Below are 57,671 nucleotides of genomic sequence, written 5' to 3'. Positions count from 1 at the left end.
TTTCATCCAATATTTTCTTAAATGCGCATCTACAATGAAATAAACTTGTTCATTTTTCTCTTTTGCACGTTGTAAAATTCCCTTTAATGTTTCAAAAACAAATTGTTTAAATTGAATTCCCATATCATTTCTTTTTGAAGGCTGTGGTAAAAAGGTATTATGTTTATTTACATTTAATAACAAGCAATCAATCGGTTGCCACTCTGTATTCCCATATAATTTATATGAAATTTCTTTTCCTTTTATTTGTGAAATAATAGGTAAGAAATCAAATTTCGAGATTCGTTCAATTGATAAATTAACATATGTACAAGGTAAATTTATTTTATTCCAACTACGTTTCAAAAATCCTTTTTGTTCTAATAAACTAAGAATACAATTTATTATTGTTTTATGGGTTACACTTTGGCCTATAAATAAATTAATAAATGCTGAAATACGGTTTGTTCGTGCAAACCCTTCTCTAACGATTTGCTTTGGATCAATTTTTTCACGCCCATCACAATTTTTCATTGCGATTAACGCCAATGACACATCATTACGCTCACCTGCAGTAGCATACACCGCTTTCATTACATCCTCTATTAAATTTGTTTTGTATTTCTGGCAATATTGCATTTTATATGGATTTTGCAATACTTTTTCAATATTATATCTTACTATTTTTAACAATACTGGAGAATCTGCATTTAAAACATATAATGACTCACCGATTTGAGCTAACACAATTTCACTTTCAAATAACGCTTGTTCAACTTCCAACGAGATTTTTTCAGACCATATTTCTAACGTTATAGTCTCTAATCCTTTTGGTGCAATTAAAGGGAATAATTCATTTTCATTATTTGTTGCTACCTTTTTACATTCTGGTAGTAATGTGAAATTAGCGAATTTTTGCTGAAACCCTTTAAATAGATGCTCTTTTTCTTTTACTTTTATACCAGGTTTTATTTTAGTACCTTGAACTTTATATATTCTCTCATTATATGGAAGCAACACCCTAATATTTGTTCCTATCATATAATCTTTCGGATATTGAAGAATATGCTCTAATTCAACTTCTCCACCTATACGAAAATCATCTTTTAAATTTCTAAATATCTTAATCCATTTGATGCCGTTTGTAGCCTGCTGAACTTTTAGTTTTACAAATCGTAATTTCTTATTATTCGATGCAAATTCTGGAGTAGAAACCAATATCATGCCCCGTTTTCGTCTTAATAGCAAAGGAATATCTGGATGGTTATATTCTTGATAAAACCTCCGAATTCCTATTGAAACATTTAATAATGGAATATTTTCGCCCCCGCGCGTGATACATTCGAAACGATATACATAGGCAAAATAATCTTGAGTTTTTTCATCTTTAATAGGCTCTGACATTGCCTCACAAATATTTTGTGATCTAAGAGGAGAAAAATATATATCTTCTTCATTGATATTCTCTATTCGTCCAGGTTGTTCACAAAAAATATGAGAAATTAAAGCAGGCACCCACTTAGAATATATTTCATAATCATGTAGTACAGGTATGTTAGAAATTAAATCGTAATGCCATTCATAATTTGGCAATTCTATTAATTTATTTGGTTTCCAATCATGAATCACCTCATACCAACTTTGGAAAATATAATCGAGTTGTTCTTTTCTAACAGGTTCTTTGGATACAATCCATGGTGTATTTTCACTTAATACATACGGATTATGCTGAATAAATAATATATCAGAAAACATATCATATAATCTTTCATTCAATCGTTTCAACTTACTTGTTAATAAAAATGTCTTATAATGTATCTCTACAATATCAAGCCAATCAATAGGGAAATATATAAATGATACGTTTTCATTTAAAAGAGGTTCTACTATATCTTCAAATGTTAACAACTTTAATTTTTCCATAAGATGATTACTTCCTTTCTTCATTTGTCTTGATCACAAAAAGCTAGAAAAATTAACTCTTAATCTAATCGATTTATACCAAGTATTTAAAAGAAAAGTAAAAACATACCTCCGAATAATATATTCTTAAAACGACTGATTTAAAAATTAAAAGTAATTATCATATACGACACCTCTAATATCTTTATTTCAATACATTAGAATTATATAATATTATTATTGTAATGTATTTAACATTTACAATAATTTTACAATAAAACTAAAAAAGAACACCTTAATTCGGTGCCCTTCTTGCAAATATCAGCATTTATGTAATTGAACATACAGATAACACTAATCCCCCTAATGTAATTGCACCTAGTAATCCAAATACAAATCCAGTTATACAAACACAATCAGCAAGACAAATGGATGACTGCGATAATGGAACAAATGACCTACTTGTACCCGATCCATATTGTTTTATTTTCTCATAATTTATATCTAACATTAATTGTAGACATGCTATAACTTCCTCAATAGAATGAAGAGATTCTTTTTCTAATCGATCCAATAATTTACTATTAAAAGTAATTGGAAGAGGATACTGCTTATCAAATTTCATATTTTGATAGATTAATTGTAAACGAGATAATATATTATCTTTCTTTTTTTCACATGTTACTGTGTACTTCATGTTATTAAATTCATTTAATAACAGTGTCAATTCATCTCTGTTTCCGTATAAATCCCTTGCTATTTTTCTCTTTAGTTTGTACGAATGGATAATAGATTTAAGTTCAATCATTTTAATACACTTCCTAATAAAATTTTGCTTACCCTAATATTTTAAAAATAAACAGTACTTTTAAATCTTATTTAAAATACACTCAAGTATCTTCTTTTACTATCGATTAACATTACATTAACCTTACATAGTTGTAATAATTTCTTTTGCTATCCACTAACTAGAAGCAACAGATTTCTTATTTTATGGTAAAAAATACAAAAAAGCAATGATTAGGTTTTAAATCTAGTCATTGCTTTTTTGACCTTATCTTGATTTACAACTAAAAATCTAAATATCTTTCTTCCACTTGAATGCTACATGTGTTTTAATTAAATTCTTTAATAAAAATTACATAATGCTTCACTAATGGATTCCTTTTTTCTCTTATCAATATTCATATGTTACAATAGTACCAGTTGTATCAGTAGTACCATTAAAACCATTAAAACCACTAAAACAATTTGAACAACTACCACAGCCACCACAACCTCCGCAGCCGCCACAACCAAAACAGCCGAAGCAACCAATACAACGGAATCCACCACAACGAAATCCACCACAGCGACCTGCACAACCTCCACAACGACCACCACAACCTCCACAGCGACGAACAGCATCTTCAATATAGTAATATGGATATTGGTTTTGTTGATCCCAATACACGATATTTCCAGGCTGGTAATCATTAAGGCTTAATGCTTGTAGTTCTTGTTGAAACTTATTCATTTTCATGACCTCCATTTATAAACTTCAACCTTTTCAATGCTTTCCTATCTTTCTGTTCGTTAAATCTAAGTAGAAATAGCGCTATAAAGTGAAACTTTAATCAGTGGGGGGTTGTTCATCCCCCACTGATTATTAGTTGAACCAATCGGACTTTTATGGGCAGCCCGACCCCCGCCTAACTTCTTTGCTTTCGCTGAATTTTGAGGTGGGGGGCTTACTGCCCATTAAAGCGGGATAAACTAAGTTCAATACGTACACCTACAAAGTATGACCTATCACTAGATGATGTATCTTGTTCATATACCTATTTTTAGGTTATTTTTTCCATGGGCTCATTTTTATAAATTGAAAAAAGACGCACTTAGATTGATGCGTCTTTTTGCGATACTTCTTTTGTGAAATCATATACATAGGTATTATCCATACCTGTGTATAGCATTATCTCTACTCATTATCCAATTACATCTTTTATATCTGTATTCACTGGCCACTTTTCCAAAGTATAGGCCATTTCCCAAAATGAATATTCATATTGACTGCTAATAATAAAGTGCTGTTTCATTCGATTTCGGTCTGCCTCTGTTACTTTTTCAGCTATTGCATCTAATCGTGTAATTTGCTCTTCAACTAATGTACGGAACCAATCAGATCCATAAGCAGAGATCCATTCGTTATAAATTGGCTCTTCTGGCTGACACTCTTTTAAACGTTCACCAATTTCATAATACAACCAATAGCAAGGTAAAATTGCCGCAATTATATCACCCAAATGTCCTTCATACGCAGCACGATACATATGTGAAGTATATGCATATGCAGTTGGGGCTGGGATAAAATTCTCTTTTTCTTCTTGTGTTATCCCTAGTTTTTTCGCAAAATTCTCATGTAAAGATAATTCTGCTTCATATGTATTTTGAGCATGGTGTGCCATCCGAGCTGTCGTTTCTAATTCTAGAGCCTTTGCAGCACCTAAAGTTTGTACTCTAGCGAAATGACTCAAATAATATGAATCTTGAAGCACGTAATAGCGAAAACTAGCTAAATCTAACGTTCCCTCGCCAAGTTTTTTTACAAAAGGATGATGAAAACTAGCTTCCCAAATTGAATCTACTTCTTTACGTAATGATTGTGAAAAAGTCATTTAAATCCCTCCAATTATGTATAAAATTTAAGTATTTACCCACTATTATTAAATCTGTAAAACAAAAAAACTTTCTTTACAGGCGTAAAGAAAGTGAAATTGACAGTATTTATTCATAAAATAGCAAAGTCTTTCCCACTTCCCTACGCTGGCATTAACCAGATCAGGTACTAAGAGTCTCAAATTCTCATTTGATCTCAGCCTATATTAGGCCCCCCTAGTGGATAAATATTTAATTTTCGTATTGTAATCATCATAACATACTTCATGTTACTGTCAAAAGTATTCATGCTACTGCTACTTAAAATCCTTCTTCTTTTCTTACTCTCAATGAAGTTTCAATAATCATATCTAATAGTTTACTATAATGTATACCAGCTGCATCTGCACTTTTCGGTAATAAACTTGCTTGTGTCATCCCTGGTAATGTATTAACCTCCATTACATATGGAATACCGTCCTTCACCATCATATCAACTCTCGCATAAACGCTGCATTTCAAAGCTTTATAACAAGCAAGTGACGCTTTGTTTACTCGTTCTTTCAATTCAGCTGGAAGTTCGATAACTTCTTCAATTGTACTAGCATCATCATATTTCGCATTGTAATCAAAGAACTCCGCCGCATGTCGAATTGAAATGATAGGTAACTGTTTTCCATCAAAAATTGAGCATGTAATCTCGTCACCTTTTATATACTTCTCTATTACAACTTCAGAATCCCATTCGAACACAGTTTCCAACATCGAGATTAATTCGTCTTTATCATAGACAATTTTCACCCCAACACTTGAGCCACCAGAGTTTGGTTTTACCACTAACGGAAAACCTAAATTATCTAATTCATAAAGATTTAGATCCTCCATTTTTGTAAGTTCAATCCAATCTGGTGTTTCTATACCTTCATAACGTAAAATCTTTTTCGAAATATTTTTGTCCATACATATACCGCTAGATAACATATTGCTGCCACTATAAGGAATACCTAAACTTTCAAGTGTTCCTTGAACAGTCCCATCTTCTCCGTATTTTCCGTGTAATGCGAGCAGCGCGAAATCAATGTCCTTCGCTTTTTCGATTAAATCCATTTTTTCGTTTAACGTAATTGGGACTATTTCATACTTACTTTTATCTAAATGTGCAATCATTTCATTTCCAGTCATAATTGATACTTGTTTTTCAGAAGATACTCCACCCATAATAACGCCAATTCTCATTTCCTCAACTCCAAATTTCATTTTTTATTGTATCACCAATTATTTTGATTCCCCGAACTATATCTTCTTCTTTCAGACGTGAGAATCCTAATCGAAACGTGTTCGCTCCTCCTCCATCAGAATAAAAAACATCTCCTGGAGAGAATGTAACCCCTTGCTCATAACACTTTTGCAAAAGCGTACGGGCATGAATTTTTTCTTCTAACTCTATAAATAAATGAAGGCCACCATCACCGGTCATTCTTTGAAACGGAATGTACTCGTTACACGCCCCAACAGCTAACTCATATTTTTTCTTATAAACTGATCTTGCCTTTTTTAAATATTTTTCAAAATACCCTTCATGTAAATATTGAAATAGAACAGCTTGATCTAACGTTGATGTGTGTATTGTTCTTGCTCTTTTTACACTTTCTAAATGATGGATTAGTTCTTTATCTGCGATGATCCATCCTACACGTAAACCAGGGAAAAGCACCTTTGAAAAGCTACTAATATAAATTACATTATTACCAGCGCCAGCAAAAGTTAATAATGGTGCTAAATGTGAACCTGAATAACGTAGCTCTTCATTAAACCCATCTTCTATAATAGGAACCTTATATTTTGAGAATAATCTCATCAGTTCCGTTCTTTTCTCCGAACTCGTAACAATACCAGTTGGATTATGATAAGAAGGAATTAAATACGCGAAATCAAAATCCTTTTCACACAAACTTTTTTCTACTTCGTTCGTATCGATGCCATCTTCATTCATATTAATTCCATGCACTTCAAGTCCATGCAAACGGAAAAGCTTCAGTGCAGCATGATGAGTCGGGTTCTCACAAATAACCCGCCCTGATTTTTTGGATAACGAGGATAGTACAATATCCAATCCTTCAGTAAATCCATTTGTAATTAAAATATCTTTGTTCGAAATATCTACACCTTTCATTTCCATATAATGAAGTAGATAATTCATTAACGGTCTATAGCCTTTAGCGTAGCCGTAGTTTAATACGACATCACCTTCAATGGACATACGAGTAAGAAAAGCTCTTTTGAAATTTTCCACATCAAATAGCTTTTCGTCCGGAGCAATGCTATTAAAAACAATCATTCCTTTTTCCCAGCGGACACCATGTTTCATTAAATCTAATTCATCCGCTAATAAGGTAACTGTATTAAGTTTATTTTTCCAATCTATTTTAACAGACGAAGTGTTTGAAATATCAATCTTCGCAACAAAATTCCCTTTTCCTTTAACTGCATAAATGAGTCCTTCTTGCTCTAAATCGGCATAAGCAGCGAGTACAGTATTTCTGCTAACACTCAGTAATTCGCTTAGTTCCCTTGTTGAAGGGATTTTTTGATCCCCGAGTAAATGCCCTTTCATAATCATCTTTTTCAAATAATCTTTCAATTGAATATAAACAGGACGATTTTTGACAACTTTAAAATCTTTAAACAATTCCTTACCCCCTGCAATCATTTTTTCATATTTATTTCATTCTTTAAAGGTCCACTACATATGTATTTTTTATAAAGGGCGGTACGGTCTTATAAAGTAAAGGCTAATAATTAATGGATGATTTTACTCCTCGTTAATAAGGTGCAAATCTTTTCGGTATAAGTTAATTATATCTTTTAAAGCTGCTGCTGCGGCTCCGCGTGGATTTGATGCACCACCAATTGTAGTAACTTGCCCCATCGTATCTGTAAAGAACGTGATCCCTTTTTCTGTCCCATTTACATTTGCTAGTGGATGATTTCTATCTATTTCGTATGGTTCTACTTTAAGAGCCACTTTACCCTCCTGATCCTTATATGCTGAAGCTATTAATTTAATATATTTATTTTGTTCCTTGGCATGTCGAATTTCTTGTTTTGTAACATGTTCGATTCCTTTTATATGTATATCTGCAAGCGTATTTTCTGTTCCCATTAAACTGTTTGTCAAAAGTAACAATTTACAAGCACTATCAGAACCACTTACATCTAATATTGGGTTCGTTTCAGCAATCCCTTTACTTTGCGCTTCTTTTAGTGCTTCTTCAAACGTAATATCTTCCTCATTCATTTTCGAAAGAATATAATTTGTAGTCCCGTTTAATATTCCTTCTATTTTTTCAATATGACATCCAGCTAAACTAAATTGCCCAATATCTAGAGTCGGTAATGCGGCCGCAGTTGCACCACTATATCGAATTCGTACATTTGCGATTTTTGCTGCATCATTTATTTCTCTCCAGTTTGTAACGAGTGCGCCTTTTGAAATTGCTACAATATCCATATGTTTCTCAATCGCTTGTTTTATATATTGCTTTCCTGGATTTCCATCTTTAAGGTTTGTAACTGTTGATTCCACGAGTACTGTACCACTTATGTTATCTGTTGCTCGTTCCTTCGGATTATACTCAATATATTCTTCAATTGCAGAGCTACCGCCACCATACCTTAATAAGTGATGAATAGATAAACCATCCTCATTATGAATTGCAACATTTCTACCTAACACGCCACTTACAATTAATTGAATCCCATATGTTTCATATATATATAAATATTTTTCATTTATTAATTTTATAAACTCTCTTCCTACTGTTCCATATCCTGATAATACAACTTGAATTTTCATAATATCCCCCCATATTTTTCTACCATATCCCTCTTTCAATATAATATAAAGCGCCCTCGAATTCCATCGAGAGCGCTTTATTATTACCTATCTCGGTAAACTTGATAGCTTTTCTGCAATTGTTCTATAAAACTCTTGAATATTAGAAAAACCTAACGTGTCTGAAACACTAAGTCCTACCATATCGAGATGGTCCCAATTTGCTTTCGTTTCAATATGATTCCATTTTCCCATCTGTAAAGTCTCATTATTATTTACCGCAGTATTAGAAGAAGGCGCGATCATAGAATTTGTATTTACTACACCATCATTTTGCCACCAAGAAGTATCAATTAATGGACGGTTTACTTCATATCTTGCATAGGAACCTAAGAAAAATGCATTACCCATTAACACTTTATTCATTGTTATATGAGGTAAATGTAAACCTGTTATAGGTGCTGCTTGTGAGGCATGTCCACTATAGGATAAGTAATACACATCTGATTGCGTCTTTACCCAATTATTCAGCTCTTTTGCACCATCTGTACTTAAATCCCATTGACTTATATCTTTTGTATCTTTCCAAAGTGTACTATTTACAATACGATCAGTGTATTGTAAAAAAGACTCTCCAGTATTCTTTTTTATACCCCATTGATCCAATTTAAAATCATATAACGATAAATTATTATTCCCTCCAAAACTTGCAGCTGTAATGAGTAAATCTTTAACGAACGGTAGTAGAAGACTACCATCCGCAAGTGTAGTGCCATTGTGAGGAGTTGCTAATGTTGTCACACTATGAACATATGATTTCTTACCCTCAAATAGTGGTGATATATTCGTGTTCGGATGATTTTTCACATAATTTTTTTCTTCAAAACTACCTTCTTTTAATAGATGTACTAATGTTCTAATCGTTTGTCCACCCATGCTATGCCCAACTAAATGAACTTTATTTGTTTCACTCCAATTCGATGCAAAACCACTATAAGCTCTGCCAAAACGATTATGTCCATGTTTCTCAGCATGTGCGGCACCGTATTCAACTGTACCACCATTAATTTGCGCATATAATTCACATGCGCGATCCCAGTTACTAGAAACAGGTCCAACAGCAGCAGTATGTACTGTATAGCCACTTCTTTTTAAATCCTCTTGTATATCATGAACACCACCCCAATATTTAACTCCTAACATTTCCTCTCTACCCCACCCTGCAAAACCATTCACTAGTATGATAGGATAATTATTTTGTTGCTTCTCTTCAGCGTATGTTGTTTTTACTGTGAACGAAAAAACAATCATTAGTGCGAAAAAACATATTTTTAAAATTAACTTCCCCATTCTTTCTCCCCCCTTAATAAAACGTTTACATATTTCTATTAAAAAAGAGTTCTTAACTTAAACATAATGTAAAGTATTTTATATACATTGTATATACAGAAAACATACGCAAATGTTGATAAATATTAAATCAAGTAAGCATTTACTTTTTAGAATACAACTTGTAAATCTTATTATTTGAATTTATAATTAGATTTAGTTTCCTCATGTTAAATAGCTTTAAAAATCATAAGAAAACTAATTCCATTACTTAAGGAGGAGGAAAAGCCATGCAAATCGGATTAAATATTCATACATTATCTCAACCTACTAAAATAACTCCATCTAACCTTGAACATAATACTATCTCTTCTACTAAACTTGAAGATAAAAAATCAAATGATCCCATCAAATTTGATATCCGTTCATCTGAAAAAGAGATGAAACAACCTGAGCATAAATTTAATGAATTAGATTTATGGAAGATGTTAAAAGATAAAGGTATTCCTTTATGGATTATACTTGAAATGCTACAAAAGGCCCGTAAAGAAAAGGAAGCTCAAGATAGTTCGGTTCAATATTCAAATGGTATTGAAGAAACGAACGAGACACGATTAAATGAAGTAATGTAAGTTGTTTAAATGGTATTAAAAAGAGTTCAAGGTTGATAAAATTTCTATCAACCTCGAACTCTTTTTTAAGATTTTTCTCCAATCGTTATAAACTGGAATGACACCTCCCCTTTATAATCTTTAATTAACTTTTCTACTTTTACTGTTTCATTTATTAATGTATTATCTGTCGACATTTTAGGTTTTTCATCACCTAAAGACTTTTTCAAGTGGAGCAGGTGCATTTTCGTCTCTTTTGCATTTATTTCTTTATACACGCTATCTTTTGCTACAATTACATACCATTGCGTTTGATATTTACGAGTGTTACCTATCCAAGCATCACTTCCGTATTTAACAGCAATCGCCTTGCCTTCTAATTCAATACTTTTCATAGTCTTTTTTTCTTCTTGTGCAAATAATAGTGAGCCCTCTTTTGGGAAACTCGGTAACGTATCTATATGTCTAGAAGTGGATCCATTATCTCTTTTACGAAAAACCTTTGTTTTAATCAACGCTTGCGCTGTAGATTCATTTAAAATTAATACTTGCCCATTTCCAGATGTACCTGTTTTCACAGAAAACACTTCATTTTCTTTCGTAATTTCCTGATAACGATTCATAATTGATAAAATATTATTTTCATCTCCAATAATTAGTACACCGTTAGCTGGAAATCTGTTTTCATTTTTAGAGCATGCACTTAAAGTTATTAACATTAATATACTTAAAATGAAAATAGATAATATTTTCTTCATCACAGTTCCTTTCATAACTCAAATTGTTTTTACAAGCTTTTATGCAGTCTTACTTGCTGATATTCTCTACTGTTCCATGGTTTTATATAGCTTTTGTAAATAACGCCAACGAGTTATATAGAAATATAAAACTTGTATACAAATAAACGAAATTAAAATTACAATAGAACTATTTAAAATAGAGAAATCGACTAATTGTTGCAATGCCATATATGCAACCACTGTGTGAATTACTGCAATGATTATTGGTAAAAAGAACATTAATAATAACTGTCTCGTTACCACTTTTTTCAACTCTCGTTTACTTAATCCCATTTTCGAAATCATTTTATATTGTTGTTGATCGCGATCCAAATCAGTATATAACCGGAAGTAAATAAAACTAGCGGCGAATGTGAAAAAGACGATTCCAACTAAAACACTTGCCATCAGTAATAATCCATTTGTTTGTTTTGCCTCTAACAAATTTAAAGTCAAAGCTTGAAAATAGAAATTACCTTCTCTTGCATCTTCATCGAATATACTATTTAATTGATTTGAAATTTTTTTCGTCTTTATCCAGTCATCTACAACAAATCCGTAAGTACGATTTTGAATAACTACATCATCTTGATTGGTATTAAAAGGAATACCATCATATACACGATCTTGAACTGCGATAAAAATACCGCTAGTATCATGTGGCAAAACTAAATTTTCTACAGCTTTTTTCACACGAAATATTTTTGTCCAATCTCCTTCAATGACTTCAATATTCTTTATATAATCACCATTTTTAAATTCTTGTTTTTGTGATACCATTCCAGGGATTAGTAATATTTCATCTTCTTTTTCAATTGTTTCTTGTTGATACCCTAGTGCTCTCGCAAGGTCGTTATATTCACTTAACTTCATTACATATACATTATTTTCTGTATATTTATAAGAAGATGAAGCCGTCCGATATGGAATATTCGCATCAGCAAGATGTTTTTTTATAATAGAGAGATGTTTATCCACCATTTTGTCTTTTTCAGGACCTACATAAAGAAACGTATACGGATTTGTCATCCTTACCAATTCTTTATTCCCAATAGCAGCTGTAGTGCCAATTGCTGTAAAAGCAACCGCTGAAATAATAGACACTATAAAAAACATCGTTGCATTATCTTTCATACGGTAAATTAATTCTGAAAACGTTAATATATTTGTTCTCTTTAAAAAGAAAGATTCACTCCTTTTCGCAAGATACAATATATAAACGCTACATTGTGTATATAAAAAGTACGTTCCTATAATTACTAAGAGCACACCCATTCCGAGCATAATAAAACTGTGATTTTGAATAAAGCGAAATACTGAAATATATCCATACCCTATACTAATTAAAGAAAGTAACGATAATATTATTGAAGCTTTCGGTTCAGGCTTTGGCTTTTCTCCAGCTTGAATAAGTTCCACAAGTTCGGTTACTTTAACCGTTTTAAATGTAACTAACGAAACGATTAAAAATAAGACTAGAAACGTGAAAACTGTTAATAATACAGCCTGCACTGGTATATAAAAAGGTAAGCCATTACTAATCATTAATACACTGGCACTGATTAGTAAAACTAGTTTAGAAAATATGAGGCCGATGAGTATCCCAATACAAATTGAGCCAAGTCCAATTAACATATTTTCAATTAGCAATAGCTTCTTAAGCTGTCTCATCGACATACCGTGCATCATTAAAATGCCAAATTCTTTCTTACGTGTTTTTAAAAACGAGCTCACTGAATATAAAATAAAGAAAAATGAAAATACAAAAATCAAACCTTGGGATACTTGAAATCCAAATGTACCAAATGTACTTATTGTTTTACTTGTCGATTTTAACTCCCCCTGTAAATCAGGATGGAATAATAAAAGTGCATACGTAAAGAAAATCATAATCGAAAATGCACTACTTAAAAAATGGGCAGCATATGTACGCTTATTTCGAAAAATATTATTAAATGCGAACTGACGAAAAGTCATGCCTTTTCCCTCCTAACAAAGAAAGGACATCCATAATCTTTTGATAAAAAGTTTGTCGACTTTCACCACGATAAATTTCGTTATATAGTTGACCATCTTTAATGAAAATTACTCGGCTACAAAAACTAGCTGCATACGGATCATGTGTAACTAACATCATCGTTGCCTTTTCTTCCTTATTAAGCGTATCCAGCATCTCCATTACATCATTTGAAGATTTAGAGTCTAAATTTCCGGTCGGCTCATCGGCAAGTAATAATTGCGGCTTATGAACAATTGCACGAGCAATTGCTGTTCTTTGAGCTTGTCCCCCTGAAATTTCAAACGTTCTTTTATTCAATATATCTGTAATATTTAATTTCGCTGCAATTTCTTCTACTCTTTTGTTCATTTCTCGCACAGAAACACCATCTAAAGTCATTGGCAATACGATATTTTCCTTTACTGTAAGTGTGCTAAGTAGATTAAATGATTGGAATACAAATCCTAATTGTTTTCTACGGAATAAAGCTAAATCTTCAGAGGATAACTGGAAAGGATTTGTCCCATTTATTATTATTTCTCCTGATGTGGGAGAGTCGATAGTAGATACCATATTTAATAACGTTGTTTTCCCGCTCCCTGATGGCCCCATAATACCTATAAATTCACCTTCTTGAATTGATAAATCAATATCTACTAATGCTTTAAAAGGCACTTTCCCTTTATATACTTTACTAATACTTTTTGCATGTAAAATTTCCATTTATATTCTCCCTTCATTTGCACTTCTTACAATAGAGTGTAAATGAATTGTCTTATAACTCATATTGATTCATCTTTCATTTATCTTACACGCTTGTAAGATTTCTAAAAAAACTGATAATAAAACTGTTTCCAAACTAAAATAAATGCATAACTATCTTATAATAATTATATAGTGGCAGGAAATACAATAGTATATCAAAACTTTATTATATAAATGCAAAAAGCTTAGAGTTATAGCTCTAAGCTTTTTTGCACTGTATGATCATTCCCTTTAAAGAGCACTATTTTTTATCCATTCGGATTTACTCAATACATAATGATTAAAAATTTGACTTTCTATCGTCTGTTGACTCAAAAAAACAAACCTGCATTTTTCAATAACTTTATTTGACGGTACGTTATTAATTAATGCAATTGCGTTAAGGACATCCACATTTGTATTTTCAAACAAATAGCCGATCAAGCCTTGTGTCGCATTCGTTGCATATCCATTATTATGATATTCACTTGAAACAGCATACATAATTTCTCTATTCGGTGCAGGAAGCTCATCTTTCATACCTGTGCAGCACCATCCAACAAATTCATTTGTAGTTTTCTTAAATATTCCTAGTCTTAATATGTGATCATCTATGTTAGACGTAGTTCTCACTGCATGAAGAAATGCTTTGTTTTCTGGTATTTCTTCATTTGTAACCCAATTAACTCGTTGTTCTTTCGTTGATTTCCAGTCTGGTAAAAACTTTTCTATTTCTGGTTGATTTGCTATTTTATAAATACTCTCTGCATCTTTGACCGTAAACTCTTGTAGGTATATATCTCCACAATCTATTTTAAATAAATTAGTCAAACTCTCTTCTCCCCCTTCCCTTACGTTAAAGCGCCTTAATCTGCTTCGTAAGTTCCATAAACCGTTCGTCTAGTTCTTTATATTCTTTGTCTTTAGAAGTTAAAAAGCTTAATTTCCCTAATACTTCTTGTCTTTCTGTTTCTAACGTTAAACGTAGCTCTTCCATTTCATCTCTAGTTTTCGTAGGTTCTTCAAGCTGTTTTTGTATCGTATTGTTTAAAAACAAGAGCTTTGCGTTAGTTGTTTTCTCCAGAAAATATCGATCGTGAGAAACGATTACGAGTGTTCCGTTATACTCAGCTAATGTATTTTCAAGCTGTTCACGTGAAGGTAGATCAAGGTGATTCGTCGGTTCGTCTAAAATAAGTACATCTTTTTCATCTAAAATATAAGCCATGAGCTTACATTTCACTCTTTCTCCCATACTCATATACTCAATTGGCTCTTTCCATTGAGAAGCTTGGAATCCTAAATGTTTCATTAAATTTTGGACTTTTCCTCTCTTCTCAAATGTCTCTTTATAAAATAAATCTTCTGGTGTTTTATCAAGCGGTAAATCAAATACTTCTTGTGTTAAATATCCAATGTTTGCTGATGGTGAAATCCATACTTCTCCTTCGACAGTTTCTGTTCCCATAATCATCTTTAGTAACGTTGTTTTCCCGCTACCGTTTGGTCCAATAATCGCAACCTTTTCACCGTGCTGAATTGTAAAATTAACGTTTTCAAATAATATCCGATTATTAAATTCTTTCCGTAATTGTTTTACTTCTAAGAAACGTTTTCCTACTTTTTTACTCGCTTGAATAGAAAATTCAACTGAATACTCTTCTTTCACACGTTCTATCTTCGTTTTCTCCAGCTCTTTTTCGAGGCGTTTTCGTTTTGATTTAACTTGCGCGTCCATTCGCTTCGCCTTTACACGATAAAACTCTTTCACTCCTTCTTGTTTTGTAGACTGCGCATGTGCCTTTTGTGACCATGAACTTAATTCTTTTATATGTGTTTCTACTTGTTCTATCTTCTTTTGTTGTTTTTCATATTCACGCTGCTGCGTCAATCTTTTATGCTCACGTTCTTTCATATAACTTGTATAATCACCAATATGATCAATTAATTTCTTATCCTCAATTGACCATATTCTAGTTGCGACAACATCTAAAAAGTATCGATCATGTGATACGACGATAACTGTACCTTTCATATTTTTTATTTGCTTAATGAGAAATTCCGTACTCATCTCATCTAAATGATTTGTCGGTTCGTCTAAAATTAAAACATTAGGATTTTCAGCAAACCCTTTTGCTAATCGAACTTTCAGCTTTTCGCCACCACTTAAAGTAAGGAAATCGTTCGTTGGCACACCCCATTTCGCAAGAAGTTCGGCTTCTTTTGCAATCATATCCTTACTAACGAAAGATTCTTTTTCTTGTTCAACATATGCTGTTGTCACATTCATTTGCATCCATTCAACAGTGCCTTTTGATGGTTCAATTTTCCCATTTATTAATTGAAGTAACGTTGATTTACCAGCCCCGTTTTTACCAATTAACCCGATAACATCCCCTTGTCTTACTATCACATTCATTTTCTCTAACAAAGTATTTTCCTTTATTTCAACATAAACATCATTTAATTTTAATAGTTCTTTCATAATACCGATCCCTTTCATTAAGGGAGAATAAAAAAATCCTCCCAAATAAATTTGGCAGGATTAGTCGTTAAAATATTTACACCCAAATAAGCTATTGCGTAACATAAATAGCAATACCGCTGTATGGAAATTGGGCAGACTAATCCTATTTTTTAGAAATTGAAATTTATTGAATTTCAACATTTAAAAATAAGATTAGTTAATCATCGTCCACCCATCATTCCTTTCCGTCGTTAATAACCATATTGTACCATGATAGTACTGTATGAGTAAATACAATTATATGTGCTATTATTATGATTGCTTTCTTCTAGGTCTATTTATCATTTCTTAGCTTCAAATTGAATAAGAATACTTTATTTTTCTTTAGATTTCACTAATAATATCCTTCTAAGCATTCCCTCTTATATAATTTTTATATAACTGTATGATTAATTTTATATTATACATACTACATTTCAGTTTTTATAATAAAGTTATCATTTTTAAGGAGGGATTCTACAATGGAATTTAGCAAACTCGGAAACAGTGGATTAACAGTAAGTAAGATTGCATACGGTAACTGGATAAATCATGGTGGAAAAGTAAATGAAGATACTGCAAATGAATGTGTGAAAGCTGCATTAGATGTTGGAATTACAACATTCGATACTGCAGATGTTTATTCGGACACTATTGCTGAGGAGATACTTGGTCGCTCTTTGAAAGGACTACGCCGAGAAAGTATAGAGCTTTGTACAAAAGTTTGCCATCCAACCGGACCTGGAAAAAATGATCGTGGATTATCACGCAAACATATTATAGAAAATTGTAATGCATCGTTACAACGGCTACATACAGAATACATTGATGTCTATTATGCACATCGATTCGATACAACAACTCCTCTTGAAGAAACAATGTTAGCGTTCTCAGATCTTGTAAGACAAGGTAAAGTCCTTTATTTAGGTGTAAGTGAATGGACATCGGAGCAAATCACACGCGGTGCAGCACTTGCCCGAGAATTGAACATTCCTCTTATCGCTAGCCAGCCTCAATATTCGATGTTATGGCGAGTGATCGAAACAGATATAATACCTACATGTCAACGTGAAGGACTTGGTCAAGTTGTTTGGTCTCCCCTCGCACAAGGTATTCTCACTGGAAAATACCAACCAGGTAAACCAATTCCTGCTCAATCACGTGCTAATTCAAATGCGGGAAAACCGTTTTTTAACAAACTCGTACAACGTTGGATGAGTGATAATGTACTTACTGCTATACAAAAACTTAATCCTATTGCACAAGAAAATCATCTCACCCTACCTCAACTCGCAGTTGCTTGGGTACTACAAAATCCAGCTGTTTCCTCTGCTATTATTGGCGCTTCCAATCCGGAGCAAATAAGAGAAAATGTAATTGCTTCTAATGTTACATTGTCACCTGAAATTATGGGTCAAATTGATAGTGTGCTAAAAGGTTTCATTGAATATGATCCAAGTAAAACAGGTTAAATCATCAGTGACTTAACAATAAATATAGTACCTTTCCAAATTCACTACTGCCCATCCAATCAAGATGGGCCTTTATTTTTCAAATTCAAGTTGTGAAGTCTTATAAATCTCTCTAACAACTGCTAAGAAGTTCTCGAGTACGACGGACTTTTCATCTTGTCTCCATCCAGCGTATAAATTTATCTCCGGTGTATTTTCTTGAATCTCTTTATACATGACTCCCGATTTTTTATAACTTTCCACTGATGATGGAACGACAGAAATCCCCATACCTGCTGCAACTAAATTAACAATCGTCTGCATTTGAATCGCCTCTTGAACAATATTTAAACTTACTCCATGTTCCCAAAAGTAACTAATAATTAAATCATAAAAGTTCGTACCGAAATGACGAGGAAATAAAACAAATGGTTCATCTACTAGTTCTTTAATAGAAATATTAGGTAACGAAACTAATGGGTGACTTTCATATAAAACCAATTTTAAACGTTCTTTGGAACAAACTTCGGAAGATAATATTTCATTATTTTGCATAGAACGAATAAATCCAATGTGAATTTGTTTTTCATAGAGCGCTTTTATTTGCTGGTCTGTTGTCATCTCACGTAATATAAGCTGAATTTTAGGAAACCGTTCTCGAAACGTTTTTAATATGTTTATAACCGTTTCTATAGAATCAACAAAACCGATGATTAAATGCCCGATCTTCCCTTCATCCGCGAGCTGTGTTTCTTTAATGGTTCTATCGACTTGAAGTAACGTTTGTCGCGCACCTTCTAAAAAGATTTTCCCCGCATCGGTAAGCTCAACCATCCTTTTTGTCCTGTGAAGAAGTTGAACACCTAATTCTTCTTCCAACTTTCGAATTTCTTGACTTAAAGGCGGTTGTGCCATCATAAGACGTTCTGCCGCACGACTAAAGTTTAATTCTTCTGCCACTGTTATGAAATATTTCATTTTACGAATATCCATTACAATCCCCCTAACATTCACAACTAGTAAAAAAACCCTCCTTCTAATAAATTGTAAATAAAAACAGGAGGAAACTATATCAATCCCTTTTCGTTTCTTTTTTATCATAAATCATGCCATAAAAATACGAGAGATTTATAATAAGTTGAATTACATGACTTGGGTAATTTCATTACTTTCATATATTATTTGATTTACCATTTGGTTGAGTAACGAGTACTTGATATTTTTATTCACCTAATTATAAAAACAAAATGTTATTCGTTACCCAATAACCACTTATTGTTTTTCGATAAATTTTTATTGATTACTACCCTATAATAAGCTATTATATGTTTGTAGAAAATATTAATCTAAGGATTGATTTTATGGACAGGACATTAAAAATCACAAAATTAAATATGTTTTTAAGGATTTATCTCATCCCGATTATAGTAGGGATAATTGTTGGTATACTAACTAAATTGGGGCAAGGTATACTTCCAGGACATTGGAATTCATTAGCGAATCTAGGAAGTGTTTGGTTAGTTCCATCCTTTTTTGTAGCTAGCTTTAGTTATTCTCAGCGTACAGCTATACTTTCTGGCATCCTTGCACTACTTGGTATGGTATTAGGCTACTATGGCTATGCAATAGTTATTACAAATGTAGCTCACTCTATTTATTTTATATCTGTATGGATCGTATGTGCATTTATAGGGGGAACTATCTTTGGAATTGCAGGTTTTCTATGGAAAGATGCTACAAATCCACTTCATAAATTCGGAAGCGCACTTATTAGTGGAGTTTTTGTAACGGATGGACTTCACATTCTTTTAAATTTTGAAGACTATAGTCATATGTTACCTGTTGGATATACCGAAGTGATAGTCGGGATTATCTTCATTCTTGTATTAGAACGCTCTAATGCTAATCGAATTTCTTCTTTCTTAATGATGGTTCCTATCATTATTTTAGGATTAATTGGATATAAACTATTAAGTTTGTTTACTTAATTACAATACTGTTTCATGAAAAAATAAAAGACAAATTCTATTATAATCTACAAAAAATATCACGAATTCGAACATTATACTTATTAATGTTGATACACTTATTCATAGGATGGATTCATGAAGCTATCTCTTTCAAACGGGTGGCTTTTTTCTTACAAAAACTATTTATCAGCTTTTTATTAAATACTTCTAATTTAACAATCGTATTTAATAGCGTGTCGTTAAACATACTAAGATGACCTTTTACCATTTCATATAATCGCCATAAGGTGAAACTTTAATCAATGGAAGTTTTCTTCATCCCCCACTAATTATTAGTTGAACCAATCGGACTGCCCATTAAAGCGGGATAAAATAAGGCTAAAAAACTTATCTCCAAAGTTCTTTAGCCTAAGTCACTTATTTACACATTAAAAAATATAATTCGTACAACGGTACCTTTACCAACTTCTGAATGGATTTCTACACTATGTCCTAATTGTTTCGTAATTTCATATACAAGATATAGCCCCATTCCGGTTGATTCTTTAAAATCTCTACCATTTTCTCCTGTAAAGAAAGGTTTAAACACTCTTGGTACATCTTGCTTCGGAATTCCTACACCACTATCGATAATTTCAAGTATAACGTTATTACCTTCCTTACAAGCATTTACTTTAATCTTCTCTCTACTACCTGACGAATATTTAATCGCATTCGATAGTATTTGTCCAATTAAAAATTGTAACCATTTCGCATCACTTTCCACAGTAATATCCTTATCAATTGTAAGCTCTGGATATACAAAATTCCGGATGAAGAAGCGTTTATGTTCATGCACGGAATCATTCACTATTTTATGTAGCTGTACTTTTTCCACATAAAAATCTTGTGTAAATGCTTCTAAACGTGCGACATACAAAGCCATCTCTAACCCCTTTTTCAACCTATCTGTTTCCTCATTTATACTTTCAAAACGTGGGTCTACTTCATCCTGTGTAATCAATTCTATTACAGATAGAGGTGTTTTCATTTGATGTATCCACTGGTTCATAAAGGTTAAATGATCACTATTTTTTCTCTCTTGTATTTGCAGCTGATTTTGATAATGGCGATATTGCACCTCAAGTAGGTCTTGAAGCGCAGTAGATACAGCTGAAAAATCAGATTTTTGAACAGATTCATCCAAAGATTCAAGCGGATTTGCTAATCGTTCATAAAAAGAGCGATGTGTAAAGTAACGAAATACTAAATAACTCAACATAAAAAATGCACCTAAAAACATTGCATATAATGCCGTTGCAATATGGTTATGCCCATCAAACCAATATACAAGAAATATGGCTAGTAGTTGGATTGCTGTAAAACAAATAAGTGGTATATGATCTCGAATAAACAATCTTATCATTTTTCCATACCAGTATCCCAAGTAATATGTAATCTATAACCGACACTACGAATCGTTTCAATTGCATCTTCAATCTGTAATGTTTTTAACTTTTTACGCACTCGAGTTGTATTTACGCTTAAAGTATTATCATCAACATAAGATTCGCTATCCCATAATTTATTTAATAGCACTTCTCTACCCACAACACGCGGATAATTTTTCATTAACATCTCTAATAAAATAGCTTCATTTCTTGTTATATCAATCTCTTGATTCTTAAGCTTCAATACAAGCCTTTCGGGATATAAACAAAGACCTTGTTGCTCAACCATCCGTTCTTCTACTTTCGGTGCATAATCTCCGTAAGCACGTCTTAAATGACTACGAATTTTAGCCATTACAACTTCGTAATGGAATGGCTTTGAAATAAAATCATCGCCACCGTTTTCAAGCGCCATAACTTGATCCATCGTGCCTTCACGAGCCGAAATAAATAGTATCGGACATGTAGAAACTCCACGAATTTGACGACACCAATAGTAACCATCAAAACTTGGTAAATTAATATCTAATAAAACTAACTCTGGTTGTTCTTCTAAAAAAATGTTTAATACATTTTGAAAATCCGATACAATAATTCCTTCGTATCCATATTTCGCGACATGTGTTGATAATAGTTCTGCAATTTTCATATCGTCTTCTACAATCATAATTTTAACCATATGTTTACTCCTTTTTCGATCCACAATCTTATATTCAATTATATAAAGTGAAACTTTAATCAGTGGGGGTTTTCTTCATCTCCCACTGATTATTAGTTGAACCAATCGGACTTTTATGGGCAGTTGATCCCCCACCTAACTTCTTTGCTTTCGCTGAATTTTGTGGTGGGGGCCTTACTGACCATTAAAGCGGGATAAAATAAATACTACCTTTTTTTATATAATCCGTAAATCCAAAAAGGATACTTTTATACAACAGCATCCTTCTTCTATTATTTCTTATTTAATATGAAATTCACTCAAAGTAAATCTCAATTGCTCCACATAATTCATACCTAATTCCATCCGAGCAGTCTTCAATGGATCCACAACTTGGCAAATTTTCAAATTACCTGCAGCTGATAATAAAAGCGTTGCATCAGCTTTAGACATTTCTAATTCTTCATGTAAAAATGTCACCATATTACGTACAGCACGATTCGCTGCATCATCTAACAATTTCTCTGAAGCAATCGTCATTACTTTTTCTTTTTGAATAGCCATTGGTAGTGGCCATTTCTTTCCTTTTATAATTTGAACTGTTACAGTAACCTCACCAGCAACCTCTACTCCACTAACACCAATTTCACCATCACCCATCGCCGCGTGTAAATCACCTAATGCTAATAGAGCGCCAGGAACATTTACAGGTAATAGTAATGTTGTCCCTTCTTTTATTTCTTTACAGTCCATATTACCGCCGTGATCATGCGGAGTGCCACATGAAATACTCTCTTCTTTCGGCGCAGTACCAATAACACCAATCATTGGATTAATCGGAATTTGTAGTTCATTTGAAAACAAAACATGTTCATTATGTATCGGGACAATTTTCACTGTATTTCCGTTTAAATCTTCACCCATTACGCCAAGATTCGTTCCAGTAGTTAAAACACCTTGCTCTGCAATTTTAATCTTTTCAATCGATACAACTAAAATATCACCAGGTTCTGCACCATTAATATATACTGGACCAGTCGCTGGATTAATTCGGTTCCAATCTAATTCTTGAAACGCAACATCTTCAGAGTCAATTTGATTTTCAAAGCAATCATATGTTTCAAATACAAGACGACTCCCTACTTCTACTGCCATACAAGGCTGATTATCTGGTGACATTGCGTAAACGATATGTTCTTTATGAATGCGATACATGTTATCTCTCCTTTTTTATATTACTCTACAATTATTAATTAGCTTTTTTCGTAAAAGCTCCTTTTAATATTTATTGATATTTACATATAGAAAAGCACTTAGCTTATTTTCATACATACACTCTTTACTATAACAGGTAAAGAAAGGTGGTAGCACTATGCCCCTTATTCCATATAACGAAAGCGATGTGGATTTGCTAGCTCGCTTAATTCGTGCTGAAGCTGAAGGAGAAGGTCGACAAGGTGAACAACTTGTTGGTTGCGTAGTAGTAAATCGTGTATTTTGTGATTGCTTAGATTTTAAACAACTTCGATCTGTGCGTGATGCAGTATATCAAAATCCCGGTGGATTTGAAGCAGTGCAATACGGATATTTTTATCAGCGTGCTCGCGAATCAGAAAAAGATATCGCAAGAAAAGTTTTACAAGGTGAATGGCGCTGGCCAGCACGATGGGCTCTTTGGTATTTTCGTCCAACTGGATCTTGTCCACCTGAATGGTATAACCAACCGTTTGCAGGGCAATTTAAAAGTCATTGTTTTTATGAACCTCGTGGTGATGAATGTTCGAAAATGTATTCACGATAGCAAAATTTGAAACGCAAGTACTTAAATCTCTGAGTACTTGCGTTTCTTTTAGATTGTTTAGAAATCTAATAATGCGATGAACTTTTCAACTCCCACAACATGTATTAATAACGGTATACGTGGGCCGCTAGACTGATTCATAATGAGCCTATATATAATCAAAAACAATTGTTTTTGATTTTCTTTCATTATTTTTTTATTTTCATGATGACAAATTGAATACAAATTTTCCATTAAGTTAGAGTAATCTTTATTAGAACGAAGTATTTTGCAAACTTCTACTAACCATTCTTTCTGTCTTTCATCTAATGTGTTGTAAAACTCTGTATTTCTCTCTTGATTTACCGCAATTAATTTTTCAGATTGAAAGTTTCTTATCCAATACTCTGCGCGGTTACATATCGCTATCATAGCATCTAATGTATAACTTCTATCTATTTTTTCTAATGTATCTTGTAAAATAGATGAATCAAAATTTAATAGTGGTAACGTTCCTGCTACTTGGTTAAATTTCGGATATTCTTTAAACCCACTATCAACTCTAGAGAGTTTAATTGCATCAAATAAATCTTCATTTTTGAGCATTTTATTCTCATAACTATCTTTCAATCGTTCATATTCTGTATAATTGCGAATCACATCTTCATCAAGACCGATATGAAAAGCTGCGTTTGGTCTATATTTAGCAAACATGAAAAGAATCACTTCTGGTAAATACACTTTTAACAACTCACTAGGTGTAATACTATTCCCTGAAGAACTAGACATTTTTTCGTGATGCCCTTTTATTCCTATGAAATCATACGCAACGTAATGAGGAGCTTCACGATTAAATATTTCTTTTGCGATTTCCTTGGATACATTATAACTACCCGTTTCCGATGAATGATCTCTTCCACCCGGTTCAAAAATAACATCCTCTATCATCCACCTCATCGGCCAATCGATTTTCCAATTCAGTTTCATTTTATTTGTATTTAATACTGATAATTCATTTTGATTTCCACATACACATTCATACTGAACTGATTTTAATACTTCATCAAAATGTGTAATCGTTGTTGCATCTTTCCCGCATTTTTCACAATATAATGTAACTGGATAAAAGCTCTCTCGCTCTTCTTCACTACACTCTCCAGTTTTAAAACCCATTAAAATATCATATATTTCTTTTCTTTTATATAAAGACTCGAATATATTTTCGTTATACCGTCTGCTTCTATATTCAGCATGTTGATTTATGAATTCCACTTCAATTCCAAATGCTTGAAGAGATTTCTCAAACTCTTTTTCAAAATGCTCTGCATACGAATTATGACAGCCATATGGATCTGGAATATCACAGTACGGCATACCAATATATTTTGCAAAAGATGGATCAATATTTTTAGGAACTTTTCTAAATCTATCATAATCATCCCATGAGAATATAAAACGAGTCTTTTTCCCTAAATCTTGTAGTGCTCTTACCACGAAATACGTCGTTATTATTTCACGAAAGTTCCCGATATGAACAGAACCAGATGGACTTATTCCAGATGCGCAAACAAACGTTTCTTTGTTTGGATGTTTTCTAATTAATTCATGTGCTACTTCATACGCCCAATGCATATGTTACTCACCTCAATTATTATTTGTTTTCACATTTTCAAATTTATGCAATAAAAAAACTCCCACCCCCAAGATTATTCATCTTGAGGACGAGAGTTGTTAGCTTCGCGGTACCACCTCAGTTTGTTAATACGTCGCCATATTAACCTCTTCAGGTACGGCAAAATATGCTTATACCCTATCTCTATAACGGGAGAACCCGTCGCACCATCCCTAAACAAATTAGTTCCTTGCGCAGCTCCAAGTCTTTTTTCATTAAGATGTATACCGCTCTTTCTCAGCTACCAGAGCTCTCTGTACGTATTCTTTCTTAACTACTCTTCTCTTCCATGCCATTTTAAATATTAGTTTTTTCATATGATAATTTATAATACTTTTATTGTCAAACTTTTCCGAACTAAAATTCTATCTAAATAAATGCTTTATCGCTTCTAATTGAATTTTATGACTACATTCATCACAACAATATGTCCCTTTCGGTTTCTCTTTAAATCGCTTATATTTTTCACTTCCTTCGTATACACGGAATATATTTTTACAAGAAAAGCAAACAATTTCATAAAACATCATATGCATTTTCCTCTCCATGTTTATACATTTTTTAATCACTTGAGAAAATCAGTTTTCCAAAGTACAAATCTTAATATCTTCTGACTAAAGGTTTACCTCTATTCTTATCGAATTATATAAATATCTTATAAAGCGAGGTGAACATCTTGATCAGTAATATAGAATTAGTTTTAGATGCTAAAGCAAGTTTAGCTGAAGGGCCATGTTGGAATGAAAATAAACAACTTTTATACTGGGTTGATATTATGGAGAAACAATTATGCATATTTAATCCTACTACTAATACAAACCGAGTAATCGCTCTTAATCAACAAATCGGCTGTGTTGTTCCATATTTAGAAGACGTACTACTCCTAGCTATGGAAAATGGCTTTTATTCTATTCATGTAAAAACAGAAAAACTGACACATATTTTTGACCCTGAACCACATTTATTTGAAAATCGTTTTAACGATGGAAAATGCGATCCAGCAGGACGTTTTTGGGCAGGCACTACAGATACATACGGTATTAATGCTGCAGGTTCCTTGTATTGTTTAAATAATAATTTAAGTGTCGAGAAAAAAATTGCACATGTAAATACATCAAATGGCATTGCTTGGTCACCTGATTATACATACCTTTATTTTATTGATACACCTACTAAAAAAGTAGTTCGTTTTCATTATGATATAAGTACTGGAGAAATTCGTAATCCAAATGATGTAATCATTTTCCCTGAAAATGACGGTCTACCTGATGGTATGACAATAGACGAAGAAGGTTGTTTATGGATTGCACATTGGGGCGGTTCAAAGATTACTAGGTGGAACCCTTTAACTGGAGAGCAAATATTAAGTATCCCAATCCCAGCGTTATATGTAACCTCGTGTACATTTGGAGGGCCTAATTTAACAGATTTATATGTTACAACAGCCAGAACAAGAATGACAAATAACGAATTAAAACAATATCCACATGCTGGTGGTATTTTTCGAATTCAAACGAATATAAAAGGTTGTCCTACCCATTCATTTCGCAATAATAATATTGGAGCTGAAACTATATGAATCGTATCGATTACATAAGACACGAAGAAAAGAAATATCATGACCTTTGCTATGAACAATATAAACTATTCGAAACTGGCTCTTGGCTTTACAAACCGGTTAAAACAGTTATGGACTTAATGGAGTACTTTGAAGGACAAAATAACTTACAAGTGCTTGATCTCGGCTCTGGCGTTGGAAGAAATAGTATTCCAATTGCACAAAAGATACAAAATGGTAGTGGTACTGTTACTTGTGTGGACTTACTGGATTCCGCTTTAACAAAATTACAAACGTATAGTAAAGAACATGATGTATTTCAAGTCATACAAACAGAACAAGCAGCAATTGAAAACTACTACATCCAACCTGATACTTATGATTATATCGTTGCAGTATCAAGTTTAGAGCATGTCAAATCAGAAGAAGATTTAAAAAACGTGCTCCATTCTATGAAAAAAGGTACAAAAGCTGGTGGTATCAATTGTTTCATTATTAACTCGAACATACAAGAAATAGACTTACATACGAATGAAAAATTAGATGCTTTAATTGAAATTAACCTTCCTACTGAAGAGATGATATATCTATTAAAAAGCATTTATAAGGAATGGAAAGAAATTAAAGTTGAAGTAAAAGAATTAGTCTATAATATTGTTCGCGATGAAAGGCATATTCAATTAAATACAAATGCTATAACATTTGTTTTTCAGAAATAAAACTATAAAAGGTAAGGTTTTCCCCTCATATATTCATAGAAACACCCTTACCTTTCAATCATAAATTCTTTATAAAATTGCTTCGTTATTAGTTTTAGCTTTTTCTAAAACATTATTTTTATTAGAAATACTATTCAGCTATTAATTGAATTCATTCATTTATCAATAATTGCTTGTCGAGCTTTTTCTTTATCATCAAAATGAATAGTCGAATCCTTTAAAATTTGATACGTTTCATGCCCCTTCCCAGCAATTAAAACGATATCATTAGAAGATGCCATGTTTATTGCATGTTTTATAGCCAGTTCACGATCTACTTCTACTTTATAATTCAAATTATTATTCTGTGAAAATCCTTTTTCAATATCTTTCATTATTGCATAAGGGTCTTCTGAACGTGGATTATCAGAAGTAATATAAACAAAATCACTATAACTTCCAGCAATTTCACCCATTATAGATCGTTTTTTTGCATCTCTATCTCCACCGCAACCGAAAACAGTAATAATTTTACCTTTTGAAAACTCGCTAATTGTAGAGAGGGCATTTTCTAACGCATCTGGTGTATGAGCATAGTCCACGATTACAAGGAAATCTTGATTTTCGTCTATGATTTCCATTCTACCTTCAATGCTCTTTACACTAGATAAACTGTCACTAATGTTTGTAAGCGGAATACCTTCAACCAATGCAGCTGTTATTGCTGCTAATGCATTATATACATTAAAACGGCCTACCAGATTTAGATGGGTTTCTATTTCTCCATTAAAGGATGCAACTACACAACGAATTCCTTTTGGGCTTAAAGTTATGTTCTTCGCTTGAACATCAGCTCTATTTTGTATCCCATATGTAATAACCTCAGCTGAAGTAATTTTTTTAAAGTATTCTACCGACGGATCGTCTGCATTCAATACAACAAATTTTTTATCTGTAGTAGAAAAATCATTTCCTAATCTTGAAAATAGAAGACCTTTTACATGCTTATATTCCTCAAATGTTCCATGGTAGTCCAAATGATCTTGAGTTAAATTTGTAAAAACAGCGGTTTTAAAGTTACACCCTCTAACTCTTTCCATATGTAAACCCTGTGAGGTAACTTCCATAACACAATAATCTGTATTATGATTTTTCATCGTTTGCAAATTCCGCTGAAGTATCGGTGGTTCTTGCGTATTAATATCAGTAGGATACCATTTCGAACCAACTTTCACTCCGTTATTCCCCATAAGCCCTGTTTGAAATCCATAATCAGTCAAAATCTTTTCAAGTAAATAGGAAGTAGTTGTTTTACCATTTGTTCCTGTTATTCCAATTAGCTTAATTTTATTAGATGGGTAACCATAGAAATGTGACGCAATAACTGCCATAGCATACCTAGCATCTTTAACAATTATTTTAGGTATTTCAATATTTACATCTCTTTCTACAATTAATGCCACGGCACCCTTTTTCACTGCATCTTCAACAAATTGGTGACGATCTTCAAGAAAACCATCAATACCTGATACACATATAAACAGATTTCCACTTGTAATCTTTCTAGAATCCATTTCTAATCCCGTAATTTCTACATTCATATTCCCAATGGTATCTTTAATCAATAACAAATCCGCCAGCTCTTTTAGTTTCAAATCCCTCGCCCCCTTACACATTTACCCTACTTATTTTACCACTTCATATAAAATAATGGTTTAAAATTCCATATCAGTCGAACGAATTTTAAATCTTTAATATACATAAATAAAAGAGCACTTGTTTCCGCAAGTGCTCTTTTGGGGATTTTGAGATACCCTATTAACGAAAGTTAAGGTTACTTAAAGTTAATAGGTATTTCTATTATATGCTTGTCCTTTTTATTTGTGCATAATCAATATATAAACATCTTTAATAATATTTAATAACTATTAATTATAGTTCTTTTTACATTTTATCATTAAGAAATTAATTGAAGGCTTATTTTCCATGATTTTATTTGGTTCCTCAATTTCTGAAACTTGTACGAGTCCATATTTATTAAAATCTTGTTTTATAGATTCAGAATCATAGAAGAACATTTTTACGCCTTCCATTATCCCAAAATAATCTTTATCCAACTGTTTTCCTTTCCCATACATAGGAGCTTTTTTAGAAACAGTTGTGAAAACCATATATCCACCTGGTTTTAACTGATTATAACAATCTTTAATAAATTTCTCTCGCTCATGCTCATTTAACAAATGAAGAAGTGCATGACTAAATATCCCATCATATAGTTTATTATCAAAAGGCATCTCGTTTACCGAACCGTGATGCATATGAACATCTTCTAGTCCATTTTCTCTTGCTAAATTAATTGCAGTTTTTGAAATTTCAATACCTGTTACATCTATACCATTTTCGATAAACACCTTTGCGTTTCTTCCATATCCAATACCCGGAACTAATATGTACTTAATATTCTTTTCCAGAAAAAAATCCTTTGTCAAAATTGCAGATTCTGTAGGTTCAAATCCCCACATCGTTTGTTTCTCAATAAAGCTTGATTCCCAAAATTCCATTTATATTTCTATCTCCTTATTCTTATCTCATGCTTAGCATCACATGAAAGACCTATTAATTTTAACGCTGCTTTTTTCACCACAGTCACTATAGGTCCATTGAATATAGCATATTAATAAGCCTATATCTAATTTAAAGATTGGTTGAATATGAATTCTAAATATTAACTTTTACATTTAGAAGAAATAAAAAATGCCAATACTTCTATTGTATATTGGCATTTTCACATAAGAAATTATCTTTTTATATTGTACTGATCTAATACCTTTTCTAGCATTTCTAAAGTTATCGGTTGCGCTTGCTGTATTAATTGGTAACCAATACGGCCATTCGGTTCGGCCGTAACTTGCTGTAAACTCTTCAAATCATGAATTCCTTTTTCTCTTAATTGTATAGATAGTTGTTGCTCCGACATTTTCGCCTTCACTAAATTCTCTTTTACAATTTCTCCATTTTCAACGATTATAATGCTACTGCCATTAAGGAATTGTTCCACCTTCCTTGATTTCAATTCAAAGAAATGAATGATAAGAAGTATACTTGCAAATATTACAGCCGCAAATATAGATGGGACTACTTTCCTACTTAATACAGGCTCTACAATAATACGTCCAATTGATACTACTATAATGATTTCAGCTCTTGTCATTTGGCTAACAGATGTACTACCAGTCATTTTTAATGCAATCATTCCAGTGAAAATTAAAATAATACTCTCCATAATAATATTCATTATAGCCAATCCTTTAATAGTGAATGTTATTAGCATTCCCATTAAAGTTGTATTTTACATATTTACCAAGTTTTTAAACCCTTCAGACCATGATGGAAATATAGGGTTCCATCCATATTCTTTACGCGCTTTATTATTTGAAGCTCCTCTTTCCCAACTATTTTTACCAGTTTGAACTTTAGGCATAGGTGCCCCCATCGCTTCTGCATATATTGGTAACCAATCTTTACTAGTCGCCGGGAAATCATCTACAATATTTACGGTTCCTGCAGGCCAATGAAGAGCTAACATAGCTGCTCTAGCGGCATCTTCGACATGTATAAACGAACTTATCCCGTCTGATGCGATAAGTTCATTATTACGAACTTGATTTGCAATTTCTCCGTTTTCCGCATACCATGTGTCCGGTCCATATAGCGTACCATAACGAAGTATAACCGCTTCTGGTAACTCAGAAACAGCTTCTTCTAGTTTTAATATGCCATTAATAGTCACTTGCCGAGGTATAGGGGCAGCAATATCTAATAAATCTTTTTCTGTCGCAAGTGTATCTCCTGCTTCATACGCCCATGAAATACTTTGAGCGATTATTCTCTTTACCTCTACATTTTTAGCAGCATCAACAAGGTTACGAGTGCCTTCAATTCTAATTTTAGCATTATCCTCAACATTCCAAGTAGACAATGATGTTAATTGATGAATCAATACATCAGGTGTTGTTTTATTTAATACAGAAAATACAGCATGCCGATTAAATATATCAGCTATTACTGGAATAGCACCAATTTTCTTCATTGCCTCTATTTGCGATTCATTACGAATCATTGCAAATACGGTATGACCCTCTTTTATTAACCTCGGTAATAAAGAACGTCCTATTACACCCGTTGCACCTGCTACAAATATTTTCATATCAGTTCCTCCTCATTTAGTTATCATAAATGTGACGAACTATATATGAAATATGTGACAAATAATTACTAGATTTATTTGTTATTCATATGAAACGAACACTTTCAAAGGCCGCAGTATCCCTCCACTTAATTCCTTAAAGCATTTTGTAAGTGCAGTATAATGAATTTCATGTTGAAAAATCTCTTCTATCCATGGTGTCTGTTCTATTTGACTAAAAAACCAATTTGCATGTTTTTGATAATCATATCCGTCACTTGAACCAATGATCTGCAATTCTTTTCGATAAAAGTCGACGGTTAATGTTAAATTTTCTATATTACCATCAGAAAGAATACATATCGCCCCATTACTTTTAATAGCCTTTTGCAATGTGTGAAACCCTCTATTTGTAGCAGAACATTCGAAACCGTAATTATACGTATCTATAATTTTCTCTTCCGAATCAAAGAGGTTTTTCACACCAAACTTCTTTGCAAATTCTCTTCTATTTTTATTAGGCTCAACAACATCCACATGCTCAACACCTACGTAGCATTTTAAAAAATAACAAGCGAGTAAACCGATAACTCCCATTCCAGTAATAAGTACTTTTTCATCCTGTCGCGGGTCTAATTTCAATACCCCTTTAGCAGCATCACACGAAAGAATAGATAATAAAGCAACTTTAGATTTTATATAACTAGGCACTCGAATTACTTTATCCCCTTTAACTATTCCTACCGTTTCATGTCCATAAAAAGAGACTACTTTATCACCTACATATAAATTTGTTACTTTATTACCAACTTGAATAACTTCACCATAACTTTCATATCCAGTTTTTCTTGGATAATCAGGATTTGAATCTGTAACATCCGATTCTTTATACTGTGGTAACTCTGCTCCAATACTTATTGCACCTGCAATTGTTTTAACGATAATTTCATCATCCTGTATAGACTCAATTTCGCGCGTTTCCCACTTAAGCCGTTTTGGTCCTTCTAAAACTAATTTATTTTGTTCCATTTATAACCCTCACATTTTATAAAAAAATATTCTCACTACATTTCAAACAATGTATAATAAATACATCTAAAATTTAAGCTATAAATTTGGATAGCAACCAACAGTGATAATATGATAATTGAATTTGATGGATATGGAATAAATGAGTATGTTATTGGCCTTAACTATTCTCTAAACGAATTAAGAACAATGTATTTAAATGTGAAAAATGAAGAGATGTCTAATGAAGAGCTTCTAATCTTATTTTGTGTGCAGTACCAGTATGAAAAAACTCCAAAATTACTACAAGAAGACGTCTTGAGCGCTGTTGTCATTGATTTAGATACGGACTATATTTATGTTCCTAATAGATAACAGTAAACTAGATGAAATGAATAGAAATTACGATTCAGCTAAGTGTTTAATAAAATAAGTGACTGCCCAAATTAATGTTGCAAATTGAGTGACAAAATACATTGTCCATTCAAAACCAGTCAATTTTCTCTCTCGTTTCACTTTCTTTAAGTATCTGTAAAATATAAATGTACATAAAAACATTAGTAACAACGATAATTGTTGTAAATCATCGACTATACGTACTGCCATAGACTCCATCACCCTCCTATTAAAAATAAATGCTATACTTTAAGGATATCATCTATTGGTAGTTTATTTCCATTTAAAACAATTATGTCCTAAACAAAAAGAGCACTCAACAATTGAGTGCTCTAAAAAGTATTAACGTAACACTTTTCTTCTACTTTTTATAACTAAGTTCTATCACTTCCGGTATATGATTACTATCATATTTCTTTGTATAGATTTCTCCATCTGGAGTAACAAATTGTAATACAATCTCGCCACAAACTCCATTTAGCATTTCAAATTCGCCTTGTATATTTGAAATACTGCGTTCCTTACTTTCGATTGAATCTTCATAAATTTTCACATTAGATATAGGTTCGTTATTTTGATTTACGATAATACCTCTTGAATACTTACCAACCGCAATGCATTGATCATCTTTTTTATAATATTTAGTCACAACGATAGCTCCAATTATTATAACAATACACACAAACAAGAGAATTATTTTACGTCTCACAACAACCCTCCTAATTCAAATTATTCTTTTCTAAACTGAAAATTCAACTGTCCTGATTGTTTGATTTCCTCAATTACTTTACGAATACCTTCTTCAATCCTATCTTCCTTCACATTCGATACATTTAACTTTAATAGTCTTTCTTTCGGAAAACCTCTCATATAATTTTTATCAATCGCATCAATACTTATTTGTATTTCACCTAATCTTTGTAAAAACATTTCTGAAATACTTGTTTTATGTAATTCTAAACAAGTGTGGATTCCAATTGTATTCTGCTTTGTATATGTAAATAAAAGCGGATTTTCATTATGCATTCTTTCTAATATTTCTGCTAGTTTTTTAGATCTATCGTGATAGGAAGATTTAATTTTATTTCTATGACGTTCAAACATGCCACTCTTTATATAAATTTCTAAAGCCGCTTGAGAAATCATCGGACTATCAATATCTAAAATCTTTTTATATGTATGGAAATCATTTGCAATGGATGGCGGAATGACCGCAACTCCAACCCGTAAACCTGGAAAAATAATCTTAGAGTAACTTTTTAAATATATTACATGATTACAATTATCCAAGCTATATAACGGATCTGCTTTTGAATCCGTTTCTAAATCTGCTAAATAATCATCTTCCACTATAAATACATTATATTTTTTAGCCAGTAGCACGATTTTTTCTTTCTCCTCTTTAGAATAAGACGTTCCAAGTGGATGATGATATCTTGGTATTGTATAAAAGAATTTTATATTACCTGTCCGAAAAATACGTTCCAATTCATCTAAGTCAATACCTTCATTCGTACGTTTAATACCGATTACAGGAATTTTGTTTATTTCTAGATATTCAATATATAAATGATATGTTGGTTGTTCAATTAATATCGTTTCATTTTCATTTGGAAATGGTATAGAAGTTAAGATTGCAAGAGCTTGTTGTACACCTGACGTTATAAAAATATTTTCTTCTTTAGTGAAGACTTGATAGTTTGCTAATTGTTTTTGAATGACCGGAATTAAAGACGGTAAACCTTTTGGCGTTCCATATACAAACAAGTCATTTTTATATGTATCAATGGCTTTATTAATACAATGTTGAAAATCTAAATATGGAAAAATATCTGGATCTGGTGCTGAAGAAGCAAAATCAATTATCTTGTCAATTTCTATAGTACTCCCTGATTTTCGAACAACGTAGTATCCACTTTGAGGGACGGAATAAATAATATGACGCTTTTCTAATTCATGTAGTGCCCGTATAATTGTCGCCTTATTGCATTCATATTGCGTAACAAGCGATCGTATTGACGGTAATTTCTGTCCTTCTTTTATCACTCCATGTTGAATCATGTTTTCTATATCGTTAAAAATATGTAAATACTTATACATTATTTCACTCCCTTATGTAAGGACTTAAAAAGATTCCTCATTATTAAGCAAACAGAAATATATCCCTTCTATTACTTTAAACTTTAACATTATTTCACATGTCCTTCTCTTAACAAGGAAATTACAATTAATAAATAGAATATCTACATGAATAAATAAAAAGTGAGGGATATGTTATGCAGCGCTTAAATACAATTGATATTAGTAACGTTTTAGAATTAGAAAAGACTCTTTCTACTTTATTAAATGAAGAGATTTCTTCAAAACTAGAGCTTGAAAACTGGTTAAAAAAACAATCTACAGTCATTTGGAAAATTGAAGAACAATTAACATCGCACTATATCGCCTTTCAATGTAATACAGATAATAAAAAAATAAAAGATACTTTTGAATATGATCAACAATATGTACGACCTCTTTTGAAACGTTATCAAAATTCATTTGATAATAAATATTTAGAATCTCCTTTTCGAATGGAACTTGATCCAAAAACGTATAGCTTACTAGATAAAAAAATTAAGAATGCGCAAACATTATTTTGTGAAAAGAACATTGATCTAGAGGTAACTGAAGACAAACTAGTAACCGAGTACTTCGAAATTACAGGTGGTTTAATTGCACTATGGGACGGTGAAGAGAAAACAATTACTGAACTACAGTCTTACTTACAAGATCCGGATCGTCATATAAGAAAAAAAGCAAAAACACTCATTTCTGAAACATTCTTATCTGTTGAAGATACATTACAGAATATATTAAATGAATTAATCGTAATCCGTCACCAAAAAGCAAAAAACATTCAATTAGATAATTATCGTGATTATATGTTTAAAAAACATGAACGATTTGATTATACACCTGAAGATTGCTATGAGCTGGCTGAATCTATTCGTAAATACGTTGTACCACTTATCGATAAAATATTGAATGAGAAAAAATCTGAACTTCAAGTAGATAGTCTTCGTCCATGGGATCAAAAAGCAACCGCACCGAATCAAAAAGTATTAAAACCTATCGAAGATGCGAGTGATTTAGTCAAAAAAAGTTCTCGTATTTTACACAAACTAGACCCAGAATTTTCTGCATTATTAAACCGTATGCATAAAAATAATTGCTTAGATTTAGAAAGTCGTAAAGGAAAAGGACCTGGAGGATTTTGCGAATACTTACCTGCTTCTCGATTATCTTTCATTTTCATGAATCTAAATCATACACATTATGACGTTACTACTTTCCTCCATGAAATGGGCCATAGTATTCATAATGAGTGTATGAATCAGCTAGAGCTACAAAAATATTTAGAAATCCCTTCTGAATCAGCTGAACTCGCTAGCATGACAATGGAATTATTTTCGATGGAATATTGGGATACATTTTATGAGAATACAGAAGAATTTATAAAAGCAAAATTGGATTTCTTTAAAGATATTGTAAAGTATTTACCACCAACGCTTATCGTTGATCAATTCCAGCATTGGATGTATGAAAATCCTAATCATACCGCTAAGGAAAGAAACGAAAAATATTTAGAATTACATAACACTTACCAATCAAACGTCGTAAATATCGAAGGGTATGAAAATTGGATCGCAACTGGCTGGTTACCTATACTGCACATATTCGAAATACCATTCTATTACATCGAATATGCTATCGCACAACTTGGTGCGTTGCAAATGTATAAACAATATAAAGAAAATCCTAAACAAGCACTAGAAAATTATAAAAAAGCTTTATCATTGGGTAGCTCTAAATCTTTAACTGAAGTATATGAAGCAGCCGGTATTCGTTTTGATTTTTCTGGAGAAACGATTAAAGAACTAATGTTATTTGTAGAGGGTGAATTAGAGTCACTTGAACAATTGTAAGAAGGAAGCTGTTCCTATATTTTAGGTTCAGCTTTCTTCTTTATTTTATTTATCAATTCTATGTACTGAGAATCACCATATCCGATTGCTGGAAAAAGTTGAAACAACTTTATTAATAATTCTTGATTTGAGAAACCTTGATTTTTAGAGATGAATTTCATTACGATATTATCTTCTTTTAGCATTTCTAAATATAAGTCTATAGCCTGGTACATTACAGGTGGTACCTTACGGGAAGCCTTTTTATGGTTTACTAATACTTCATTGTATATAGAAGAATAATCCCCCAATCCAAGTTCAATTTGACTTACTTTAAATTCATCCTCTCTGAAGCTATTTAAGTATACCTTCCCTTCATAAGAAGACTGTTCAAGGTATGAAAGTAAAGTAAGTAGATTCATTTGACAAAACATATCTTCACCGAACCATAAAACAATACATTTATACTTTTTCGTAAATAGATTTTCTAACGGATCTATGACCTTTTTTGTATAACTTTCTACTGAACTGTTATGACCTTCTGCTCTTGTTTTAATAAACTCATCATTAAAAACTTGTGTAGTAGCCAGGTTCACACACATTGCCTCATTAAATGGTGCATATTCAGAATTACCCATTAGTTTTTCATTTTTAAATTCTTCATACATCATTTGACCATTTAATATATTTAGTACATCTTTATCAAACAGCTCTCTTTTCGCATTTCGTAACTGCTCAACTTCTAATTTTTTAGAAACATTCATTTTAAACTCCCCTTCTATTTTTAGTTTAATAAATGATTGAATAGGCATGTTGTTAAGCTTAAATTCTCTTGGATTCATTCCAAAAACATTCTTAAAAGCTCTACTATAAGCCTCTTGCGAAGAATAATCATAATCCAATGCAATATGTATTATCTTTCTATTATTCGTCAAATCCTCCATAGATAAATACAATCTTCTCAAAAGAATATAGCGTCTAATACTAATGCCTGTTACTTGGTGAAATCTAAAAGAACAGTAATACGGAGAATAACCCATATAACGAGATAATTCATTTAATGAAAATTCTTCTTTTAATCTGCTCTCAATCCAATCAATCATCTTCTGTATATGTTCATTCATTTACTTCCCCCCTTATTAAGCATTATAAAAGATGTTCATTACTTTCTTTTGATATTTCTTGTGTTTTATAACATGAGCCATTCATTACTTTATGCTTTATTTTAAAGGAAATCAAAAATAAAGCACGAATGTTGTAAATTAAGAATCTTTTCGTTCTCAAGTAAAAAAGTAAAGTTTGGAAAGGACGTTACAATGAACGAGCTAGAAAAAGAAATACTTCAATTAATAAATGAACAATATTCGTTAAATTTTATTAACATGAAACCAATAACGAATGAAATGTATCAATGTCTTACAGAACTAGGTACATACTTCATTAGAATTACAAACTACAAAACATATAAAGAACAGGTAGATGAAGTTACATACACGAACTTTTTATATGAAAATGGTTTAGCAGTTCCTCCAATCATACCTTCTCTTAATGGGAATTTAGTAGAAAGGTTAACATTAGACAAGGAGATTTTTGCTGTATTATATAAAGCTGCTCCAGGTATACATTTACCAAGGTGTGAATGGAATTCTAATATATTTAGAAAGCTTGGTAAACAAATTGGAAAATTACATCGTATTTCTAAAAGCTTTGAAAAGACTAAACTGGTTAAACATATAAACGATTGGTATGAAAATGAAGAATATAATTTTCTTAAGTATATCCCTAAAGAAGAAACTACTATAAGAGAAATTGCATCTGACGTTTTAACTTCTATAAAGGGGCTAGAGAAATCCCCTTCGAATTACGGCTTAATTCACGGTGATTTATGGTTAGAAAACATTTTAGTTGAAAACAATTCAAACTTAACAATGATTGATTTTCAAGACTGTGAAAAACATTTTTATATATTTGATTTAGCAGTTCCTATTTATAGTGCGATAGAATATTCATTTGCTGGAAATGGGAATATCGCAGACTATGAGCGTTCTATTACAAAAGCAATATTTGACGGATATCAAGAGGAAAATGAACTGCCTAAAGAGATGATAGACCAGTTGCCTATGTTTATTAAATTAAAGGAGATTTTTGAATATAGCTTAATGCATATGTATTGGGATAAAGAAGAATTAACTGAGGAACAAGTACGGATAATGAATCTTTATAGGATGAAGATCGAAACTAAATATACCTTTATCAATGTTTAAAAATACTGTTGTTTAACTACAAGGAAACTTTAGTTAAACAACAGTATTTATTAATTGGCTACTAAACAACCTTGTTTTATTACTTATAAATACTGAGTCAATAATCTGTTTAAATACACTTCAGTTTGCGGAGATACTTCCTCAGAAAACCTAGCTGCAATCATAATAGGGGCCCATTGAAAGATCTCATCTCTTGTTATATCAGTATTACTGCAATATATTTGCAAATACATTTCTGCTAATTCTATATAAGACTGCGCATACAATAAATATGTACGAAACACATCTGCACGAATATCACCTGAACAAGCATCTACCCAGTCTATAATATTTACATTCTTTCCACTCAAAATTAGATTAAATGGATGGAAATCACCATGGCATAATTTAGGTTCAAATTTGATTGAATGTAACTTATTCAATATATTTCCCTTTTGTTTTTCATCCAATTTATAAACAGATTTAATTTGTCGCTCTAATCTTTCTCTCATTGATTCTATTTCATCAGTGTTCACACGAATAGAGTGAATCTTTTTTTGTTCATTTACACAAATATTTATGTAATGCTCTGACTCATTTAGATTATTAAGCAGGAGATCACCTATACTGTCACCTTTTACGTATTCCATAACAATTGCCTGTCTATTTTGTATCTTTGTCACTTCAAATACGCTTGGAACTGATAGCCCACATGAATAAGCATATTTTTGTTTTTTTGCTTCATTTATAGACTCTGTATCTGGAAGATATTCTTTAAATAATTTCACAACCTTACTATCATATAGATAGATTTCCGCTGTATTCCCTTTAGCTATCGGATTTCCTAAATTCAATTCATTTCTCTCCTTATTGTAAATTAAGCTGACACCTTATTCTCCTATATAAATTCAGTGTAATTATGCGGAAACCCTTCTCTACGAAAATATAAAAAACTTACCACTTTCTATCCTTAAATAGAAAGTGGTAAGTTTAATTTACTAGGAATATCGGTAGGAAAATGTGGTGTATACACAATTGAAAATGCATATCCTTGCTCAATAAATGATACTTCATTATGTTTACATTGAAATGGTACACTATTTCTCTTAAAGTTAATTTGGATTTGCTGTAAAAATGCAGGGTTCGGTGTTCCGAAAGATACGTTTACTTTCGGTGGTAAAGCTTTCATTGCAATTGGGATCCAAGGTCGTTGCCACCATGTTGCAACAATATATGCTGTGCCCCCTATAACAAAGTTGAAAATATCCCCATCTTCCATCGTTTTCATATTTAGATTTGATTTTAGCCATTCTGTAAATACAGGTACACTTTTAACGGGAAGTCCGATTTCCCTTACATATAAAATGTTTAAAGGGGAATGCGGTACTAATACATCTTCTTTAACATAACGATGTGCGATAATTTCGAGTAGGTTTCCATCACCGTCTTTAAAGTATACATTGAATAGAGCATTCTCTTCACCAATGACATTTCCATTTTTCCATTTCACAATGAGTAATCCAGAATCCTTTAACCACCTTGCTGTTTCATGAAATTTTGAATATGGAATCTCAAAAGCGAAATGTGCAGGTGCGATTGGTTCGTATACTTCTTGAAAACTAATTGTTGTGTGTGGTGTTACTTCAAATTGAATAAAAGATGCCGTTTCTTTTTTTATTGGAAAAGATAATATGTCCTTATATACTTGTTTTACCCCTTCTATGGAAACCGTTTGTAGTTTTATGTCTGATATATGTGTAATCATTATAATTAACCTCCAAATCCATTATATCTATTAGTATTGTATTTCAAAAACTAACAGGAAAAATCCACCTGGAGATTGAAACTTTAATTAACAAACTAATACTTTTGTATTAGAACAGTTAAGTTAACATTTTCAGCTAATGCAATATATCTTAAGTAAAAAGGAGTGTTGTATTGTGTCTCAAAGAATTTCCTACTATGAAGCTGCACCGGATGCTATGAAAATTATGATGGACATGGAAAAGTACACAAAGCAATCAACGATTAATCGAACGATTAGAGAACTTATTAAAATTAGAGTTTCTCAGATCAACGGCTGTGCTTACTGTATAGATTTACATACTTCCGATGCACGAAAAATGGGAGAAAGTGAACAAAGAATTTATTGCTTAAGTACTTGGGAGGAATGTAACTTTTATACAGCAGAAGAAAAGGTCGCTATGGAACTAGCTGAGCATATTACACTAATTCCTACTAAGAGAGTTCCTGATTCTCTATATAAACGAGTATGCGAACATTATGATGAAAAACAATATATTGACCTTGTCTTAATTATTAATCAAATTAATAGTTGGAATAGAATTTCTATCGCGATGGGAAATATACCTGCAAAAAAATAAAACTCTAAGTAAAAATCTTACTTATTCTATACGATATTTCTACATGACATATTCTTACAATATTAACCATTGTTTTACCTCTAGCATGTCTTGTATAAACTACTTTTCCACACAAAAAGCTGCTTTTTTTTAAGAAAAGCAGCTTTTACTCTATAACACATTATAATTTCACAGCAATAATCATAAACCTTTTTGAATTTGTACGAATCCCTTTTTCAGAACTATTTGCATCAATGAACTTTTGTAAAATAGTAAAATCATCTTCCTCTTCTCCAAATCTAGGAATAATAGGTGTATGTTTTAACAAGAAGATAAGATCTTCATGCGTACTGTAATAATCAGTAACATCATATTCACGTACTTGCACGAGTTCAAATCCCGCATTTATAAGTTCACCCATATACTTTTCTTTTAAAGTTCCATCTCTTTCGCCTAAGCATTGTCCTCTTCCAAATGCCTCTTTCAGGTTCAATTTATCATGTTCGCTAACTTGTTGTGTTAAAAACAAAGCACCTTTTTTCATTACATTTGCTAATTCGGATGCTATAAATGGCGCGTGACAACTAGAAGCAATATCAAAATGCGCATGTGGAAACGTTAAAGCTTCAGAATCCATTTGAAGAAACTCAACATTTTGTACATCTGATTTTTTTAAGTTAGAATGTGCTGTTTCAATCATGCCATTAGAATTATCTATTCCAATTAACAATTTAGCTGAAGATGATATGTTAAGTACATTTTCTCCTCCACCTGTACCAACATCTAATAAAAAATGTGATGGTTTGCATCTTTCTTTTACCTCTCTATAAAAGTCCCATGAATCTCCTACAGTTTCACATTTTATTTTACTAAAATCCCATCCATTTAATCTTCCTACTTTATCATAAAAGTTTTTGTACTCTAATTCGTTCATTTTATTATTTCCCCTTTGTTAATATGCATAAAATGTTTAATCCTGATCATCCCCGAAATAGACTCATAGTTTATATATTCGAAAAGCTCCTTTTATATCAAGTACGCATCTCTCAATCCCAAACAATTACTTACTTCGAGCTATACATAAATTTATCCCACCACAATTAAAAGAATATATGTACGATAACATCATTCAATTAAGTATATTATAAAATACAAATTATCGAAATAGCAGCTTGATACATTCCAATTTACATAATATATTTACAGTTCATCTTCTTTAATATAATCTAAATGTCTTCTTCCCCAACCACACATACTATCTAACACGGTACTTACTGTTTTTCCATGCTCAGATAAACTATATTCCACTTTAGGTGGTATTTCTTGATAAATCTCGCGTTCTATTAGTTGATCTTGCTCTAATTCCCGCAATTGCTTCGCTAAAGTCCCTTGAGATATATCTGGTATCAATCGCTTTAATTCACCAAACCGTTTTGTTCCGTCTGTTAATAATATAAACAAAATGAGTGGTTTCCATTTCCCACCGATTATTTGTAGTGTTGCTATTACTCCTTTTAACTTCGGTTCTTGTAAATCCATTTTTCACACCTCTCCTCTGACATCACAAATCTTTTTTCACATTGCATATCCGCAGGAAAAGTAATTCGTACGAAATATGCGACTATGTACATAAAAAGTGCGTACTTTTCACTTGCTATCTTTTAGCGAATAATAAAGACATAACAGCTTTATTTTAAATTTTTTATTAAAGGAGTCGCTTAAATATGTCTATTACTACATTAAAAGGTAGCCGTATCGTTATCATTGGTGGAAGTTCTGGTATTGGGTTTGCAACAGCACAACAAGCAATTGAACAAGGCGCACATGTTATTATTGCAGGAAAATCCAAAGAAAAATTAATGATTGCTCAAGAAGTAATTAAAAACAATCATCTTCAGACTTATGTATTGGATAACCAAGATAAAAACCAATTACAAGCGTTTTTCAAGAACATTGGGGATTTTAATCATTTGTTCACACCAGGAGCTTCTTACACACTTGGACCAATAACCACTACAGATGATATTGCCGAAAGTAGCTTTATCGGAAAATTTTGGCCACAATATTATGCCGTAAAATATGCAGTTCCTTTTCTTGTAAACTCTGGATCTATCGTATTAATGTCCGGTGCATTTAGTCAAAGGCCACTTAAAGGTGCGCCTGCTTACGGAGCTTGTAATGGTGCTATTGAAAGTTTAGGGAAAGCTTTAGCTGTTGAGCTAGCTCCAATTAGAGTTAATGTTGTTTCTCCTGGAACAATACAAAGAGAGAATGAACGAAATGTAAATAGACTAGCTTCTTATGAAACTTATAAATCTCTATCTCTTGTAAAACGACCTGGGCACAATGATGAAATTGCGCATACTGTACTATATTTAATGCAAAACAGTTTTTCTACAGGTAATGTATTGTTTCCTGATGGAGGATACACTTATCATTAAATTATTTATAACAAAAGCCACTTATTAAGGTGGCTTTTGTTATAAATTTAGAATCTGCTGAAGCAATACAGGATCCTCTTTTAAAAGTTCTGCTAAAAACATAAGTTGCGGAAAAGGTTGTAAGATTAAATCTTTATTCATTTTTTCTTTCAGTATAGCCATTCCACCTTGTTTAATATAATCGTTTAGTGTTATTCCCTTACTACAAACTAGCCTAATATCACTTACTGAAAGCAATAATAACCCGTTCGTTTCAGAGGATGGAGTTGGTTCATTTTCTGAATGTGCCATATACATAATAGATAAAGTTTCATCTGGGCTATCAATAATTAATATTGGATTGATTTCATTTTCTACTCTTATTTTCTTTGATTGTGCATTCCAATTCTCTTTATAATATGTACTTGGTGAACTGAATATTGCAATATCGATAGCAGCTTCTTCTTTCACTTCTCTTTTAGCAGTTTCTACTGCTGTTTCATCGGCTTCTTTATGCCCCCCCAGCCTTACTACACCTAATGTACCCCCTTTACTCGTTGGACCAACTTGAAAAACAAATAAATTTTTATAAACTACATACGCACCAGCTGTTCGCATATTCTTATCTATTTGTATCAACATTTTCCCTCCTAACGATCTTCGAATAAAATAGTTTACTATAATTTTATTATGTATTTAAATTATCTTCAATCCAACACGCAGCATCAAGTAGGTTTTACGCTATATACTCAGGTACTGTTTCTTTCTACGAATTTCTATACTTTGTTAATGAGCTTTCTCCCCATCCTGTTCGTACTAAAATCTTTTTCATAATACTGCCTTCATTTTTATTTCCTCCTTTAGATTTTAAAATACCTCTAAAAAGTAGGATTCATCAAAAAATTAAAGAATGCTATATATAACAAGTATTGGACGGATGATTTTCAAATTCCTCTATATAAAGCGACTTGATCCATCCAGTATGCAATGACGCATTTTAGGATTTCCACATACTTATTCCATTAGCTATGCCACCGGGAACATTAGTAGATCGTTTTTTTCAGCTTGCAATCATTTGCTGTAGCTACTTTTACTAAATTTATAACATTATGTACCCGATAAGAAAACTATGATGAAAGGAAGTTATATGAATGTTTGATTGGTTAATTGAAATAGATGAACCAAAATACTCGGTATCAAATATAGATGAAAATTTTCATATTAAAAAAATTCCAACAGTCTCATCAACACCTAATATAAGTCCAATTTGCCAACTTTTCAGTGGCATGGATGTCATACTTGAAGAGGACGTTTATACGTCCTTTCCCATTACAAATGACGTTACTTTAAATATAGTTAAAAATGAATTAACCCCTCATTATAAAGATGTGAAACAAGTTTTTATTAATAATGAATTACATGAAATTTTCATGATAGGTTTAAAGGAAGAATCAAAACAAACTCTAAAAGAACTTCTAACTAACGGTATATATCCTGTAGTGCCTGATTTATACCGAAGCCGTTCTTTTAATAGAACTGTCGGTAGAAGAACATTAAAATATTATTCTGTACTATTCGATTGCATTGATCCGATGTTCTTAAATGAAACTCAAGAAATAGCATATTTCCTCAAACATTCATTCTTTCAAAAAGAGGGTTCCATTTCTTTAGTACCAACAGGTTGGTTTTTAAAAGAGTCATTAAAGGATTCCATTACACTCCGCTCATTTTGTACATTTGCAAATAAAATTGTACTAATAGTTGACGAATCGAATCAAGAAGTAATTTCTCTTGATATTTACGGATAAATTGATAAATGGCTAACGTCAGGAAGATGCGGATTTACAACGATAAGGAAACTCCAAATTAAAAAGCCCAACTTTTCTACAAATCAAAATAGAGAAATTGAGCTTTTCAGTTACTTCAGTTACTTCATTTATTTATTGAATTCATTAACTGGAAGAAGTATTCAGGTTTATGAGTCTTATTTAGGTTATACCATGCATGTAATGTATCTGGTGTAAATACATCTATTTTTTTCAGTACCTCCATTGCAAATTCCAGAGGAGCTATTCCTGATGCAGTAACTATATTCGCATCAGATACCGCAGATTCCAACTCATAGAACTTTTCTCCATTATAGTTAGGACATACCATTTTAGTATATTCTAAGTTATTACTTGTATGCTTTCTAGCATCTAAGTATCCCATATTCGCAAGGCCCTCAGTTGCGCCACAAATTGCAGCAACAATAGTACCAAGCTTTAAAGCTTGGCCAATTCTTTCCAAGATAGGTTGATGAATTTCTTCACTCCAAGTAGTCCCTCCTGGTAAAATTAAAAGATCTTTACTCTCAAGAGTACATTCATCAAGCGAAATATCTGGTTTTATGCTCAGTCCTCCCATAGTAGTAATCATTTCTTTATTAGTTCCAACTGTAATTACTTTTAAAGGTGCTAAATCTTTTTTGAAATATCTTCCTGAGTTTAATTCAGCAATTAAATATCCATATTCCCAGTCCGACATTGTATTAAATACATATAGAAATGCTTTTTTTGTTTGCATCCAATAACACTCCAATCACAATTTATATAGCTATTATAATATAACTTCCCTGACAGTTAACGTCAGGGAAGTTATCATACTTGATGAAATTTTATTAATTCCGAAAGAACTTCAATAAGTCTTTTCTTAAGACTTATTGGCTCAATAACTTTAATAGATTTATTGTACGGTAAAAGTAAATAAGGTACATATGTATGTAATATATCTTTTTCAAGAAGAAAAACTGCTTGATTTGAAGTCCGTTCTTGTAAATAATGTCCTAAAAACCAATGTTGGCAAATATCAGCCAATACACTTTTATCCCCATTAATAACCAAAGAAATAGTCCCTTCCTTATCTTCTATAGTTGGAAGAAGACCATTTATAAAAAAGTCACGTGCTGAAAAATTTTCTGGTCGGTTAAACTTATTCTCTGTAAGCATTAGACTTTCAATTCGATCTACTCTAAAACTACGGATATCATTCCTAAGATGACAAAATCCAATCACATACCACTTATTATTCCAATAGATAATTTTGTACGGATCGACCAATCTATAATTTAATTGCTTTTCGCCACTTTTATGGTAAAGAATTTTTACTGAGTAGCCGTCAGCTATGGCCTGCTCCAACTCCTTCAAAAAAGGTTCCATAGAGAGTGAACATAATCGACTTATTACTTCAAGACTAGCTAAATGTTGATTTATCTTTGTTTCCTGTTCTTGATTTGAGTATTTACTTAATTTTGAAATGGCCCTATTTAGTGCTTCACCTCCATAATATCCGGCTTCTTCTGCAAAAACAGCAGCGTGAAATAGTGCCGTTTGCTCCTCAAAATCAAAAAAAAGAGGCGCCTCAATAAAATTGTTCAATAAAGTGTATCCACCGTTATGTCCTGATTCTGAAATTATAGGTACGCCACTTGTTGAAATTGTATCAATATAACGATACACAGTCCTTATATTCATCTCTAACTTTTCTGAAATTTGTTTTGCAGTAATTTTTTCACCTGAACGAAGCATCCATAGAATCGCTAACATATTGTCAATTTTAGGCATATAATTCCACCTCTATATGAAATTTATTTTCTATTATATATTTCCTATTTTTAGTATAACTCATCAACTGTTCCTTCCCATAGCTTTCTATATAATGAAGCCCTAGACACATTTGTAATTTCACAAATTTGATTTACAGTCATATCTCCCTCTTTATAAAGCTTTACTGCATAATTCATTCCTGCATGATTTTTATAGTACTTCTTTAACCGACCTTTACACTTTCCTTCTTTTTTAGCTAATTCAATTCCCTCACGCTATCGCATATGGATAAGATCACGTTCTAATTGGTTTACACCCGCCATAACCGTAATTATTGCACCATATTTCACCTTTAGGCTGGGAACATATTAATTTGCTAGAAGAATACCATTTTAATTCGGAGAAAGTGATCTCATTAGATTCTTTAAGACCACTGAAGCTTTCTTAACATTATTAAAAACGAGAGAATCGTCAGGACAATAGGCTTAGCGTTGTAAACCCGCATTTCCCTGACGGTACCTACAAAGAAAAAAGGCATATAATTAATGCCTTTTTTCTTTATCATCATTTAACTGGATAACAAACTTCTGTTACCCACTTATTAGGATCCGATTCCATCGCTGGGCTCACATGATATATATTAAACATCGGGCCTGCTAATTCGTAACCTTCAGTCTCAATCCATTTTGCCGCAGCCTCATTTACAGCTGTCATTTGTTCATAACTTCCATTAACCGTTATGGAAGCTACATGAGTTGATTCAATATTCTTAAATGTGACGTGTTTTGTATTTTCGTGCTTCCCTAAAATACTTAACTGTATTTCTACATCTACATCATTTTCTTTGTATTCACGATCATGGAAAACTGCAATACTATAACTCGGATGGGCAATACTAGTATCTTTCATTTGTATTTCTTGCATTAATATACCCCATAAATCCCCTTCGCGATTATATGATGGAATAATCTTTCTAACACTAGCTACATTTCTTTCTGGAATTTCTTTTATTGAAACATGATAGTTCATCTCAACTACATCCTCTCTCATCGATTTCATAGAGGCTTCAAGAAAACGTAATTGTTTTTGGAGGCCATCCATTTCATCCTTTATTTGAGCACTACGATTTTCAAATCGTGATTTTATTACTTCCATATTTTCACTTGCAACTATTTCTTTAATAGTTGCAATATTAAATCCCATATCTTTTAATGTTTGAATTTGATTTACTTTCTTTAGCTGTGCTGCTGAATAATATCGATATCCACTTTGTTCATCAACTTTTACTGGTTGTAATAATTCCACTTTATCGTAGTGTCTCAACATACGAATACTAATGGAAGATAGTTTTGAAAAGTCCCCTATTTTAAACATATTTTCCTCCCATAAATTACATCTACTTCGAAGCTCAACTTCATCTTAAACAATGACATCGTGTGAGAGTCAACTGTTTATAACACTTGAATTATATTTCTTTAATTATTTCCCCTTATACTCTCTTCCGTCTTAAGGCTATAAAGATTGATATTAATCCGTTCACAACTAATAAAGTTACTATAATATTTGTAAGAAAGGCTACATCTGCCGCAAACATTTTAATTGTTTTCCATGGTGAGCTTGTACTATAAGTAAGAAGCGGGATGAAAATAATAGATAATAGTAGAAATAGATTTCCTACAAATAACCAAGTTAGTTTTTTAACATTTTTCTTATGCCTATACTTTTTAACAAACATAATTGGCGAAATGAAAAGCACGAGTATAACTATCGACATAACAATTTGTGTAAATGGTATGTTTCTAGGTGGATCAATTGGTTCTTTTCCATTCAAAATACTAATAATCCCATTTTTCAACACTGATAACGCTGGCTCTTCTAATACATGATTTTTATTTGTTAAAATCACACCACCCCAGCCACTTTTATTTAAAATAAATAATTCTGCACGGGCATCAGGCGTGGATCCTGAATGCCAAATCATCGTTTCGCTTTCATTTATATTTGTTGTTCTTAATCCAAAACCATAACTTTTTTCTGAATTTATTTTATAAAGTGGGGACAGATAAAGATCCATGTTTTCTTGCTTTAAAAATTGAGCATCCTCTGGCCGATTCAAAAACATAATATATTGAATCATATCTTCTAAATTTGCAGTAATATAGCCATACGGTGCCCCTGCATTATCATAGGACACTACACTTTTTCTTGGTATGCCAAACCACGACTGATAACCTGTTAAATAACCTTTTTCATATGCAGTTTCTTTACTTGTTGCTGCACCATTCATATGTAACGGCTGAAAAACATGCTTTTCCATATATGATGAATACGTTTCATTTGTGACCTCTTCAATAAGAGCACCTAAAACAATATAATTCGCATTACTATATTGATATTTTTCTCCTGGTGAGGCATTTAATTTTACATTTAAAAGTTTCTTTACATTTTCTTTTAAAGCTGAAGAACTTTTGGATTGTATATCTGATAATGCCAAACCTTCGTATGTGTTTATTCCGCTTGTATGAGTTAGTAGGTTTCGGATTGTTATAGTGGAGGTTAATTGATTGTCTTTTAATTTAAACCAAGGAAGGTGTTGTTGAACTGAATCCTCTAATTTTATTTTTTTATCTTCAATTAATTTCAATATAGCTAAAGCTGTTAAAGATTTACTTATTGAGCCAATTGCGAATGGTGTTTTACTAGTTACCTTTTTTTCAGATTCTCCAGTAATCCCTATCGTTTTTGTGAAGAATACATCTTTATTGTGTACAATTGCAACAGAAGCTCCTGGAATGTTCTGCTCCTTTATAAATTTTTCAATATACTTATCCAATGCAATTTTAATATTTTGCTGAGCATAAACTTTTGAATCTGTAATACATAACATTAATACATTACAAAGAATATAAATTAGAGACATTTTATAGAGCGTATTCTTCATTATGCTTTAGACAGCTTTCTTTTTTTATAACTTACTAAACTAATAAATACTGCTACAGAGATCATAAAACTAATCATTATTAATAATGAATTCCACCATTGATTTTCTGAAATACGATATAAAAGATTATACTGGAATGTAGTTTTACTATTAGTTGGATTAAATGATCCAGTTAAAAATATTGTCAATGTAGTTTGCGAGACAAGGTAAGTAATAACTGCAATGAATATGCCACGTAAGATAGATGTGTTTAATTTACCCTTTTCATTTTTAAGTTGTTTCATTTTAACTTGTAAATCAATTTCATTTATTTCTAAATAATCTTGAACAAATAACTGAGGTGTACCTAAATCATCTATACTATCTTCACCATGTTCGCGACATTCTTGAATGTGCTCTAATATTTGTCGCTTAACATTTTCTATTTCTTCTAAACTAATATCGTATTGCTTTAATTCCTTAAGTACGTCTGTTAAAAATTGCTTTTCTTTACCTATCAATCTATTCCTCATTTCAGAAGGTCTCCTTTCAAACCACTTTTTAATAATGTTTGAATATCCGATTGCAATTCTAACCACTCATTAATTTTTTTCTCAAGACGTATTTTCCCATTTTCATTAATTTCATAATAAATCCTAACTTTACCACTGTCTGTTACTTCTTGATAAGTGTTAACCCATTCTTGATTTTTCAACTTGGTTAGAATAGGGTAAATACTTCCTACTCCCTTCAATTTTAAATTGTTTACTTCAAGTTCTTTCATAATCTCATAACCATAACTTTTCTTTTTCGACAAAAGAGATAATACACACATTTCTAAATGACCTTTAATTAAACTTGTTCTGTCCATAGGATAAATTTAACAGAAATATATACTTCATTCAAGTATATATTTCTGTTAAATTTAAAAAATCAGATAAAAAAACAAAAAGATTAATAAACAATAATATCACCCACAAACTTTTTTACCCCTATTCATCACTTTTATAATATAATAATTACATAATATATCAATCGTTTAACCATTTTATTTGTTTATCTCTCCTTCCTTAATACTTCTCTCCTGGTAGGAAATATTGTATGCGGGACATAAAAATACTAAAAGATCCAATTTCTTAATTGTGACATTAAGAAATTGGATCTTTTCATTACCTTATAATAATCAAACTGCGTTATTATTAACATTATAAAGAATATACGTTTTATATAAGTTATGTTAATAACACTTTAACTAATAAAACTTTATTGATTACCCTCAAGACATTCATAAACCGCCATCATATCTCGTTTATCTAATTCGCGAATGCGATTAAAAATTGGTATGTGCACAACAGCCTCTGTTAATAAGCTTTCATCCACAACATCACTAACTTTTCCAGTTAACCATGTTTGTACATCCACGTCCTCAACAACTTCTTTTAACCCTTCGTCATTAATACCAGTTGCATTACAAGTTACACATGGGATTGTTAATTTAAAGACACCATCATGTAAATTATCTTCAGTTATAACTTTCTTTCCGTTACAGAATGGACATGGATTACTTTTTTTAATTTTATTGATTTGGGTAACTAACTTTTTGTATCCAAACGCTTCGTATACATACGTAAGTTTTTTATATTTACCATTTGTGAAATACTTATCTATAATGTTTTCTCTCGTTTCATAAACATTAGGGAAATCACAAACAGTTACTCGATTATTAATACTAATGGATTCGATATTTCCTTTTATTTCATCCCAGAATGGTAAAACATTTTGTAACACCATTTCATAGTTTGAAAAGCTTGCCTGTTCTAATTCAAACATTTTCAGTGCAACTTGTGCTTTTCTTGGCAATAAAGAAACATCTTCTGTCAATTTCATATCGCCACCAACTATAGACTTTAATTTATGAAGTGCAGGTAAATCACCGACTATTTTCAACACTTCATCAACTGGTTGATTGATCATTTCACGAATATCAAAGTTACCAAATTTAAGGGGTTTATGATGCTTTAAAACCGTCCCCTCACAAATTGGACATGTCATTATTTTTTTAGAAGACTTAATTTCTTCTTTAATAGCTGCTTTTGAAATAACAATATATCCACCAATAATCGTATTAAATCCTACCCATGTTCTGCGTGTCTTTCCTTTTTTATCATAAAATGATTTTTCAAAATATCCGTACCAAAACGTATGCTTTTCTTCTTCTGACATATCATTATAGCTCTTTGATAAATCGTGACCAAGCTCATTTTTTATTTCTTCAAATAGAAATTCTATTTTTTCATATTGATAAAATTTTAATACTTTCATGATTTCCGGATCAAATAAACCGTCCCAAAATAGAACATTTTTATCTTGAATTGTAATCTCTTTATCGAAAACTTCAATTTGAAGACGTCCAGAACAAGATGGACAATGATTGTCCTGTGAATAGAAATCAAAACTTCTCGTATCTTTATTAGTTGGATGAGCAGCTACAATATGATTAATTAGTCCACCAATCTCATATAAGAAACTATATTGACTATATAAATGTCTTTCAAGATCAATGGCAACAACAGGTGCAATTGTATCAGATTCATATTCGCCATAAATTAAACGGGCCATTGATGATAAACTTTTTAAAATACCACCCTTATAAATATTTTCCGCATTTTTAAAATAGTTAATATGATTTTTTTCTAAATAGTGAACGCCTTCTTTTTGTTTAAGTGCTGAAGAAATATGTATTTGCTCAGCATTATTCACAATGCTTTTTTGACGATAATAATCTTCATGACTTACTACATCAAGATGCTTTATAGATTCAAGCTGTCTTTTCCCGAAATCTACAATATAATCAGAGCTTTCTAACATGTAGCTATTATGTTCAATCATAATGATAGAGACTGATTCATCTTGCAATATCCCTCTAACACTAACTATAAATTGATTTAAAATATTTTGTGATAAACCTTTTGAAGGCTCATCAAAAATAAATAATGTATGTGGATTTCTAGTGTTTGCAAATAACTCCGAAACTAAATGAACACATTGAAACTCACCTGTTGATAATGTTTGTGTTTTTCGTTCTAACGTTAAATAACCAAGTCCTAATTTAATTAGTAGACTCAAGCGTTTATACGCAATATCTTCATTTGGGAGTTCATCTATAATATCCTCAATCGAACGTTCAAAAATATCATCAATTTCTTCGCTATACTTTGTTAGTTTCTTTTTAATATCTAGGAAAGTGGCTACAGTTGATCGACTTGTAATGGATTGATTTCGATCTTGTCCTACCATAACTAATTTATCTTTTGGATATCGTTTCATGAAATCTGTAGCTAAACATTCATTGACAAGTGTAGATTTCCCACATCCAGATTCTCCTGTAACCGTTACAAGCCTATTTTTAGGAATTTGAAACTCCGCCATCTGGATATTACGGCAATATAATTCTTGGAATGTATAATATTCTGTTGGTACTTCTTTATTTAGATCCGACAGTATTGGTTTAGGTCTTGGTGATTCTTTCACAATTTCCCCACCATATTTTCCGCTACCAGGTCCAAAGAACAATTGCTCATCTGTTTTATCCAGTACTGTATCTGAATGATCAATAAGCCAAATTTGATTTTTACACCCTAACTGTTTAATCTCTCCTAATATTTGTACTAATGTTTCATGATCAAGTCCAACTGAAATCTCATCAATAATAATTACAGCATTTTCACTTACTGCCATGAATTCAGCCAAATAAAGTCGTGTTAACTCTCCACCAGACAACGTACCCATAATTCGATTTAATGTTAAATAACCAATGTTCATATTAATTATATTTTGCAGTATATGTTGCTTCGCTTCACTAATATTTAACTCTTCCGCTAACGAAAGAATAGACTCAACACTTAAATCATTAATATTTGAAATTGTGTGTGGTTTAGCAAATAAATCTATAGTATGTTGTTCGATTTCTTCGTTATAACGTTTTCCCTTACATTTTTTACACTCAATATTTTTAGTAGTACCACGGCCTTTACAACCAGTACACCAACCTAACTGATTATTAAACGAAAAAACCTCAGGGGAAAGATGAAATACTTCGGCAAGTTTTTCGCGAACTTCAGTAAATACACCAGTATGAGTACCTATCGTTGAACGTGGGTTGGAAGAAATCGATGACTTTCCTAGAAAAAGTACTAAAGGCATATCTTCCATCTTAATAGCACTAAAATTTGTTTCCATGATATTAGGAAATAAATATTGATATTCAGCCTTTGGCAATAAAGAAACTAATCGTTTTTTTGATTCTTCGCCAATCGTTTGACAAAAAGTTGTTTTACCCGATCCTGATAAACCGGCGATTCCAAACGACTTATTAAATGGAATAGCTGTATCTAATTTATTTATGTTATTAGCAATTAATTGATTTACTTTCATATTAACCTCTATTCTTATTTTTCATAAAAGTCATTTTTACAGTATAATAATTACACAATAAATATAATCTTTTACGTAATTACCCTCTTACTTCAAGGAACTTATCCTTATATATTTCAAACCACTGTTGCCATTCATCTTTAGAAAATTCTTTTTCTTCTCCTTCTAGAACGGAAGAAAAAAGATCTAAACAAATATGCCAACCTGCTATATCTTTCGGTGTATGATCTGTTAAATCATGAATGTATTCTTTAAGAAGTAAAAGAGTACCATTTTCCTCTTTATGTATTTCAAATCGGACACGATCTTTATCCCAAGTAAATTCAAGCACTGCGTTTACTTGACACTCTAAAATATCAATATTTATAAATGAACCGTCCATCATGTCAAACTTGATTATTCCACCTGTTTTAAGGCTTTCAATCTGTAAATTAGACATCCATTTTTTAAGCTTACTGTTTTCTGTTAAAACAGACCAAATTTCCTCTAGTGTATATGGAAATGTGCGTTCAAATTTTACAATGTATCCATCAGTTAGTTTCCCAATTTCAGCTATCATATTAATTGCCTCCTTGTACAGAATGTATGTTCTCACTTCATTTTACACGAATATAAATATAAAATAAATATTTATATCACGGAAGTATTAATTTAAAGTTAATGGCGCTGCAAAAACTTAAAAATTTTCTAAATCAAGTTATATTATGTTGAGAATGAAATATCAAGTATGTCCATTTCCTTATTAAATATAAACTTACGCAAAAAAAGCCGCATTTGCGACTTTTGAAATGATAGAATTTACTCTTGTTTTTGTTGAGTGATTTAGCGCTTAATCGCATCGACAATTAGCGATGGAAAACCAAGTTTATCACCTTTATTTCTAGAATCATACCTTTTAGAACGGAAAATAACACCGTCGTTTGCATCCCATTCGTTGTAATAAAACTGACCATTTTCATCACAATATTCAAGTAAAACTACCTCAAATCCAGCAGTTTCAAACATTTTCGTTAATGTTTTATAATTATAAACGATTTTATAACTTGCTGCTGGATGATCTTTCGGACCTGGTCCGCCTATTTGAACTATATTTTGGTATACTTCGTCTTGGAAAAACGCATCAGGAACACCGCACCGAATGTGTCCTGCTGGCTTTAAAAATTCATAACAAATTTCTGCTGCTCTTACACCTTCTTCAAACGTAAGGTGTTCCCATACATGCTCAGCTAAAATAGCTGAAATAGAATTGTATTCAAATCTTTCTTCCCACGTAGCTTTATCTAATAAGTTAAGCTCATCTTCTTGCGTTTGTATCCAACCTGGATTATTATTAAACATTCCAGCTCCGACTACTACTTTAATTTCGTCTTGTTTTATTGCCAACAGTTTCACCTCATAGACATTTTAATTTATTAGTATATTCTACGTTTACTATTATCCTTCCTTCTTCAATAATTTTAATAGCATGAGTCCAGTACTATACCAAACTCATGATGGAAATTTTTCTAACACTACGATTTTCTAACTTTATGGAATCCGTTCATAATACACAACTGTTTTATACTATTTATATACGATTTTTCTTATATAAGCATAACACACCAAACATTAGCACAAAACCAACCACGTAAAAACTTATTGTTCCGCTGCCACCAGTATTAGGGATTACCCAATTATTTTTCACATTTTTCACTGTTAGTTTTTGTGTCCTTACCTCTTCTGTAATTTCTATTTCTATTGGATCTCTAAGTAACATATATCCGTTTGGCGCTTTTATTTCTTTAATCGTATACTTTCCAAGTGCTAACTGATTGGAAATCCCCTTTCCTTTTTCATCCGTTGTTAATCTAGTAACTTCTTTACCTTCTTTATCTAAGACTTGAAATACAGCACCTTTTAGTTTTAGATTAATATCCTTATCATCAACTTTCTCAATTTCAAATTGCCCTGTCGGATCTGGTAATTTCTTATTTCCTATTTTAATTTCTACTACTGTATCTTTTTCTATTTTTACAGCTATTTTATCTTTTAATAATTTATAACCTTTAGGTGCTTCTACTTCCACTAGAGTATAGTTACCTATTGGCAATTCTTTTGATATCGCTTCTCCTTCTTCATTTGTTACTAGATCTCCAACTACTTTTCCTTTTGAATCTTCAATTTTAAACTTTGCTCCTACTAACTTTATATTTTTATCTCCCGTATCTACTTTCACTAGCTTCATTTTCCCCATTGGATTTGGTAATTTCTTATTTCCTATTTTAATTTCTACTATTGCATCTTTTTCTACTTTTACAGCTATTTTATCTTTTAATAATTCGTAACCTTTAGGCGCTTCTATTTCCACTAGAGTATAGTTCCCAATTGGCAATTCTTTTGATATCGCTTCTCCTTCTTCATTTGTTACTAGATCTCCAACTACTTTTCCTTTTGAATCTTCAATTTTAAACTTTGCTCCTACTAACTTTATATTTTTATCTCCCGTATCTACTTTCACTAGCTTCATTTTCCCCATCGGATCTGGTAATTTCTTATTTCCTATTTTAATTTCTACTATTGCATCTTTTTCTACTTTTACAGCTATTTTATCTTTTAATAATTCGTAACCTTTAGGCGCTTCTGTTTCCGCAAG

The 57,671-nt window shown here is 31.9% G+C and carries 55 protein-coding genes, 1 pseudogene, 1 riboswitch and 1 other annotated feature (1 of these 58 running past the window's edge); of the genes and pseudogenes, 12 read left to right on the top strand and 44 right to left on the bottom strand.

The features are described 5' to 3' along the window. The 8 genes from MR113_RS00280 to MR113_RS00245 all read right to left on the bottom strand — a co-directional run. Positions 1–1,902: the 5' portion of an RNaseH domain-containing protein gene (locus tag MR113_RS00280; RefSeq protein ID WP_242250545.1), read on the bottom strand. Its footprint begins 486 nt before the window's first position; 1,902 of the gene's 2,388 nt are visible here — the first part of the coding sequence; the start codon lies at positions 1,900–1,902; its stop codon lies beyond the left edge, outside the window. Between the two features lie 307 nt (positions 1,903–2,209). Further along, on the bottom strand, positions 2,210–2,689 hold the full coding sequence (locus MR113_RS00275; RefSeq protein WP_242250544.1) for a homoserine dehydrogenase: 480 nt from the start codon (positions 2,687–2,689) through the stop codon (positions 2,210–2,212). A gap of 369 nt (positions 2,690–3,058) precedes the next feature. Then, positions 3,059–3,397 carry a heterocycloanthracin/sonorensin family bacteriocin gene (locus tag MR113_RS00270; protein WP_242250543.1) on the bottom strand — a complete coding sequence of 113 codons (339 nt, stop codon included), beginning with the start codon at positions 3,395–3,397 and terminating at the stop codon, positions 3,059–3,061. 451 nt (positions 3,398–3,848) lie between these two features. After that, positions 3,849–4,538, bottom strand: coding sequence for a thiaminase II (gene tenA / locus MR113_RS00265; RefSeq protein WP_242250542.1), 690 nt, complete (start codon positions 4,536–4,538; stop codon positions 3,849–3,851). A gap of 123 nt (positions 4,539–4,661) precedes the next feature. Then, a riboswitch (TPP riboswitch) is annotated at positions 4,662–4,767 on the bottom strand. A 72-nt stretch (positions 4,768–4,839) separates the two neighbouring features. After that, positions 4,840–5,754, bottom strand: a complete 915-nt coding sequence (ddlB, locus tag MR113_RS00260) for a D-alanine--D-alanine ligase (protein ID WP_242250541.1) — start codon at positions 5,752–5,754, stop codon at positions 4,840–4,842. A gap of 4 nt (positions 5,755–5,758) precedes the next feature. After that, the gene (gene pdxR, locus MR113_RS00255; protein ID WP_242250540.1) at positions 5,759–7,207 is read right to left on the bottom strand and encodes a MocR-like pyridoxine biosynthesis transcription factor PdxR; all 1,449 of its coding nucleotides are present in this window, start codon (positions 7,205–7,207) and stop codon (positions 5,759–5,761) included. Between the two features lie 123 nt (positions 7,208–7,330). Then, positions 7,331–8,374 carry a homoserine dehydrogenase gene (locus MR113_RS00250; RefSeq protein ID WP_242250539.1) on the bottom strand — a complete coding sequence of 348 codons (1,044 nt, stop codon included), beginning with the start codon at positions 8,372–8,374 and terminating at the stop codon, positions 7,331–7,333. A gap of 87 nt (positions 8,375–8,461) precedes the next feature. After that, on the bottom strand, positions 8,462–9,703 hold the full coding sequence (locus tag MR113_RS00245) for an esterase/lipase family protein (protein ID WP_242250538.1): 1,242 nt from the start codon (positions 9,701–9,703) through the stop codon (positions 8,462–8,464). 269 nt (positions 9,704–9,972) lie between these two features. Between MR113_RS00245 and MR113_RS00240 the strand changes: the two genes are divergently transcribed. After that, entirely contained in the window at positions 9,973–10,314 is a 342-nt protein-coding gene (locus tag MR113_RS00240; protein ID WP_242250537.1) for a DUF3914 domain-containing protein, read from the top strand. 65 nt (positions 10,315–10,379) lie between these two features. On the opposite strand, the gene MR113_RS00235 is transcribed toward MR113_RS00240, so the two are convergent. The 5 genes from MR113_RS00235 to abc-f all read right to left on the bottom strand — a co-directional run bounded on the left by MR113_RS00235 (position 10,380) and on the right by abc-f (position 16,300). Beyond that, on the bottom strand, positions 10,380–11,051 hold the full coding sequence (locus MR113_RS00235) for a lipoprotein BA_5634 family protein (protein WP_242250536.1): 672 nt from the start codon (positions 11,049–11,051) through the stop codon (positions 10,380–10,382). Positions 11,052–11,117: 66 nt separating this feature from the next. Next, positions 11,118–13,049 (bottom strand): ABC transporter permease, encoded by a 1,932-nt coding sequence (locus MR113_RS00230; protein ID WP_242250535.1) that lies wholly within the window; start codon positions 13,047–13,049, stop codon positions 11,118–11,120. Next, on the bottom strand, positions 13,024–13,794 hold the full coding sequence (locus MR113_RS00225) for an ABC transporter ATP-binding protein (RefSeq protein WP_242250534.1): 771 nt from the start codon (positions 13,792–13,794) through the stop codon (positions 13,024–13,026). Before MR113_RS00225 ends, MR113_RS00230 begins: the two co-directional genes overlap by 26 nt. Positions 13,795–14,067: 273 nt before the next feature. Beyond that, the gene (locus MR113_RS00220; protein WP_242250533.1) at positions 14,068–14,646 is read right to left on the bottom strand and encodes a GNAT family N-acetyltransferase; all 579 of its coding nucleotides are present in this window, start codon (positions 14,644–14,646) and stop codon (positions 14,068–14,070) included. Positions 14,647–14,671: 25 nt separating this feature from the next. Then, a complete protein-coding gene (gene abc-f / locus MR113_RS00215; RefSeq protein WP_242250532.1) occupies positions 14,672–16,300 on the bottom strand; it encodes a ribosomal protection-like ABC-F family protein in 1,629 nt (542 codons plus the stop codon). A 503-nt stretch (positions 16,301–16,803) separates the two neighbouring features. Here abc-f and MR113_RS00210 point away from each other — a divergent pair. Next, complete coding sequence (locus tag MR113_RS00210) at positions 16,804–17,793, top strand: aldo/keto reductase family protein (RefSeq protein ID WP_242250531.1); 990 nt, start codon at positions 16,804–16,806, stop codon at positions 17,791–17,793. Positions 17,794–17,865: 72 nt separating this feature from the next. Here MR113_RS00210 and MR113_RS00205 read toward each other — a convergent pair whose 3' ends face one another. Further along, entirely contained in the window at positions 17,866–18,765 is a 900-nt protein-coding gene (locus MR113_RS00205) for a LysR family transcriptional regulator (protein ID WP_242250530.1), read from the bottom strand. A gap of 368 nt (positions 18,766–19,133) precedes the next feature. Between MR113_RS00205 and MR113_RS00200 the strand changes: the two genes are divergently transcribed. After that, entirely contained in the window at positions 19,134–19,760 is a 627-nt protein-coding gene (locus MR113_RS00200; protein ID WP_242250529.1) for a DUF6518 family protein, read from the top strand. 403 nt (positions 19,761–20,163) lie between these two features. On the opposite strand, the gene MR113_RS00195 is transcribed toward MR113_RS00200, so the two are convergent. From MR113_RS00195 to MR113_RS00185, 3 genes are all read right to left on the bottom strand, one after another. After that, positions 20,164–21,147: a sensor histidine kinase gene (locus tag MR113_RS00195; RefSeq protein ID WP_242250528.1), complete on the bottom strand. Its 984-nt coding sequence runs from the start codon at positions 21,145–21,147 to the stop codon at positions 20,164–20,166. Further along, complete coding sequence (locus MR113_RS00190; RefSeq protein WP_046955980.1) at positions 21,144–21,851, bottom strand: response regulator transcription factor; 708 nt, start codon at positions 21,849–21,851, stop codon at positions 21,144–21,146. The genes MR113_RS00195 and MR113_RS00190 overlap by 4 nt, the downstream gene beginning before the upstream one ends. A 279-nt stretch (positions 21,852–22,130) precedes the next feature. Beyond that, positions 22,131–23,045 carry an acetamidase/formamidase family protein gene (locus tag MR113_RS00185; protein WP_242250527.1) on the bottom strand — a complete coding sequence of 305 codons (915 nt, stop codon included), beginning with the start codon at positions 23,043–23,045 and terminating at the stop codon, positions 22,131–22,133. A gap of 157 nt (positions 23,046–23,202) precedes the next feature. Between MR113_RS00185 and MR113_RS00180 the strand changes: the two genes are divergently transcribed. After that, positions 23,203–23,631 carry a cell wall hydrolase gene (locus MR113_RS00180; protein ID WP_242250526.1) on the top strand — a complete coding sequence of 143 codons (429 nt, stop codon included), beginning with the start codon at positions 23,203–23,205 and terminating at the stop codon, positions 23,629–23,631. A gap of 57 nt (positions 23,632–23,688) precedes the next feature. On the opposite strand, the gene lysS is transcribed toward MR113_RS00180, so the two are convergent. Both lysS and MR113_RS00170 read right to left on the bottom strand, forming a co-directional pair. Next, a complete protein-coding gene (gene lysS, locus MR113_RS00175; RefSeq protein WP_242250525.1) occupies positions 23,689–25,242 on the bottom strand; it encodes a lysine--tRNA ligase in 1,554 nt (517 codons plus the stop codon). Positions 25,243–25,324: 82 nt separating this feature from the next. Next, positions 25,325–25,581: a binding site (T-box leader), on the bottom strand. Positions 25,582–25,647: 66 nt separating this feature from the next. Then, entirely contained in the window at positions 25,648–25,818 is a 171-nt protein-coding gene (locus MR113_RS00170) for a DUF2197 domain-containing protein (RefSeq protein WP_064774857.1), read from the bottom strand. A gap of 140 nt (positions 25,819–25,958) precedes the next feature. On the opposite strand from MR113_RS00170, the gene MR113_RS00165 reads away from it, so the two are divergent. Next, entirely contained in the window at positions 25,959–26,861 is a 903-nt protein-coding gene (locus MR113_RS00165) for an SMP-30/gluconolactonase/LRE family protein (protein WP_063260568.1), read from the top strand. Then, complete coding sequence (locus MR113_RS00160; protein ID WP_061679841.1) at positions 26,858–27,559, top strand: class I SAM-dependent methyltransferase; 702 nt, start codon at positions 26,858–26,860, stop codon at positions 27,557–27,559. Before MR113_RS00165 ends, MR113_RS00160 begins: the two co-directional genes overlap by 4 nt. A gap of 155 nt (positions 27,560–27,714) precedes the next feature. Here MR113_RS00160 and MR113_RS00155 read toward each other — a convergent pair whose 3' ends face one another. The 5 genes from MR113_RS00155 to MR113_RS00135 form a co-directional block, all read right to left on the bottom strand. Beyond that, positions 27,715–29,193 (bottom strand): UDP-N-acetylmuramoyl-L-alanyl-D-glutamate--2,6-diaminopimelate ligase, encoded by a 1,479-nt coding sequence (locus MR113_RS00155; protein WP_242250524.1) that lies wholly within the window; start codon positions 29,191–29,193, stop codon positions 27,715–27,717. Between the two features lie 273 nt (positions 29,194–29,466). After that, positions 29,467–30,099, bottom strand: a complete 633-nt coding sequence (locus MR113_RS00150) for a class I SAM-dependent methyltransferase (protein WP_242250523.1) — start codon at positions 30,097–30,099, stop codon at positions 29,467–29,469. Positions 30,100–30,335: 236 nt separating this feature from the next. Then, entirely contained in the window at positions 30,336–30,833 is a 498-nt protein-coding gene (locus MR113_RS00145) for a DUF421 domain-containing protein (protein WP_242250522.1), read from the bottom strand. Between the two features lie 54 nt (positions 30,834–30,887). Further along, positions 30,888–31,745 (bottom strand): NAD-dependent epimerase/dehydratase family protein, encoded by an 858-nt coding sequence (locus MR113_RS00140; protein WP_242250521.1) that lies wholly within the window; start codon positions 31,743–31,745, stop codon positions 30,888–30,890. Positions 31,746–31,826: 81 nt separating this feature from the next. Next, positions 31,827–32,753 carry a zinc-binding dehydrogenase gene (locus MR113_RS00135; RefSeq protein ID WP_242250520.1) on the bottom strand — a complete coding sequence of 309 codons (927 nt, stop codon included), beginning with the start codon at positions 32,751–32,753 and terminating at the stop codon, positions 31,827–31,829. Positions 32,754–32,864: 111 nt separating this feature from the next. Between MR113_RS00135 and MR113_RS00130 the strand changes: the two genes are divergently transcribed. Next, entirely contained in the window at positions 32,865–33,107 is a 243-nt protein-coding gene (locus tag MR113_RS00130; protein ID WP_242250519.1) for a hypothetical protein, read from the top strand. Between the two features lie 27 nt (positions 33,108–33,134). On the opposite strand, the gene MR113_RS00125 is transcribed toward MR113_RS00130, so the two are convergent. From MR113_RS00125 to MR113_RS00115, 3 genes are all read right to left on the bottom strand, one after another. Continuing rightward, positions 33,135–33,338, bottom strand: coding sequence for a hypothetical protein (locus MR113_RS00125; RefSeq protein WP_242250518.1), 204 nt, complete (start codon positions 33,336–33,338; stop codon positions 33,135–33,137). 151 nt (positions 33,339–33,489) lie between these two features. Further along, positions 33,490–33,837: a carboxypeptidase regulatory-like domain-containing protein gene (locus MR113_RS00120; RefSeq protein ID WP_242250517.1), complete on the bottom strand. Its 348-nt coding sequence runs from the start codon at positions 33,835–33,837 to the stop codon at positions 33,490–33,492. A gap of 20 nt (positions 33,838–33,857) precedes the next feature. After that, on the bottom strand, positions 33,858–35,228 hold the full coding sequence (locus MR113_RS00115) for an aminotransferase-like domain-containing protein (protein ID WP_242250516.1): 1,371 nt from the start codon (positions 35,226–35,228) through the stop codon (positions 33,858–33,860). A gap of 176 nt (positions 35,229–35,404) precedes the next feature. On the opposite strand from MR113_RS00115, the gene MR113_RS00110 reads away from it, so the two are divergent. After that, the gene (locus MR113_RS00110; protein ID WP_242250515.1) at positions 35,405–37,096 is read left to right on the top strand and encodes a M3 family oligoendopeptidase; all 1,692 of its coding nucleotides are present in this window, start codon (positions 35,405–35,407) and stop codon (positions 37,094–37,096) included. Positions 37,097–37,110: 14 nt separating this feature from the next. Here the strand turns inward: MR113_RS00110 and MR113_RS00105 are convergent, their stop codons facing one another. After that, positions 37,111–38,199 (bottom strand): helix-turn-helix domain-containing protein, encoded by a 1,089-nt coding sequence (locus MR113_RS00105; protein ID WP_242250514.1) that lies wholly within the window; start codon positions 38,197–38,199, stop codon positions 37,111–37,113. Between the two features lie 192 nt (positions 38,200–38,391). Between MR113_RS00105 and MR113_RS00100 the strand changes: the two genes are divergently transcribed. Next, positions 38,392–39,339, top strand: a complete 948-nt coding sequence (locus MR113_RS00100) for a phosphotransferase enzyme family protein (protein ID WP_242250513.1) — start codon at positions 38,392–38,394, stop codon at positions 39,337–39,339. Between the two features lie 83 nt (positions 39,340–39,422). Here the strand turns inward: MR113_RS00100 and MR113_RS00095 are convergent, their stop codons facing one another. Then, a complete protein-coding gene (locus tag MR113_RS00095) occupies positions 39,423–40,172 on the bottom strand; it encodes an aminoglycoside phosphotransferase family protein (protein WP_242250512.1) in 750 nt (249 codons plus the stop codon). A gap of 116 nt (positions 40,173–40,288) precedes the next feature. Continuing rightward, positions 40,289–41,083 (bottom strand): VOC family protein, encoded by a 795-nt coding sequence (locus tag MR113_RS00090; RefSeq protein ID WP_242250511.1) that lies wholly within the window; start codon positions 41,081–41,083, stop codon positions 40,289–40,291. Positions 41,084–41,258: 175 nt separating this feature from the next. Between MR113_RS00090 and MR113_RS00085 the strand changes: the two genes are divergently transcribed. Next, positions 41,259–41,702: a carboxymuconolactone decarboxylase family protein gene (locus MR113_RS00085; RefSeq protein ID WP_242250510.1), complete on the top strand. Its 444-nt coding sequence runs from the start codon at positions 41,259–41,261 to the stop codon at positions 41,700–41,702. A 160-nt stretch (positions 41,703–41,862) separates the two neighbouring features. Here the strand turns inward: MR113_RS00085 and MR113_RS00080 are convergent, their stop codons facing one another. After that, positions 41,863–42,615 carry a class I SAM-dependent methyltransferase gene (locus MR113_RS00080; protein ID WP_242250509.1) on the bottom strand — a complete coding sequence of 251 codons (753 nt, stop codon included), beginning with the start codon at positions 42,613–42,615 and terminating at the stop codon, positions 41,863–41,865. A gap of 266 nt (positions 42,616–42,881) precedes the next feature. Continuing rightward, positions 42,882–43,220, bottom strand: a complete 339-nt coding sequence (locus tag MR113_RS00075; protein ID WP_242250508.1) for a winged helix-turn-helix transcriptional regulator — start codon at positions 43,218–43,220, stop codon at positions 42,882–42,884. A gap of 185 nt (positions 43,221–43,405) precedes the next feature. Here MR113_RS00075 and MR113_RS00070 point away from each other — a divergent pair, with 185 nt between their 5' ends. Next, positions 43,406–44,122, top strand: a complete 717-nt coding sequence (locus MR113_RS00070) for an SDR family oxidoreductase (protein WP_242250507.1) — start codon at positions 43,406–43,408, stop codon at positions 44,120–44,122. A gap of 39 nt (positions 44,123–44,161) precedes the next feature. Here MR113_RS00070 and MR113_RS00065 read toward each other — a convergent pair whose 3' ends face one another. Next, positions 44,162–44,740, bottom strand: coding sequence for an NUDIX hydrolase (locus MR113_RS00065; RefSeq protein ID WP_242250506.1), 579 nt, complete (start codon positions 44,738–44,740; stop codon positions 44,162–44,164). A 512-nt stretch (positions 44,741–45,252) separates the two neighbouring features. On the opposite strand from MR113_RS00065, the gene MR113_RS00060 reads away from it, so the two are divergent. After that, entirely contained in the window at positions 45,253–45,909 is a 657-nt protein-coding gene (locus tag MR113_RS00060; protein ID WP_242250505.1) for a hypothetical protein, read from the top strand. Positions 45,910–46,033: 124 nt separating this feature from the next. Here MR113_RS00060 and MR113_RS00055 read toward each other — a convergent pair whose 3' ends face one another. The 11 genes and pseudogenes from MR113_RS00055 to MR113_RS00005 all read right to left on the bottom strand — a co-directional run. Then, positions 46,034–46,666, bottom strand: coding sequence for a type 1 glutamine amidotransferase family protein (locus tag MR113_RS00055; RefSeq protein ID WP_242250504.1), 633 nt, complete (start codon positions 46,664–46,666; stop codon positions 46,034–46,036). A 74-nt stretch (positions 46,667–46,740) separates the two neighbouring features. Next, positions 46,741–47,703 carry a helix-turn-helix transcriptional regulator gene (locus tag MR113_RS00050; RefSeq protein ID WP_242250503.1) on the bottom strand — a complete coding sequence of 321 codons (963 nt, stop codon included), beginning with the start codon at positions 47,701–47,703 and terminating at the stop codon, positions 46,741–46,743. Positions 47,704–47,753: 50 nt separating this feature from the next. After that, a pseudogene (locus MR113_RS00045) lies at positions 47,754–48,020 on the bottom strand (helix-turn-helix domain-containing protein); the annotation flags it as partial. A gap of 229 nt (positions 48,021–48,249) precedes the next feature. Further along, entirely contained in the window at positions 48,250–49,059 is an 810-nt protein-coding gene (locus MR113_RS00040; protein ID WP_242250502.1) for a MerR family transcriptional regulator, read from the bottom strand. 115 nt (positions 49,060–49,174) lie between these two features. After that, positions 49,175–50,626: a serine hydrolase domain-containing protein gene (locus MR113_RS00035; RefSeq protein ID WP_242250501.1), complete on the bottom strand. Its 1,452-nt coding sequence runs from the start codon at positions 50,624–50,626 to the stop codon at positions 49,175–49,177. Further along, positions 50,626–51,138, bottom strand: a complete 513-nt coding sequence (locus tag MR113_RS00030; protein ID WP_242250500.1) for a DUF1129 domain-containing protein — start codon at positions 51,136–51,138, stop codon at positions 50,626–50,628. The genes MR113_RS00035 and MR113_RS00030 overlap by 1 nt, the downstream gene beginning before the upstream one ends. Then, positions 51,135–51,440: a PadR family transcriptional regulator gene (locus tag MR113_RS00025; RefSeq protein WP_313895070.1), complete on the bottom strand. Its 306-nt coding sequence runs from the start codon at positions 51,438–51,440 to the stop codon at positions 51,135–51,137. Before MR113_RS00025 ends, MR113_RS00030 begins: the two co-directional genes overlap by 4 nt. A 428-nt stretch (positions 51,441–51,868) precedes the next feature. Then, the gene (locus MR113_RS00020) at positions 51,869–55,039 is read right to left on the bottom strand and encodes an ATP-binding cassette domain-containing protein (protein WP_242250498.1); all 3,171 of its coding nucleotides are present in this window, start codon (positions 55,037–55,039) and stop codon (positions 51,869–51,871) included. A gap of 79 nt (positions 55,040–55,118) precedes the next feature. Further along, complete coding sequence (locus tag MR113_RS00015; RefSeq protein WP_242250497.1) at positions 55,119–55,598, bottom strand: SRPBCC family protein; 480 nt, start codon at positions 55,596–55,598, stop codon at positions 55,119–55,121. A gap of 263 nt (positions 55,599–55,861) precedes the next feature. Continuing rightward, positions 55,862–56,422 (bottom strand): class I SAM-dependent methyltransferase, encoded by a 561-nt coding sequence (locus MR113_RS00010; RefSeq protein WP_242250496.1) that lies wholly within the window; start codon positions 56,420–56,422, stop codon positions 55,862–55,864. A gap of 184 nt (positions 56,423–56,606) precedes the next feature. Then, on the bottom strand, positions 56,607–57,671 hold a 1,065-nt coding region (locus tag MR113_RS00005; protein WP_242250495.1), incomplete at its 5' end, for an MSCRAMM family protein.

It is taken from the genome of Bacillus cereus group sp. BfR-BA-01379 (assembly GCF_022663605.1).
GTDB lineage: Bacteria > Bacillota > Bacilli > Bacillales > Bacillaceae_G > Bacillus_A > Bacillus_A mobilis.
This window is presented reverse-complemented; position numbering and strand designations above follow the sequence as displayed.

Coding starts and splice junctions, on each gene's coding strand:
- tenA (WP_242250542.1), bottom strand. CDS start 4,538: ATGACTTTTTCACAATCATTACGTAAAGAAGTAGATTCAATTTGGGAA.
- MR113_RS00205 (WP_242250530.1), bottom strand. CDS start 18,765: ATGGATATTCGTAAAATGAAATATTTCATAACAGTGGCAGAAGAATTA.
- MR113_RS00060 (WP_242250505.1), top strand. CDS start 45,253: ATGTTTGATTGGTTAATTGAAATAGATGAACCAAAATACTCGGTATCA.
- MR113_RS00115 (WP_242250516.1), bottom strand. CDS start 35,228: ATGTATAAGTATTTACATATTTTTAACGATATAGAAAACATGATTCAA.
- MR113_RS00225 (WP_242250534.1), bottom strand. CDS start 13,794: ATGGAAATTTTACATGCAAAAAGTATTAGTAAAGTATATAAAGGGAAA.
- MR113_RS00230 (WP_242250535.1), bottom strand. CDS start 13,049: ATGACTTTTCGTCAGTTCGCATTTAATAATATTTTTCGAAATAAGCGT.
- lysS (WP_242250525.1), bottom strand. CDS start 25,242: ATGCATTGGGCGTATGAAGTAGCACATGAATTAATTAGAAAACATCCA.
- MR113_RS00070 (WP_242250507.1), top strand. CDS start 43,406: ATGTCTATTACTACATTAAAAGGTAGCCGTATCGTTATCATTGGTGGA.
- MR113_RS00030 (WP_242250500.1), bottom strand. CDS start 51,138: ATGAGGAATAGATTGATAGGTAAAGAAAAGCAATTTTTAACAGACGTA.
- abc-f (WP_242250532.1), bottom strand. CDS start 16,300: ATGAAAGAACTATTAAAATTAAATGATGTTTATGTTGAAATAAAGGAA.
- MR113_RS00185 (WP_242250527.1), bottom strand. CDS start 23,045: ATGTATCGCATTCATAAAGAACATATCGTTTACGCAATGTCACCAGAT.
- MR113_RS00250 (WP_242250539.1), bottom strand. CDS start 8,374: ATGAAAATTCAAGTTGTATTATCAGGATATGGAACAGTAGGAAGAGAG.
- MR113_RS00170 (WP_064774857.1), bottom strand. CDS start 25,818: ATGCATATGATGTTTTATGAAATTGTTTGCTTTTCTTGTAAAAATATA.
- MR113_RS00235 (WP_242250536.1), bottom strand. CDS start 11,051: ATGAAGAAAATATTATCTATTTTCATTTTAAGTATATTAATGTTAATA.
- MR113_RS00145 (WP_242250522.1), bottom strand. CDS start 30,833: ATGAATATTATTATGGAGAGTATTATTTTAATTTTCACTGGAATGATT.
- MR113_RS00025 (WP_313895070.1), bottom strand. CDS start 51,440: ATGTGTGTATTATCTCTTTTGTCGAAAAAGAAAAGTTATGGTTATGAG.
- MR113_RS00125 (WP_242250518.1), bottom strand. CDS start 33,338: ATGGCAGTACGTATAGTCGATGATTTACAACAATTATCGTTGTTACTA.
- MR113_RS00040 (WP_242250502.1), bottom strand. CDS start 49,059: ATGTTTAAAATAGGGGACTTTTCAAAACTATCTTCCATTAGTATTCGT.
- MR113_RS00150 (WP_242250523.1), bottom strand. CDS start 30,099: ATGGAATTTTGGGAATCAAGCTTTATTGAGAAACAAACGATGTGGGGA.
- MR113_RS00275 (WP_242250544.1), bottom strand. CDS start 2,689: ATGATTGAACTTAAATCTATTATCCATTCGTACAAACTAAAGAGAAAA.
- MR113_RS00130 (WP_242250519.1), top strand. CDS start 32,865: ATGATAATTGAATTTGATGGATATGGAATAAATGAGTATGTTATTGGC.
- MR113_RS00050 (WP_242250503.1), bottom strand. CDS start 47,703: ATGCCTAAAATTGACAATATGTTAGCGATTCTATGGATGCTTCGTTCA.
- MR113_RS00270 (WP_242250543.1), bottom strand. CDS start 3,397: ATGAATAAGTTTCAACAAGAACTACAAGCATTAAGCCTTAATGATTAC.
- MR113_RS00180 (WP_242250526.1), top strand. CDS start 23,203: ATGCCCCTTATTCCATATAACGAAAGCGATGTGGATTTGCTAGCTCGC.
- MR113_RS00200 (WP_242250529.1), top strand. CDS start 19,134: ATGGACAGGACATTAAAAATCACAAAATTAAATATGTTTTTAAGGATT.
- MR113_RS00100 (WP_242250513.1), top strand. CDS start 38,392: ATGAACGAGCTAGAAAAAGAAATACTTCAATTAATAAATGAACAATAT.
- MR113_RS00075 (WP_242250508.1), bottom strand. CDS start 43,220: ATGGATTTACAAGAACCGAAGTTAAAAGGAGTAATAGCAACACTACAA.
- MR113_RS00160 (WP_061679841.1), top strand. CDS start 26,858: ATGAATCGTATCGATTACATAAGACACGAAGAAAAGAAATATCATGAC.
- MR113_RS00020 (WP_242250498.1), bottom strand. CDS start 55,039: ATGAAAGTAAATCAATTAATTGCTAATAACATAAATAAATTAGATACA.
- MR113_RS00035 (WP_242250501.1), bottom strand. CDS start 50,626: ATGAAGAATACGCTCTATAAAATGTCTCTAATTTATATTCTTTGTAAT.
- MR113_RS00190 (WP_046955980.1), bottom strand. CDS start 21,851: ATGGTTAAAATTATGATTGTAGAAGACGATATGAAAATTGCAGAACTA.
- MR113_RS00135 (WP_242250520.1), bottom strand. CDS start 32,753: ATGGAACAAAATAAATTAGTTTTAGAAGGACCAAAACGGCTTAAGTGG.
- MR113_RS00110 (WP_242250515.1), top strand. CDS start 35,405: ATGCAGCGCTTAAATACAATTGATATTAGTAACGTTTTAGAATTAGAA.
- MR113_RS00055 (WP_242250504.1), bottom strand. CDS start 46,666: ATGCAAACAAAAAAAGCATTTCTATATGTATTTAATACAATGTCGGAC.
- MR113_RS00105 (WP_242250514.1), bottom strand. CDS start 38,199: ATGAATGAACATATACAGAAGATGATTGATTGGATTGAGAGCAGATTA.
- ddlB (WP_242250541.1), bottom strand. CDS start 5,754: ATGAGAATTGGCGTTATTATGGGTGGAGTATCTTCTGAAAAACAAGTA.
- MR113_RS00140 (WP_242250521.1), bottom strand. CDS start 31,745: ATGAAAATATTTGTAGCAGGTGCAACGGGTGTAATAGGACGTTCTTTA.
- MR113_RS00210 (WP_242250531.1), top strand. CDS start 16,804: ATGGAATTTAGCAAACTCGGAAACAGTGGATTAACAGTAAGTAAGATT.
- MR113_RS00240 (WP_242250537.1), top strand. CDS start 9,973: ATGCAAATCGGATTAAATATTCATACATTATCTCAACCTACTAAAATA.
- MR113_RS00090 (WP_242250511.1), bottom strand. CDS start 41,083: ATGATTACACATATATCAGACATAAAACTACAAACGGTTTCCATAGAA.
- MR113_RS00195 (WP_242250528.1), bottom strand. CDS start 21,147: ATGATAAGATTGTTTATTCGAGATCATATACCACTTATTTGTTTTACA.
- MR113_RS00080 (WP_242250509.1), bottom strand. CDS start 42,615: ATGAACGAATTAGAGTACAAAAACTTTTATGATAAAGTAGGAAGATTA.
- MR113_RS00015 (WP_242250497.1), bottom strand. CDS start 55,598: ATGATAGCTGAAATTGGGAAACTAACTGATGGATACATTGTAAAATTT.
- MR113_RS00245 (WP_242250538.1), bottom strand. CDS start 9,703: ATGGGGAAGTTAATTTTAAAAATATGTTTTTTCGCACTAATGATTGTT.